General features: G+C 51.9%; 50 protein-coding genes and 3 pseudogenes (1 of these 53 running past the window's edge). 30 read left to right on the top strand and 23 right to left on the bottom strand.

What is annotated here, in order from left to right; genetic code table 11:
• The 7 genes from glmS to phoU form a co-directional block, all read left to right on the top strand.
• Nucleotides 1-1,507, top strand: the 3' portion of a protein-coding gene (gene glmS, locus UC14_RS09000) for a glutamine--fructose-6-phosphate transaminase (isomerizing) (RefSeq protein WP_112197580.1). Its footprint begins 323 nt before the window's first position; 1,507 of the gene's 1,830 nt are visible here — the last part of the coding sequence; its start codon lies beyond the left edge, outside the window; it ends in the stop codon at nt 1,505-1,507.
• Between the two features lie 177 nt (nt 1,508-1,684).
• Entirely contained in the window at nt 1,685-2,557 is an 873-nt protein-coding gene (gene rluF, locus UC14_RS08995; RefSeq protein ID WP_112197579.1) for a 23S rRNA pseudouridine(2604) synthase RluF, read from the top strand.
• A 216-nt stretch (nt 2,558-2,773) separates the two neighbouring features.
• Entirely contained in the window at nt 2,774-3,814 is a 1,041-nt protein-coding gene (gene pstS, locus UC14_RS08990; RefSeq protein WP_013577689.1) for a phosphate ABC transporter substrate-binding protein PstS, read from the top strand.
• Nucleotides 3,815-3,908: 94 nt separating this feature from the next.
• Complete coding sequence (gene pstC, locus UC14_RS08985) at nt 3,909-4,865, top strand: phosphate ABC transporter permease PstC (protein ID WP_013577690.1); 957 nt, start codon at nt 3,909-3,911, stop codon at nt 4,863-4,865.
• Between the two features lies 1 nt (nt 4,866).
• A complete protein-coding gene (gene pstA, locus UC14_RS08980; protein ID WP_013577691.1) occupies nt 4,867-5,754 on the top strand; it encodes a phosphate ABC transporter permease PstA in 888 nt (295 codons plus the stop codon).
• Nucleotides 5,755-5,846: 92 nt separating this feature from the next.
• Nucleotides 5,847-6,614: a phosphate ABC transporter ATP-binding protein PstB gene (pstB, locus tag UC14_RS08975; protein ID WP_013577692.1), complete on the top strand. Its 768-nt coding sequence runs from the start codon at nt 5,847-5,849 to the stop codon at nt 6,612-6,614.
• Nucleotides 6,615-6,624: 10 nt separating this feature from the next.
• Nucleotides 6,625-7,356, top strand: a complete 732-nt coding sequence (phoU, locus tag UC14_RS08970; RefSeq protein WP_013577693.1) for a phosphate signaling complex protein PhoU — start codon at nt 6,625-6,627, stop codon at nt 7,354-7,356.
• An 85-nt stretch (nt 7,357-7,441) separates the two neighbouring features.
• On the opposite strand, the gene UC14_RS08965 is transcribed toward phoU, so the two are convergent.
• The gene (locus tag UC14_RS08965) at nt 7,442-7,969 is read right to left on the bottom strand and encodes a TetR family transcriptional regulator (RefSeq protein ID WP_232829659.1); all 528 of its coding nucleotides are present in this window, start codon (nt 7,967-7,969) and stop codon (nt 7,442-7,444) included.
• Nucleotides 7,970-8,243: 274 nt separating this feature from the next.
• Here UC14_RS08965 and UC14_RS08960 point away from each other — a divergent pair.
• Nucleotides 8,244-9,047 (top strand): annotated as a pseudogene (locus UC14_RS08960) (sugar phosphate isomerase/epimerase family protein); the annotation flags it as partial.
• A gap of 16 nt (nt 9,048-9,063) precedes the next feature.
• Here the strand turns inward: UC14_RS08960 and yieH are convergent.
• Complete coding sequence (gene yieH, locus UC14_RS08955) at nt 9,064-9,729, bottom strand: 6-phosphogluconate phosphatase (RefSeq protein ID WP_013577696.1); 666 nt, start codon at nt 9,727-9,729, stop codon at nt 9,064-9,066.
• 152 nt (nt 9,730-9,881) lie between these two features.
• Between yieH and UC14_RS08950 the strand changes: the two genes are divergently transcribed.
• Entirely contained in the window at nt 9,882-11,219 is a 1,338-nt protein-coding gene (locus tag UC14_RS08950; RefSeq protein ID WP_095924037.1) for an NCS2 family permease, read from the top strand.
• Between the two features lie 74 nt (nt 11,220-11,293).
• On the opposite strand, the gene UC14_RS08945 is transcribed toward UC14_RS08950, so the two are convergent.
• Nucleotides 11,294-11,863: an NADPH-dependent FMN reductase gene (locus tag UC14_RS08945; RefSeq protein WP_112197577.1), complete on the bottom strand. Its 570-nt coding sequence runs from the start codon at nt 11,861-11,863 to the stop codon at nt 11,294-11,296.
• Between the two features lie 91 nt (nt 11,864-11,954).
• On the bottom strand, nt 11,955-12,680 hold the full coding sequence (locus UC14_RS08940) for a 4'-phosphopantetheinyl transferase superfamily protein (RefSeq protein ID WP_013577699.1): 726 nt from the start codon (nt 12,678-12,680) through the stop codon (nt 11,955-11,957).
• A 323-nt stretch (nt 12,681-13,003) separates the two neighbouring features.
• Here UC14_RS08940 and UC14_RS08935 point away from each other — a divergent pair, with 323 nt between their 5' ends.
• Nucleotides 13,004-14,899: a methyl-accepting chemotaxis protein gene (locus UC14_RS08935; protein ID WP_013577700.1), complete on the top strand. Its 1,896-nt coding sequence runs from the start codon at nt 13,004-13,006 to the stop codon at nt 14,897-14,899.
• A gap of 75 nt (nt 14,900-14,974) precedes the next feature.
• Here UC14_RS08935 and UC14_RS08930 read toward each other — a convergent pair whose 3' ends face one another.
• A complete protein-coding gene (locus UC14_RS08930; RefSeq protein ID WP_112197576.1) occupies nt 14,975-15,862 on the bottom strand; it encodes a LysR substrate-binding domain-containing protein in 888 nt (295 codons plus the stop codon).
• 100 nt (nt 15,863-15,962) lie between these two features.
• Here UC14_RS08930 and UC14_RS08925 point away from each other — a divergent pair, with 100 nt between their 5' ends.
• A complete protein-coding gene (locus UC14_RS08925; RefSeq protein WP_015690617.1) occupies nt 15,963-16,562 on the top strand; it encodes a short chain dehydrogenase in 600 nt (199 codons plus the stop codon).
• 71 nt (nt 16,563-16,633) lie between these two features.
• Here UC14_RS08925 and mnmE read toward each other — a convergent pair whose 3' ends face one another.
• The 5 genes from mnmE to rpmH all read right to left on the bottom strand — a co-directional run bounded on the left by mnmE (nt 16,634) and on the right by rpmH (nt 20,487).
• Nucleotides 16,634-17,998 (bottom strand): tRNA uridine-5-carboxymethylaminomethyl(34) synthesis GTPase MnmE, encoded by a 1,365-nt coding sequence (gene mnmE, locus UC14_RS08920; protein WP_013577703.1) that lies wholly within the window; start codon nt 17,996-17,998, stop codon nt 16,634-16,636.
• A 112-nt stretch (nt 17,999-18,110) separates the two neighbouring features.
• Nucleotides 18,111-19,745: a membrane protein insertase YidC gene (gene yidC / locus UC14_RS08915; RefSeq protein ID WP_013577704.1), complete on the bottom strand. Its 1,635-nt coding sequence runs from the start codon at nt 19,743-19,745 to the stop codon at nt 18,111-18,113.
• A 2-nt stretch (nt 19,746-19,747) separates the two neighbouring features.
• Nucleotides 19,748-20,005 (bottom strand): membrane protein insertion efficiency factor YidD, encoded by a 258-nt coding sequence (gene yidD / locus UC14_RS08910; protein ID WP_013577705.1) that lies wholly within the window; start codon nt 20,003-20,005, stop codon nt 19,748-19,750.
• A complete protein-coding gene (rnpA, locus tag UC14_RS08905; protein ID WP_071823635.1) occupies nt 19,969-20,328 on the bottom strand; it encodes a ribonuclease P protein component in 360 nt (119 codons plus the stop codon). The genes yidD and rnpA overlap by 37 nt, the downstream gene beginning before the upstream one ends.
• 18 nt (nt 20,329-20,346) lie before the next feature.
• Complete coding sequence (gene rpmH / locus UC14_RS08900) at nt 20,347-20,487, bottom strand: 50S ribosomal protein L34 (protein WP_009637487.1); 141 nt, start codon at nt 20,485-20,487, stop codon at nt 20,347-20,349.
• Between the two features lie 686 nt (nt 20,488-21,173).
• Between rpmH and dnaA the strand changes: the two genes are divergently transcribed.
• The 6 genes and pseudogenes from dnaA to UC14_RS08865 all read left to right on the top strand — a co-directional run bounded on the left by dnaA (nt 21,174) and on the right by UC14_RS08865 (nt 29,566).
• Complete coding sequence (gene dnaA / locus UC14_RS08890) at nt 21,174-22,565, top strand: chromosomal replication initiator protein DnaA (RefSeq protein WP_014333276.1); 1,392 nt, start codon at nt 21,174-21,176, stop codon at nt 22,563-22,565.
• Between the two features lie 4 nt (nt 22,566-22,569).
• Entirely contained in the window at nt 22,570-23,670 is a 1,101-nt protein-coding gene (dnaN, locus tag UC14_RS08885) for a DNA polymerase III subunit beta (protein ID WP_013573353.1), read from the top strand.
• Nucleotides 23,671-23,797: 127 nt separating this feature from the next.
• Nucleotides 23,798-24,885: pseudogene (recF, locus tag UC14_RS08880) on the top strand (DNA replication/repair protein RecF).
• 19 nt (nt 24,886-24,904) lie between these two features.
• Nucleotides 24,905-27,319: a DNA topoisomerase (ATP-hydrolyzing) subunit B gene (gene gyrB / locus UC14_RS08875; protein WP_013573355.1), complete on the top strand. Its 2,415-nt coding sequence runs from the start codon at nt 24,905-24,907 to the stop codon at nt 27,317-27,319.
• Between the two features lie 142 nt (nt 27,320-27,461).
• Nucleotides 27,462-28,277 carry a sugar-phosphatase gene (gene yidA / locus UC14_RS08870; RefSeq protein WP_112197575.1) on the top strand — a complete coding sequence of 272 codons (816 nt, stop codon included), beginning with the start codon at nt 27,462-27,464 and terminating at the stop codon, nt 28,275-28,277.
• 26 nt (nt 28,278-28,303) lie between these two features.
• On the top strand, nt 28,304-29,566 hold the full coding sequence (locus UC14_RS08865) for a DUF3748 domain-containing protein (protein WP_112197574.1): 1,263 nt from the start codon (nt 28,304-28,306) through the stop codon (nt 29,564-29,566).
• A 42-nt stretch (nt 29,567-29,608) separates the two neighbouring features.
• Here the strand turns inward: UC14_RS08865 and UC14_RS08860 are convergent, their stop codons facing one another.
• Nucleotides 29,609-29,986, bottom strand: a complete 378-nt coding sequence (locus UC14_RS08860) for a YceK/YidQ family lipoprotein (protein WP_013573358.1) — start codon at nt 29,984-29,986, stop codon at nt 29,609-29,611.
• A 379-nt stretch (nt 29,987-30,365) separates the two neighbouring features.
• Here UC14_RS08860 and ibpA point away from each other — a divergent pair, with 379 nt between their 5' ends.
• Nucleotides 30,366-30,776 carry a small heat shock chaperone IbpA gene (gene ibpA / locus UC14_RS08855; RefSeq protein WP_013573359.1) on the top strand — a complete coding sequence of 137 codons (411 nt, stop codon included), beginning with the start codon at nt 30,366-30,368 and terminating at the stop codon, nt 30,774-30,776.
• A gap of 129 nt (nt 30,777-30,905) precedes the next feature.
• Nucleotides 30,906-31,340 (top strand): small heat shock chaperone IbpB, encoded by a 435-nt coding sequence (gene ibpB, locus UC14_RS08850; protein WP_112197573.1) that lies wholly within the window; start codon nt 30,906-30,908, stop codon nt 31,338-31,340.
• A 178-nt stretch (nt 31,341-31,518) separates the two neighbouring features.
• Here ibpB and UC14_RS08845 read toward each other — a convergent pair whose 3' ends face one another.
• Nucleotides 31,519-32,274 (bottom strand): YopT-type cysteine protease domain-containing protein, encoded by a 756-nt coding sequence (locus UC14_RS08845; RefSeq protein WP_112197572.1) that lies wholly within the window; start codon nt 32,272-32,274, stop codon nt 31,519-31,521.
• Between the two features lie 357 nt (nt 32,275-32,631).
• Nucleotides 32,632-33,882, bottom strand: coding sequence for a valine--pyruvate transaminase (locus tag UC14_RS08840; RefSeq protein WP_112197571.1), 1,251 nt, complete (start codon nt 33,880-33,882; stop codon nt 32,632-32,634).
• 251 nt (nt 33,883-34,133) lie between these two features.
• Between UC14_RS08840 and UC14_RS08835 the strand changes: the two genes are divergently transcribed.
• The gene (locus UC14_RS08835; protein WP_112197570.1) at nt 34,134-35,345 is read left to right on the top strand and encodes a hypothetical protein; all 1,212 of its coding nucleotides are present in this window, start codon (nt 34,134-34,136) and stop codon (nt 35,343-35,345) included.
• A 67-nt stretch (nt 35,346-35,412) separates the two neighbouring features.
• On the opposite strand, the gene ghrB is transcribed toward UC14_RS08835, so the two are convergent.
• From ghrB to UC14_RS08785, 10 genes and pseudogenes are all read right to left on the bottom strand, one after another.
• Nucleotides 35,413-36,390 (bottom strand): glyoxylate/hydroxypyruvate reductase GhrB, encoded by a 978-nt coding sequence (ghrB, locus tag UC14_RS08830; RefSeq protein ID WP_112197569.1) that lies wholly within the window; start codon nt 36,388-36,390, stop codon nt 35,413-35,415.
• The gene (locus UC14_RS08825) at nt 36,387-37,679 is read right to left on the bottom strand and encodes an MFS transporter (protein WP_112197568.1); all 1,293 of its coding nucleotides are present in this window, start codon (nt 37,677-37,679) and stop codon (nt 36,387-36,389) included. The genes ghrB and UC14_RS08825 overlap by 4 nt, the downstream gene beginning before the upstream one ends.
• Nucleotides 37,680-37,722: 43 nt before the next feature.
• Nucleotides 37,723-38,471, bottom strand: a pseudogene (locus tag UC14_RS08820) (sugar phosphate isomerase/epimerase family protein).
• Between the two features lie 212 nt (nt 38,472-38,683).
• Entirely contained in the window at nt 38,684-39,718 is a 1,035-nt protein-coding gene (locus tag UC14_RS08815; protein ID WP_112197567.1) for a LacI family DNA-binding transcriptional regulator, read from the bottom strand.
• 67 nt (nt 39,719-39,785) lie between these two features.
• Nucleotides 39,786-41,072 carry an MFS transporter gene (locus UC14_RS08810; RefSeq protein ID WP_112197566.1) on the bottom strand — a complete coding sequence of 429 codons (1,287 nt, stop codon included), beginning with the start codon at nt 41,070-41,072 and terminating at the stop codon, nt 39,786-39,788.
• Between the two features lie 58 nt (nt 41,073-41,130).
• On the bottom strand, nt 41,131-43,257 hold the full coding sequence (locus tag UC14_RS08805; RefSeq protein WP_112197565.1) for an alpha-galactosidase: 2,127 nt from the start codon (nt 43,255-43,257) through the stop codon (nt 41,131-41,133).
• 140 nt (nt 43,258-43,397) lie between these two features.
• On the bottom strand, nt 43,398-44,405 hold the full coding sequence (locus tag UC14_RS08800) for a LacI family DNA-binding transcriptional regulator (RefSeq protein WP_014411432.1): 1,008 nt from the start codon (nt 44,403-44,405) through the stop codon (nt 43,398-43,400).
• A gap of 103 nt (nt 44,406-44,508) precedes the next feature.
• Complete coding sequence (locus UC14_RS08795; RefSeq protein WP_037033864.1) at nt 44,509-45,171, bottom strand: OmpA family lipoprotein; 663 nt, start codon at nt 45,169-45,171, stop codon at nt 44,509-44,511.
• A 221-nt stretch (nt 45,172-45,392) separates the two neighbouring features.
• Entirely contained in the window at nt 45,393-45,836 is a 444-nt protein-coding gene (locus UC14_RS08790; protein ID WP_013573373.1) for an N-acetyltransferase, read from the bottom strand.
• Complete coding sequence (locus UC14_RS08785) at nt 45,833-46,405, bottom strand: DNA-3-methyladenine glycosylase I (RefSeq protein WP_037033862.1); 573 nt, start codon at nt 46,403-46,405, stop codon at nt 45,833-45,835. The genes UC14_RS08790 and UC14_RS08785 overlap by 4 nt, the downstream gene beginning before the upstream one ends.
• A gap of 190 nt (nt 46,406-46,595) precedes the next feature.
• Between UC14_RS08785 and UC14_RS08780 the strand changes: the two genes are divergently transcribed.
• The 10 genes from UC14_RS08780 to UC14_RS08735 form a co-directional block, all read left to right on the top strand.
• Nucleotides 46,596-48,602, top strand: coding sequence for an autotransporter outer membrane beta-barrel domain-containing protein (locus tag UC14_RS08780; protein ID WP_112197564.1), 2,007 nt, complete (start codon nt 46,596-46,598; stop codon nt 48,600-48,602).
• 78 nt (nt 48,603-48,680) lie between these two features.
• Entirely contained in the window at nt 48,681-48,929 is a 249-nt protein-coding gene (locus UC14_RS08775; protein ID WP_013573376.1) for a type II toxin-antitoxin system Phd/YefM family antitoxin, read from the top strand.
• On the top strand, nt 48,919-49,203 hold the full coding sequence (locus tag UC14_RS08770) for a type II toxin-antitoxin system RelE/ParE family toxin (RefSeq protein WP_013573377.1): 285 nt from the start codon (nt 48,919-48,921) through the stop codon (nt 49,201-49,203). The genes UC14_RS08775 and UC14_RS08770 overlap by 11 nt, the downstream gene beginning before the upstream one ends.
• Nucleotides 49,204-49,324: 121 nt before the next feature.
• Nucleotides 49,325-50,239, top strand: a complete 915-nt coding sequence (gene glyQ / locus UC14_RS08765; RefSeq protein ID WP_095924009.1) for a glycine--tRNA ligase subunit alpha — start codon at nt 49,325-49,327, stop codon at nt 50,237-50,239.
• Between the two features lie 9 nt (nt 50,240-50,248).
• Complete coding sequence (gene glyS, locus UC14_RS08760; RefSeq protein WP_013573379.1) at nt 50,249-52,318, top strand: glycine--tRNA ligase subunit beta; 2,070 nt, start codon at nt 50,249-50,251, stop codon at nt 52,316-52,318.
• Nucleotides 52,319-52,977: 659 nt separating this feature from the next.
• Nucleotides 52,978-53,700: a DUF3053 domain-containing protein gene (locus tag UC14_RS08755; protein WP_013573380.1), complete on the top strand. Its 723-nt coding sequence runs from the start codon at nt 52,978-52,980 to the stop codon at nt 53,698-53,700.
• Nucleotides 53,701-53,877: 177 nt separating this feature from the next.
• On the top strand, nt 53,878-54,672 hold the full coding sequence (locus UC14_RS08750; protein WP_014411434.1) for a DsbA family protein: 795 nt from the start codon (nt 53,878-53,880) through the stop codon (nt 54,670-54,672).
• Nucleotides 54,673-54,906: 234 nt separating this feature from the next.
• Nucleotides 54,907-55,086 (top strand): hypothetical protein, encoded by a 180-nt coding sequence (locus tag UC14_RS08745; RefSeq protein WP_013573382.1) that lies wholly within the window; start codon nt 54,907-54,909, stop codon nt 55,084-55,086.
• A gap of 30 nt (nt 55,087-55,116) precedes the next feature.
• Entirely contained in the window at nt 55,117-56,661 is a 1,545-nt protein-coding gene (locus tag UC14_RS08740) for an anti-phage dCTP deaminase (RefSeq protein ID WP_112197563.1), read from the top strand.
• A 487-nt stretch (nt 56,662-57,148) separates the two neighbouring features.
• A partial coding sequence (locus UC14_RS08735; RefSeq protein WP_157962084.1) for a PTS transporter subunit EIIC occupies nt 57,149-57,671 on the top strand: 523 nt, incomplete at its 3' end.

Here is a 57,671-nt window from a genome sequence, read left to right as displayed (position 1 = left end):
GCGTGAATTGTTGATTGAACGCGGCTACCGTTTTGATTCTGAAACAGATACCGAAGTGATCGCGCATCTGGTGCATTGGGAACAACTCCAGGGCGGTACGCTGCTCGAAGTGGTCCAGCGCGTTATCCCGCAACTGCGTGGAGCCTACGGCACGGTGGTGATGGATCGCCGCGATCCGTCTGTTCTGGTCGCTGCCCGTTCCGGCAGCCCGCTGGTGATTGGTCGTGGTGTGGGTGAAAACTTCATTGCCTCCGATCAGCTGGCGCTGTTACCTGTGACCCGCCGCTTCCTGTTCCTGGAAGAAGGCGATGTTGCTGAAGTTAAGCGCCGTTCCGTCAGCGTATATGACAAAAATGGTCATGCCGTTGAGCGTGAAGAAATCGAATCCAAAGTGCAGTACGACGCCGGTGATAAAGGCGTTTACCGCCACTACATGCAAAAAGAAATCTACGAACAGCCGCTGGCCATTAAAAACACCCTGGAAGGCCGTTTCAGCCACGGCGAAGTGAATCTGAGCGAGCTGGGCGAAAAAGCGGACGAAATTCTGTCCCGTGTTCAGCACGTGCAGATTATCGCCTGCGGTACGTCATATAACTCCGGGATGGTGGCGCGTTACTGGTTTGAGTCACTGGCTGGCATGCCTTGTGATGTCGAGATCGCTTCGGAATTCCGCTATCGCAAATCTGCTGTTCGTCCGGGCAGCCTGATCATCACGCTGTCTCAGTCGGGTGAAACGGCTGATACGCTGGCAGCGCTGCGTCTGTCGAAAGAGCTGGGTTATCTTGGTTCGCTGGCAGTATGCAACGTGGCTGGTTCCTCTCTGGTGCGTGAATCCGATCTGGCGCTGATGACCAAAGCGGGCACCGAAATCGGTGTGGCCTCAACCAAAGCTTTCACCACGCAGCTGACCGTTCTGCTGATGCTGGTGGCGCGTATGGGCCGCCTGAAAGGGATGAGTCCGCAAGTTGAGCACGACATTGTTCACGCGCTTCAGGCGTTGCCTGCACGCATCGAACAAATGCTGTCGCTGGATAAGACTATCGAAACACTGGCTGAAGGTTTCTCTGATAAACATCACGCCCTGTTCCTTGGCCGTGGCGATCAATATCCGATCGCGATGGAAGGTGCGCTGAAGCTGAAAGAGATTTCGTATATCCACGCTGAAGCCTATGCGGCAGGCGAGCTGAAACATGGCCCGCTGGCGCTGATTGATGCGGATATGCCGGTGATCGTGGTTGCGCCCAATAACGAATTGCTGGAAAAACTGAAGTCGAATATCGAAGAAGTGCGTGCACGTGGCGGTTTACTGTATGTCTTCGCCGATCAGGACGCGGGTTTTGTCGACAGTGACGGTATGAAGATTATTCAGCTGCCTCACGTTGAAGAAATCGTCGCTCCGATTTTCTACACCGTACCGCTCCAGTTGCTGTCCTACTACGTTGCGCTGATTAAAGGCACCGATGTTGACCAGCCACGTAATCTGGCGAAGTCTGTGACTGTCGAATAAGACTGTCCGGTTTCAGCCATGTTATCTCTAAGCGCCTCCCGGGGCGCTTTTCTCTTTCCAGAATGTTGTTCTCCGGCTCTCTCTTTGTCAGCAGCCGGTCACGATTCTCTTCTCTCAGGCTTCGTAACCCGCCCCGGATAAGGTATAGTTCGCGTTTTTCTGAAGGTACCCCGCTGAATGCTGACCAACTCCTCCATTCGTCTCAACAAATACATTAGCGAGAGCGGCATCTGCTCGCGCCGCGATGCTGATCGTTACATCGAACAGGGAAATGTTTTTATCAACGGCAGGCGTGCTGCGGTGGGTGCTCAGGTGTTTGCCGGCGATGTGGTGAAAGTGAATGGTCAGATTATTGAGCCGCGTGATGAAGAAGATCTGGTGCTTATTGCGCTGAACAAGCCCGTAGGCATTATCACCACGATGGAAGAGGGGGAGCGGGACAACATCCGCGATTTCGTTAACCACAGCAAACGCGTCTTCCCGATTGGCCGTCTGGACAAAGATTCGCAGGGCCTGATTTTACTGACCAATCACGGCGATCTGGTCAATAAAATCCTGCGTGCCGGTAACGACCACGAAAAAGAATATATCGTGACCGTCAATAAACCGATCACGGACGAGTTTATTGCCGGTATGGGCGCGGGTGTGCCGATGCTCGGTACCGTGACCAAGAAATGCAAAGTGAAGAAAGAAGCACCGATGGTGTTTCGCATTACGCTGGTGCAGGGACTTAACCGACAGATCCGCCGCATGACTAAGCATTTTGGTTTCGACGTCACTAAGCTTGAACGTGTGCGGATTATGAACATCAATCTGAAAGGATTACCGCTGGGCGAATGGCGTGATCTGACCGATGATGAACTGATCGAATTGTTTAAGCTGATTGAAAACTCTTCGTCTGAAGACAAACCGGCGAAAAAAGTGCCATCAAAACCTGCTCAGGCTAAAAAACCGGCTGTCACTAAAACGAAAAACAGTGAAAAACCTGAAGTGAATTCCGCATCCCGCAAGCGTTTTGCCCAGCCTGGCCGTAAGAAGAAGGGGCGTTAATTTACCCGCTTTTCATTATCCGCCGGTGTAATAACCGGCTTTTTCTGCTTAAAACTCCCGCATTTTGCCCGTATGGTTCGAATTGTGACCAGTGTCATAAAACTGTCATATAACGTACATTTTACTGTCACTAAACTGTCCTATTTTCCTCCTGTGCCAAACACTTTAATTAACGTCGACATCAGTCGGGAAGTTTAAAACCACCAGGAGTGGAACATGAAATTGATGCGTAACACCGTCGCCGGTCTTGTAGCAGCGACTTTCTCCCTCACAGCAATGTCTGCTTTCGCTGCCGCTAACCTGACTGGCGCTGGCGGTACCTTCCCAGCCCCTGTCTATGCTAAGTGGGCTGATGCATACCAGAAAGCAACCGGTACTCAGGTTAACTATCAGGGCATCGGTTCTTCCGGCGGCGTGAAACAAATCATCGCTAAAACCGTTGATTTCGGGGCATCTGATGCACCGATGAAAGAAGAAGATCTGAATAAAAACGGTCTGTTCCAGTTTCCTACTGTAATCGGCGGCGTGGTACTGGCTGTTAACATCCCGGGCATCAAATCCGGTCAGTTGACTCTGGATGGCGCAACGCTGGGTGATATTTACCTCGGTAAAATCAAAAAGTGGAACGATACGGCGATCACCAAGCTGAACCCGGGCGTGAAACTGCCAGACACTAACATCGCGGTGGTTCGCCGTGCTGACGGTTCCGGTACTTCCTTCGTATTCACCAGCTACCTGGCGAAAGTGAACAGCGAGTGGAAAGACAAAATCGGTGCAGGTTCTACTGTTAACTGGCCAACGGGTCTCGGCGGCAAGGGCAACGACGGCGTCGCAGCCTTCGTTCAGCGTCTGCCTGGTTCAATCGGTTACGTAGAATATGCTTATGCCAAGCAAAACAACCTGGCTTACACCAAGCTGGTAGATGCAGACGGCAAAGCCATCAGCCCGACAGAAGAATCCTTCAGTGCAGCCGCTAAAGGCGCAGACTGGAGCAAAACCTTCGCTCAGGACCTGACCAATCAGAAAGGTGATAATGCGTGGCCAATCAGCTCCACCACCTTCATCCTGATTTACAAAGACCAGCAAGATGCAGCGAAGGGCACCGAAGTGCTGAAGTTCTTCGACTGGGCTTACAAAAACGGTAACAAACTGACGACTGATTTGGATTACGCCGCACTGCCAGCTTCTGTTGTAGAACAGATCCGCGCAGCCTGGAAAACCAACATCAAAGACAGCAGCGGTAAAGCACTTTACTAGGATCTGACCTCGGGTCTGATATAGAGTACAAGTCTTCTGCTTCATTCCCTCTCCGGCCGGGGAGGGAATTAAATCTGAATTAAAAGAGAGTGGTATGGCTGAATACAAGCCGGCTATCAAGGCACCCAGCAAAAACGGTGACATCATCTTCGGCGCGCTGGTTAAACTGGCAGCGCTGATTGTGCTATTTATGTTGGGCGGCATTATCGTCTCGCTGTTTATTGCTTCCCTGCCGAGCATTGAAAAGTTCGGATTGTCCTTCCTGTGGACGAAAACCTGGGATGCACCGAACCAGCAATTTGGCGCACTGGTGCCGATTTACGGCACGGTCGTGACCTCCATTATTGCCCTGCTGATTGCTGTTCCCGTCAGCTTTGGTATCGCATTATTCCTTACCGAGCTGGCGCCGAACTGGATGAAACGCCCGCTGGGGATTGCTATTGAACTGCTGGCGGCGATCCCCAGTATTGTTTATGGCATGTGGGGGTTGTTCGTTTTCGCCCCGCTGTTTGCGCAGTATTTTCAGACGCCGTTGGGCGATGTGCTTTCTGGTATCCCGATTGTTGGTGCCCTGTTCGCCGGTCCGGGTTTTGGTATCGGTATTCTGGCAGCAGGCGTCATCCTCGCCATTATGATCATCCCGTACATAGCTTCCGTCATGCGTGACGTGTTCGAGCAAACGCCGGTGATGATGAAAGAATCTGCTTACGGCATTGGTTGCACTACGTGGGAAGTGATCTGGCGCATCGTGCTGCCGTTCACCAAAAATGGTGTGATCGGCGGCGTGATGTTAGGTCTGGGGCGCGCACTTGGCGAAACCATGGCGGTGACCTTCATTATCGGTAACACCTACCAGCTCGATAGCGCATCGCTGTACGCGCCGGGCAACAGCATTACCTCTGCACTGGCGAACGAATTCGCCGAAGCGGAAGCCGGGCTGCATACGTCTGCACTGATGGAACTGGGTCTGATCCTGTTTGTCATCACCTTTATTGTTTTGGCGCTGTCGAAAATGATGATCCTGCGTCTGGCTAAGAAAGAGGGCCGTTAAGATGACGACACTCGAAATGCAAAGTAATACTGCATTACTGGAATCGCGTCGCAAACGTCAGGCGTGGCGCCGTCAGAAGAACCGTCTGGCGCTGATGGTCTCCATGCTGACCATGGCGTTTGGTCTGTTCTGGCTGGTGTGGATCTTGTTCACCACGATCGTTAAAGGTGTTGACGGGATGTCGCTGGCGCTGTTCACAGAAAATACCCCGCCTCCGAATACGGCAGGCGGCGGTCTGGCTAACGCCATTGCAGGCAGCGGATTATTGATTCTGTGGGCAACGGTCATCGGTACGCCACTGGGCGTGATGGCGGGGATTTATCTGGCCGAATATGGACGTAAATCCTGGCTGGCTGAATTCATTCGTTTCATTAACGACATTCTGCTTTCCGCACCATCCATCGTTGTGGGCTTGTTTGTGTACACCATTATGGTGGCAAAAATGGGACACTTCTCCGGCTGGGCGGGCGTGCTTGCACTGGCATTGTTACAGATCCCGATTGTTATCCGTACCACGGAAAACATGCTGAAACTGGTGCCGGACAGCCTGCGTGAAGCGGCTTATGCACTGGGTACGCCGAAGTGGAAAATGATTTCGGCCATCACACTGAAAGCCTCAGTTTCCGGCATTATCACCGGGATCCTGCTGGCGATTGCCCGTATTGCCGGTGAAACCGCGCCGCTGTTGTTTACGTCGCTCTCCAACCAGTTCTGGAGCACCGACATGATGCAGCCGATTGCTAACCTGCCGGTCACCATCTTTAAGTTTGCGATGAGTCCGTTTGGCGAATGGCAACAACTGGCGTGGGCGGGTGTTCTGCTGATTACCGTGTGTGTGCTGCTGCTGAACATTCTGGCGCGTGTGATTTTCGCCCCGAAAAAGCAATAAGCGAATTTATTATCGATGGCAGGTGATAGCGGCTGCCATCACTGTTTACCCGGCGTCGCCATGCGGCGCGCGAATAAGAGAGATGTCTGAGAATGACTGACGCATCCAACAGCAAAATTCAGGTTCGCGATCTGAACTTTTATTACGGCAAATTCCACGCGCTGAAAAATATTTCCCTGGATATTGCTAAGAACGAAGTCACGGCATTCATCGGCCCGTCAGGCTGTGGTAAATCCACGCTGCTGCGTACGTTTAACAAAATGTACCAGCTGTATCCGGAACAGCACGCTGAGGGTGAAATCCTGCTTGATGGCGAAAACATTCTGGTTGATAAGCAGGACATCGCGCTGCTGCGCGCCAAAGTCGGCATGGTCTTCCAGAAACCGACGCCATTCCCGATGTCGATTTACGACAACATCGCGTTTGGTGTCCGTCTGTTTGAAAAGCTGTCCCGCACGGATATGGACGAGCGTGTGCAATGGGCGCTGACCAAAGCTGCATTGTGGAATGAATCTAAAGACAAGTTGCACCAGAGTGGTTACAGCCTGTCCGGCGGCCAGCAACAGCGTTTGTGTATTGCACGTGGTATTGCGATCCGTCCTGACGTTCTGCTGCTCGATGAACCTTGCTCGGCGCTCGATCCGATTTCTACCGGCCGTATCGAAGAGCTGATCACCGAGTTAAAATCTGATTACACCGTGGTGATCGTGACCCACAACATGCAGCAGGCTGCGCGTTGTTCAGATCGCACTGCGTTTATGTATCTGGGCGAACTGATCGAATACAGCGACACTGACTCGCTGTTCACTTCACCAGCGCGCAAACAGACTGAAGATTACATTACTGGCCGCTACGGTTGAGGTACAAAGAATGGACAACCTGAACTTAAACAAACACATTTCTGGCCAGTTCAATGCTGAGCTTGAACATATCCGTACGCAGGTTCTGGCGATGGGCGGCCTGGTTGAGCAACAACTGACTGACGCCATCACGGCGATGCACAATCAGGATGCCGAACTGGCGCAACGCGTCATCAAAGGTGATGACAAAGTTAACCTGATGGAAGTGGCGATCGACGAAGCTTGTGTGCGCATCATTGCCAAGCGCCAGCCAACCGCCAGCGATTTACGTTTGGTGATGGCGATTATCAAAACCATTTCTGAACTCGAGCGTATCGGTGACGTGGCAGATAAAATCTGCCGCACGGCGCTGGAAAAATTCTCACATTTGCATCAGCCGTTGCTGGTCAGCCTGGAATCGCTGGGCCGCCATACCGTAGAGATGCTGCATGATGTGCTGGATGCGTTTGCGCGTATGGATCTTGACGAAGCGGTGCGTATTTACCGTGAAGATAAAAAAGTGGATCAGGAATATGAAGGCATTGTGCGCCAGCTGATGACCTACATGATGGAAGATCCACGCACGATTCCAAGCGTGCTGACCGCACTGTTCTGCGCCCGTTCTATCGAACGTATCGGTGACCGTTGCCAGAACATTTGCGAATTCATTTTCTACTTTGTGAAAGGTCAGGATTTCCGTCATGTGGGCGGCGATGCGCTGGATAAATTGCTGACAGACGGTAAAGATGTGCCGAAAGAATAAGGGTTTACTGACATCGCTCCACAAAAAAGGCCTCTGACGAGGCCTTTTTGCTTTCCGATCTTATACCCGCGTCCGGTCAGCGCAATTATTTCATCACATAGCGCAGCGCGACCTGTACGGCCAACTGCCGGTAATGGGCGGTCTGTAAATCCACCTCATCCGGATTTTCAAACAAAGCGCCGAACGTATATTGGTTGGCGACCTGGTGCACACACAAGCTGCTGATGAGGCGGTGAACGTCGCGCGCCTGCGCATCTTCCTTAAACAGATGGCTTTGTTTGCCGCGTTCAAGGATATCTTCCAGCAGCGTTAATGCCGTTTTGTTGATCTCACGGATGCTGGTGGACTGGCGGATAAAGCGGCCGCGCAGCATGTTTTCTGTCGATACAATACGGATAAATTCCGGGTGTGAGACATGGAAATCGAAGCTGGCTTCTACCAGTTTGACGATCGCTTCCGCAGGTGGCAACGAAGATAAGTCCAGCTCCAGCTCGTGCTGGCGAATACCGCGATAAACGTGTTCCAGAACCAACATGTACAGGGCTTCTTTGGTCTTATAGTGGTAGACCACCATACGTTTCGTGGTGCTGGCATTGGAGGCGATATTTTCCATGCGCGCGCCCATCAGACCGGATTCAGCGAATTCAGCCAGAGCGCTGTCGAAAATGCGCTGCCTGAGTCCTATCGGATCATTTTTACGTCCGGCGCCGGGGAACTTTGGCTGCTCAGCGTCTTATCCTCTTCATTAACCACATTCTCGCCACAGAGATTAACCATTGCTTAGCCCAGTTACAATCTGTGCGTTCATACAACTTCGCCGCACTTGACGAATGTGGCGTGAGGGTCCACTACTGTAAGTATCGAAGCCTGACTAAAAGGACACTATTTTGCCTGCAACCACCCGGTTACATTCTATTGCGACAGTTTCAGTACCAGGAACCTTGCCTGAAAAACTTACCGCCATTGCGGCTGCAGGATTTGATGGTGTGGAAATATTCGAAGACGATTTGCTTAAAAGTCCTGTCAAACCGGCGGCTATCCGTAACCTCGCCGATTCTCTCGGCCTGCGTATTTTCCTGCTGCAACCTTTCCGTGATTTCGAAGGGGTTCCGGCAGAGAAGCGGGTTGAAAAACTCGCCAGCGCACGCCGCCAGTTCGACCTGATGAGCGAGCTGGGCTGCGATCATTTACTGGTGTGCAGCAACACCGATCCGGAAAGTTCACCGGAGCGGGAGGTGCAGATTGCCGATCTCGCTGCGCTGGCGGAAATGGCGGAGCTGTATGACATCCGTATCGGCTATGAAGCGCTGGCATGGGGTAAACACGTCAACCGTTACCGCCAGGCGTGGGATCGCGTACGCGAGGTGAACAGTCCGGCGCTGGGCATTGTGCTCGACAGCTTTCATATTCTCGCCGTGGGCGACAATCTTGACCGTCTGGATGAAGTGCCGCTGGAAAAAATCAGTTTCCTGCAACTTGCCGATGTACCGTTCAAAGACATGAACGTGCAGCAGTGGAGCCGTAGTTACCGCTGTTATCCGGGGCAGGGCGATTTACCGCTGGTGGATTTTGTCAGCACGCTGAACCGTAAAGGTTTCACCGGCCCCTGGTCACTGGAAATCTTCAATGATAAAACCCTGCCGCTGGCTGATGGCCTGCGATCTCTGACGGAGCTGGAAAAGCGCATGCAGGCGTACGAAAAATCACTCAGCGAGTGATCTGATACCCCATTTCACGCCAGATCCCCGGCAGTTCGCGCATGTCGTGGAAAGTGGTCACCAGCGGGTGATCCAGCGGCGGGTTATGCGGGTCGGCGCAGTAGTAAAACACCGGGATGCCTGCGGTGATCCCGGCCTGTGCGCCTGCCACGGAATCTTCTACCAGAATGCAGTTTTCCACCGGCACGTTCATGACGTCGGCTGCTTTGTACAAGACGGCAGGATCGGGTTTCCAGCGCTGTAAATCATAGCCGCTGAATAACTTATCCCCCATAAAAGGCAGCAATCCGGTCAGGCCGAGAGAGTGCTGCATTTTGGTGACCGGGCCGTTTGAGACGACACACATCGGCACGGTGATTTGTTCCAGTAACTCGCGTGCGCCGTCAATAGGTTCAAGTTTGCTGTCGAAAAGACGGGCAACATGCTGGCGAAACACGACTTCCATTTCTTCTTTCGGCACGTCGATACCGTGCTCTTTATTGACGATCGCGACGATTTCGTAAAGTTTGACGCCTTTGTATTTCTTATACATTTCGTCGAATGAAACCGTCACACCAAAATGCGCGAACATTTCGACATAGGCTTCGCAGCACAACAATTCACTGTCCACCAGCGTACCGTCGCAATCAAAAAAGACACATTCAACCTGTGGCATACTTTCTCCCTGTGAGCGTTTCATCTATTGGCGTGCATTATGGCACTGTACCCGAACGATAGATTTAATCCCATACATCCAGTGCTGGCGCTTTCGGGCTAAAATCCTTAGGATACCCCCCGATTGTTTTTCCCCCATTTTGGAACTCACCAATGAGCACACCACAGAGCAATGCGACTGCGGGTAAAGGTCTGGCTGAACGTCTGTTTAAACTGACGCAGCACGGCACCACCGTACGCACCGAAACTATCGCCGGTTTAACTACCTTCCTGACCATGGTCTACATCGTTTTCGTGAATCCGCAAATTCTGGGTGTTGCGGGAATGGATAAACAGGCCGTGTTCGTGACTACCTGTCTGATTGCCGCGTTCGGCAGCATCCTGATGGGCGTGATCGCCAACCTGCCGGTCGCTCTGGCACCGGCGATGGGTCTGAATGCGTTCTTTGCGTTTGTGGTCGTGGGCGCGATGGGGGTTTCATGGCAGATCGGGATGGGCGCGATATTCTGGGGTGCTGTGGGTTTGCTGCTGCTGACTATTTTCCGCATCCGTTACTGGATGATTGCCAATATTCCGGTCAGTTTACGTGTGGGCATTACCGCCGGTATCGGGCTGTTTATCGGCATGATGGGGCTGAAAAACGCCGGCATTATTGTCCCGAACCCTGACACCATCGTGACCATCGGTAATCTGACCTCGCACAACGTGCTGCTCGGTGTGCTGGGGTTCTTCATTATTGCCGTGCTGGCGTCGCGTAACTTCCACGCCTCGGTGCTGGTGTCGATTATTGTGACGACCGTAATTGGCCTGATGATTGGTGATGTGCATTACACCGGTTTCTGGTCGATGCCGCCGAGCATCACCACGGTTGTCGGTCAGGTGGATTTGAAAGGCGCGCTGAATATCGGTCTGGCGGGCGTCATTTTCTCCTTCATGCTGGTGAACCTGTTTGACTCCTCCGGCACGCTGATTGGTGTGACCGACAAAGCCGGTCTGGCTGATGCGCAGGGCAAGTTCCCGCAGATGAAACAGGCGCTGTACGTTGACAGCGTGTCTTCCGTGGCGGGGGCATTTATCGGCACTTCATCGGTGGGCGCGTACATTGAAAGCACCTCCGGCGTTTCCGTGGGCGGTCGTACCGGCCTGACGGCGGTGGTGACCGGTTTGCTGTTCCTGCTGGTGATCTTCATTTCCCCACTGGCGGGGATGGTGCCGGAATACGCGGCGGCCGGTGCGCTGATTTATGTCGGCGTGCTGATGACCTCCAGCCTCGCGCGCGTTTCATGGGATGACCTGACCGAAGCGGTTCCGGCGTTCGTGACCGCGGTAATGATGCCGTTCAGCTTCTCGATCACCGAAGGTATCGCGCTGGGCTTCATCTCTTACGTGGTGATGAAACTGGGCACTGGCCGCTGGAAAGAAATCAGCCCGTGTGTGGTGGTCGTAGCCCTGCTGTTTGTGCTGAAAATCGCGTTTGTCGACGGGCATTAATCCGCTGACATCTGCTTAACGCCTGTAAAAAAACAGCCCGCATTGCGGGCTGTTTGCATTTCTGATGACCGGAATTATTGGCTGACGCGGCGCGTATAGTCGGCAAATGCCGTCAGCTGGCCGCGCAGGAAATCGAGCGTCCCCTGGTCGATGACTTCGCCGATTTGCTCATCCACTTTATTCTGGATCACACCACCCATAAATTCGGGTTTATTCATCACCATCGCATCCAGGAACACCAGAATCTGACGCAGATGATACTGACAACGTGCCCCGCCGACCGGACCCATTGAACTGGTCTGGATCAGCACGGGCTTACCGGCCAGTGGCTGATTCGGCAGGCGGGAAATCCAGTCGATCGCATTTTTCAGGCCGCCCGGAACGGAGTAGTTATACTCCGGCGTGACGATAATGACGCCATCCGCGTGACGGATTTGTTCCGCAATCGCTTCAACATCCGCCGGAAAGCCTTCTTCCTGCTGAATATCTGCATCATAGAGCGGCAGTGTACCGATGGAAGGCAACGCCTCAATGCTGATGCCCTCTGGTGCCACTTTTGGCAATGTGCGGGCGACCATTCCGTTGTAAGACGCTTTACGAAGACTGCCTAACAGTGTGACAAACTTCAGTGGTTGAGCTGACATGGGTAACTCCTGTTATGGATGACTTTGCGAAAGGAACTGCCTGTAACCATAAACGAAAAACGGCACGACGGGCGTAAACAAAAGGGAAGTTTTATTTAGCGGGTGGCAGGCTGATGAATTTCATGAAGTGTGGTGATTCAGATTGCTGGTCTGTGGCCAGGGTTTGTGTGCGGGTGAAGCCGTTTTCAGGTTCGTAACGCCAGCACTGCAAACGGATAATCGAGGGTGACTGCGCACATGACCAGATAATGGAACCTTCAATGTCGCTCATCACCTGCGCCTCGGGCGTTACGGTAGACCGTAAACGACCAGAAGCGGGATTCAGGCTGAGCGTAAGCGGACTCTGATCGTTCAGGCCGGACATTTTCAGCATGCTCTGGCGGATACACCACAGTTGCAGAGAGGATTCCACCGGATCGGATTGCATAGCAATCCAGGTTTTCTCCACCGCAGAAAGCTGTAATTGCTGTTGCTGATTCACCAGCGCACTGCGGGCATGAATGATTTCGAGATCGAGGCCGACTTTCCCTTCGCTGCTGATTAAAACACCGACGGTACTTCCTGCATACGCCAGACTGAAATCAGGCAAATCAGGGGATTCAAAACTCGGACGACCGCTAGGTAACGTGATGACGCTGGGAAGTTCCGCGATTCCATAGAGATAGAAAATCATTTCTGCCAGCAGAACGCGGCCGTTTAAGAAACGCTTGCGCTGTTTTTCGGAAAGGTGTTTTGCAAATAATACGATCTCTTGCGGCAACCGGTGTGTATCCGGTTCTGCATCCGTCATTGCCCATCTTGCAAAATGGCACGCCATTGTTCACTCCATGATTAATGGTTCGACCGCAGTTTCTCAATTGTTCTAAAGAATAACATTAAGAGAAATCATTAAAAACCGCTTAAACCCCGCAGTGCCACACACATTCTTCCCTTTTCATACAGTTTTTCATAAACATAAAGTGAAAGTAATCACAGTCTTAATCTCTTATTGGGAAAGAATCTCACTGGAATGATGTTCTGGATTTTTACTCATAAGATTCTTACACCAGATATATCTACTACAGCCACATAAAGAAACGCCAGAAAATGCCGTTACTAATTAAGCAGCGATCTCGCTGCTTTGCCTGCGAGTACCCAAAAATGTTAAAAACGACGCAATCCCGCTTTATCGCATTGATCAGCTTGTTTTTTATTGTGCTGATCATCGTTACGCTTATCGTGATCCAGGTGTATATCGCTCCCCAGCTGAAACAGACAGAAAGTAATCTGGTTGCTAATCAGGTGGATGATGTCGCGGTGGCAATTAATGACCGCCTGAATAAAGTTGAGTCACAGGTTCGCACCATTACCCAGACTGTTGCACAAATGGACAGCGACAGTATCGATCGTTTACTTCCGGCACTGGTTGATCAGTACGGTGACTCTGCCGTGTTTGGCGGCGGGATCTGGCCTCTGCCGAACCAACGCGATCCGGCCAAAATCAAATTCAGCACCTTCTTTGCCCGTAATAATAATAATCAACTGACGGTCAATACTTTCTGGAACAGCGCCGAATCCCCAAACTATTTCGATCAGTCGTGGTATCTGGCGGCATCAAAAGGTGAAAAGGGTCAGTGTGTCTGGGCGCCTGCTTATTTCGATGACGCCAGCACCCAGCCGCGGACTAACTGTGCGATGCCGATTTACAAAGATGATAAGCAATGGGGCGTCGCCACCATTGACGTCACACTGGGGTTCTTTAACCAGCTGGTGACAGAGATGGAGAAAAAGGTTCACGCCAGGATTTATATCGTGGAAAAAGACGGCACCATCGTCGGTACCAGTCATTCCACGGATGAAAAACTGCCGAAACTGGCCTCACTGGGCGAAACTTCTCCGCTGGCGATGCAGATCCGCAAAAGTCTGGATCAGATCAACGGGCAGGCGAGTCTGGTGGCTGACTACGATAATGACGGCACGTCGCATACCATGTTTATGAGCAACATTCAGGGGCCGTGGTTTATCGCCACCGACATGCCGACCAGTCAGTTACTGGCGCGCAGCCACAGCATTCTGACGAGTCTCGGACTGGTTCAAATCCCGATGGTCTTGCTGTTGCTGATCGTTCTGATCGCCGCGATTAAAATTTTCATGCGCCAGCTGGCGGCACTGAATAAAAATATCGCCCAGCTTTCTGCGGGCGGTGCCGACTTAACCCGGCGCTTACCGGAAAGCCGCAGCCCTGAGTTCAATCAGATCAACCAGAACTTCAACGGTTTCCTGTCTTTCCTGCAATCCATTCTGCGTCAGGTTGGCGACAGCAGTCTGGCTATCACCTCGGCTTCGCGCCAGATTGCCAGCGGTAACCTGGACCTGTCAGCACGAACCGAAGAACAGGCCAGCTCGATTGTCGAAACGGCAGCCTCAATGGAACAGCTGACCAGCACCGTGAAACAGAACGCTGCCAATGCGGAAGGGGCTAACCAGTTGGCCCGTGATGCCTCGGCTGTTGCCGGGAGGGGCTCGGACGTGGTGAAACAGGTGGTTGAGACCATGGGCTCGATCACCCGCTCTTCACATAAAATCGTCGATATCATCAGCGTGATCGACGGCATCGCTTTCCAGACCAACATTCTGGCGCTGAATGCGGCGGTTGAAGCGGCGCGTGCCGGTGAACAGGGACGCGGTTTCGCCGTTGTGGCATCCGAAGTGCGCAGTCTGGCACAGCGCTCAGCCACTTCCGCGCGTGAAATCAAAAAGCTGATCGAGGATTCTGTGGCGGATATCGCCACCGGCAGCGAACTGGTGGCGACCGCCGGAACGACGATGGATGAAGTCATGGGTGGCGTGAACAACGTGGCGACGCTGATGAACGAAATCATGTCTTCCAGTCAGGAGCAAAGTCTGGGCATCGAGCAGGTAAATGTGGCTATCACGCAGCTGGATAACGCCACGCAGCAGAACGCCGCGCTGGTGGAACAGGTTTCTGCCGCTGCGCAGGCGATGCAGGATCAGACCGTTCAGCTGGAAACCGTGGTAGCAGGCTTTAAGCTCTGATTTCGTCTGATTAAAAGTGTTCAAAACTGAGCGGTAAGTGAGCGATCACTTACCGTTTTGTATTTTGCGTAAGGCTCAGTAAAAGGCGTGTTCAGTCATGAAGTTAATCAGGCTGGTCAGTTTGGCGCGCGGCCTGAAATCGGGCAGATAAACCAGATGCACTGCCCGGGGTTTCGGGATAAAAGACTCAAGTACCGGGATCAGTTTTCCGCTGGCGATATCTTCGGCCAGTAACACTTTGGGTTGCAACAACAAACCGGCGCCTTCCAGTGCGGCAGCGCGCAGCGCATGACCGTCGTTGGATACATAGCGGCTGTTAACCGGCCACGCTGACGTGGTGCGCTCTGCATTCGCCAGATGCCAGCCTTCACTCTGATTCCAGACGGTATGCACCAGGCACGGGTGCGTTTTCAGATCTTCCGGCGTCGCGGGCGTGCCGAAACGCTGTAAATAATCTGCAGAAGCGCAGATCACCATTTCATAAGGGTTCAGCGGCTTGGCGACCAGCCGGTCATCGCCAATTTCGCCAATACGGATCGCCGCGTCAAATCCTTCGCCGATCAAATCTACCCTGGCGTTGCTCAGTATCAGTTCCACGTTTACTTTCGGGTGTTTTTGCAGATAACGGGCCAGCATCGGCGCCACCACGCTGGAGCCGAGTGATACGGGTGCGCTGATCCGCAGCAGTCCGGTCGGCACGCTTTGCAGGCTTTCCATCGCGCTTTCGGTGAATTTCATCTGCTCCAGCACCCGTTTTCCGTTCTCGTAAAACACTTCACCGGCATCCGTCAGGCTTTGCTTGCGTGTGGTGCGTTGCAACAGGCGGGCATTCAAATACTTTTCCAGTTGCTGAATATGCTTGCCGACCATCACTGCTGAAATCCCCAGCTTTTCCGCTGCTGTACTGAAATTCCCGGTTTCTACCACGCTGATAAAGACCTCGATACTCCGCAACTTATCCACATTACAAACCCTGAGTTAGAACAGAATGAATAATACGATTCTATATCTAACCCGTAGTTTGGTGAAAGATGGTCCTGTAAACAACGTTGAGGAATATCTGATGAAAATTTTAGTGATTGGCGGGACAGGTACATTGGGTAAAGCCGTGATTCAGGAGCTTAGCGCAGACCATGAAATTGTCACCGCAGGCAAAACCCGCGGCGATTTTCAGGTCGATATTACCGATGAAAACAGCGTAAAAGCGCTTTTCCAGAGTACGGGAAAAGTTGATGCGATTATTGCTACTACCGGCAGCCTGCACTTTGGCCCGCTGGTGGAGATGACCGCAGCACAGTTCAATATTGGTTTGCAGAATAAACTGCTTGGCCAGGTGCGCCTTGCGCTGATCGGTCAGTCATTCCTTAACGATGGCGGTTCCATCACGCTGACCAGCGGGATCATTGCTGATGAACCTATCCGTCAGGGGGCGAACGCCACCACGGTAAATGCCGCCGTCGAAGGCTTTGTCCGGGGCGCGGCGATTGAACTGTCACGGGGTATTCGCATCAATGTGGTCAGCCCGACCGTAGTAGAAGAGTCGCTGAAAGCTTATGGCCCGTTCTTCCCGGGCTTTGAGGCTGCACCGGCAGCGCGCGTGGCGAAAGCGTATCGTCGCAGCGTGGAAGGGGCGCAGACCGGACGCATTTATAAAGTCTGGTAAGGCGTAATCCTTTGAATAAAATAAAAAACCCACATTCTTCAATGTGGGTTTTGTTTGCTGCGAACAGCGGCTTATTTACCGATACAGAAACTCGAGAAGATACGCCCCAGTAAATCATCCGAGGTAAATTCACCGGTGATTTCGCTCAGCGATTGCTGGGCCAGACGCAATTCTTCCGCCAGCAGTTCACCCGCCCATGCGCCAAGCAGTTGATCTTTACCCTGAACCAGATGCTGTGCGGCCTGTTCCAGCGCCTGCAGGTGACGGCGACGGGCAAGGAATCCGCCTTCCATATTGTGATTGAAGCCCATCACCTGTTTCAGATGATCGCGCAGCAGATCAACGCCATCGCCGGTGCGGGCAGAAAGGCGAATAAGTGAGTGACCATTCACTTCCGTTTGTCCCAGCGCTTCGCCGGTGATATCCGCTTTGTTGCGTACAACGACAATAGGTAAACTCGCGGGCAGGCGGGCCATAAATTCGGGCCAGATGTCCGCAGGCTCGGTTGCTTCCGTTGTTGTACCGTCGACCATAAACAGCACTAAGTCAGCCTGTTCGATCTCATTCCATGCACGTTCGATACCAATGCGCTCAACTTCATCGCTGGCTTCACGTAACCCGGCGGTGTCAATGATGTGCAACGGCATGCCATCAAGGTGGATATGTTCGCGTAAAACGTCACGCGTAGTGCCCGCGATATCGGTAACGATCGCCGCTTCACGACCAGCCAGCGCGTTCAGCAGGCTGGATTTACCGGCGTTCGGACGCCCGGCAATCACCACTTTCATCCCTTCACGCAGCAGGCTGCCCTGACGTGCTTCGGCCCGCACGGCATCGAGATCACCCATCACCGTATTGAGTTTGGCTTCGATTTTACCGTCGGACAGGAAGTCGATTTCCTCATCGGGGAAGTCGATAGCCGCTTCGACAAAGATCCGCAGGTGAGTGAGTGCTTCCACCAGATGATGAATACGGTTCGAGAAAGCGCCCTGTAAGGAGTTAACCGCTGAACGTGCGGCCTGCTCGGAGCTGGCGTCGATAAGATCAGCAATCGCTTCAGCCTGCGCCAGGTCGAGTTTATCGTTGAGGAAAGCCCGTTCAGAGAATTCGCCAGGACGCGCAATTCGCACGTTTTCCAGCGCGATAATGCGTTTAAGCAGCAAATCCAGGATCACCGGCCCGCCGTGGCCTTGCAGCTCAAGCACGTCTTCGCCGGTAAAGGAGTTCGGGCCGGGGAACCACAACGCGATGCCCTGATCCAGCGTGCTGCCATCAGCATCCTGAAACGGCAGATAATCGGCATAACGCGGCTTGGGCAGTTTACCTAAGACAGCCTGTGCCACATCACGCGCCGCACGGCCGGAAATGCGCAAAATGCCCACACCACCGCGGCCGGGTGGGGTTGCCTGGGCAATAATGGTATCTGAGGTGCTCATAGCAATGATCTCTGTTGGTCTTTTTACGGATATGCAAAAGGCGATCAAATGATCGCCTTTCTTTTTTATCATCAAGTTTAGCGGTCAGGACGAAAGCCGTCCTGACATTCACTTATGACTTTTTCTTGTCGCGGCTGTGCAGGCCACGTTTTTCCAGCCCGCGATAAATCAGCTGCTGCTGGAGAATGGTGACCAGGTTACTGACGATGTAGTACACCACCAGGCCAGACGGGAACCACAGGAAGAACACGGTGAAGATGACCGGCATGAAGGTCATGATCTTCTGCTGCATCGGGTCAGTGACGGTGGTCGGCGACATCTTCTGGATGAAGAACATCGTGATACCCATCAGAACCGGCAGAATGTAGTACGGGTCTTGTGCTGACAAGTCATGGATCCACAGGATGAATGGCGCGTGGCGCAGTTCAATGGAACCAGACAGCATGTAATACAGTGCCAGGAAGATTGGCATCTGAATAACCAGCGGCAGACAGCCACCCAGCGGGTTCACTTTCTCAGACTTATACAGCGCCATCATTTCCTGACTCATGCGCTGTTTGTCATCACCGATACGTTCACGCATGGCGGCCAGTTTCGGCTGCAACATACGCATTTTCGCCATCGACGTGTACTGTGCGCGGGTCAGTGGATACATGATACCGCGAACAATAAAGGTGATAACGATGATCGAGAAGCCCCAGTTACCGACAAACCCTTGAATGAATTTCAACAGTTTGAACAGTGGCTGAGAGATGAACCATAACCAACCGTAGTCAACCGTCAGGTCAAGGTGTGGCGCGATAGCGGCCATCTTGTCCTGAATTTCCGGACCAACCCACAGGATAGAAGCAACTTGTTGCTGTGCACCTGGTGCAACGGTAAACGGTGTGCCTTTAAAGCCAATCGTTGAAATACCGTTATTGGTGGTGGTGAAGAAGGTATTGGTGTCTTTCGCTGATGGGATCCACGCCGTTGCAAAGTACTGCTGCAACATCGCAACCCAACCACCCTGAGTCGTGACATTCAGTGCTTCGCTCTTATCGAACGCATACTTCTGATATTTGTCATCACTTGAGGAATATGCCGCGCCGCGGAACGTGTGCAGAGCAAAGTTATTGCTGCCGGTATCACGGTGCTTAGGTAATTCGGTGGTTTGTTTCAGCTGACCGAACATGGTCAGTTCAAGCGGGGCAGCCGTGGTGTTGTTGATGTTGTATTCAACGTTTACCGCGTAAGAACCACGTTTGATCACGAAGGTTTTGGTGTAAATCGCACCGTTCGCCGCCGTGTAAGTCATCGGAATGCGCAGTTCAGACTGGCCTTCAGCCATTGTGAAGGTATCGGAGCTCGCCTTGAACAGAGGGCGTTCACCGTTAGCCGGATTGTCTGGACCGTTTTTACCTGTCAGACCACTTTGTGCCTGATAGAGGAAATTAGGAGTAGTTTCCAGTAACTGGAAAGGCTGGTCAGAGCCCAAAGTCGTTGGGTAAGCCTTCAGCAGAGCCTGCTCAATGTCGCCACCACGGGTGTTGATCGTTAATGACAGCACATCACTGTTAACTGTAATTAATTTGCCCTGTCCGCTATCAGGAACAGCCTGATTAGTAGCATCACCGTTTGCAGTGTTCGCAGTCTGTTGCGTGGTCTGGTTGGCCGGTTGCGGAGCGTGGTCCGTTTGCCATGCCTGCCAGATCATGAAAGACACGAACAGCAGAGCGATGAGGAAAAGATTGCGTTGCGAATCCATCGTTAGTGTTCTCTGTTATTGTCGGTTTTCGGCGGTACGGGGTCATCACCACCTGGGTTCAAAGGATGGCATTTTAATACGCGTTTCAAAGTCAACCAACTGCCTTTTAACATGCCAAAACGACCAATTGCTTCAATACTGTATTGAGAGCAGGTTGGTCGAAAGCGGCAATGCGGCCCGAGCAACGGACTGATGAATAGCTGATAACCACGTATCAGCTTTATCAGGATGCGGGAGCCTGTCGGCAATGTCGACGCCATAATTTCTCCAACGCTTCCGTCAGCGCGCGATTATCTAAATCGGCGACACCCTTTTTGGCTACTACCACAAAATCCATCGACGGCAGCGTATGCTGATTCAACCGGAAACTTTCGCGGGTAAGGCGTTTGATCCGATTGCGTTCATGTGCGCGTTTGACGTGTTTTTTTGCGACGGTGAGACCGATGCGGGGATGCCCCAGCTCGTTCAGGCGGCCGAGTATAGTGATTTGCGGCGTGCCAGCCCGTTGTGGCTGCTGGAAGACGAAAGTGAAATGACGGGGAGTTAACAAACGTAACTCCCTGGGAAAAGCGAGCTTAACCACTAAATAGGTTAGCTTTTATTACTTAGAAGCTGACAGACGGGTACGGCCTTTCGCACGACGGCGAGCCAGAACCTGACGACCATTTTTGGTGGCCATACGAGCACGGAAGCCGTGGCTACGGTTGCGCTTCAATACGGACGGTTGGAAAGTGCGTTTCATGGCGATTTCTACCTAAACTTAAATTATTACTGATCAGTAAACGCGAAGACATTTCGGCGAAAAAACGACCGGTGCCTTTGTCGCAACATATAAAGAAGCGGGATTGTAATAACTGTACAGTCCTGAGTCAATTTACATTGCCAGAAATGGTTCAAGTGTTTACCAGAATTGCCCGTGGTCACACCGCAATATCCATCTGGTTATGACCATCAGGAACACAGGCTTCACACGTAGGGCTGAAGATTATACGGACTCTGCCGCAAATCGCAAGGATCCTCGCCTGATCCTTACCCACAGGCGTGCGATCTTTCTCGCAGTATGATGAAATTTAACTCAGCGGACTCCTATTTTTTCACCAGAGTGATGATTACATCGCCTAATTTTAAAAGGATCGGCTAAGCTTACCCACTTGCCGATTGCTGCCTGTGGATAAAAAGGATCTAATCTGTCAGGAAGGGGAGGATCTCTGGGCCGGATTGCGTTATGATCCGCCATTCCGATCGCGATCCCGGCTGGGATGCTGTCGACAAAAACCGCAAAAAGCGGTTCGCACGTGACTTTACGCCACTGACAGGGTGGTGAGAGAAATTTTCCCCCATTAGCGGGCGGAACGTGTGCCAAAAATCATGATTTAAAAAATATCCTGATCCTTTTCTTTTTTGATACTTGTTCGAGTGGAGTCCGCCGTGTCACTTTCGCTTTGGCAGCAATGTCTTGCCCGTTTGCAGGATGAACTACCTGCCACAGAATTCAGTATGTGGATACGCCCCCTGCAGGCGGAACTCAACGACAATACGCTGGCGCTGTATGCCCCGAATCGTTTTGTTCTGGATTGGGTTCGTGACAAATACCTAAATAATATTAACGGCTTGCTTAACGATTTCTGTGGCACGGATGCACCGTTGCTGCGTTTTGAAGTCGGCAGCAAGCCGGTGATCCAACGCGTCAGCCAGCCTGTTGCGGCCAGCGTCAGTTCACAGGCTGCGCCTGCCATTCCGCGTCTGGCGCCTTCCCGTCCAAGCTGGGACAGCTCACCGGCTCAGCCTGAGCTGTCTTATCGCTCTAACGTCAACCCGAAACATACCTTTGATAACTTCGTAGAAGGTAAATCTAACCAACTGGCTCGCGCGGCGGCGCGTCAGGTGGCGGATAATCCGGGTGGCGCGTACAACCCGCTTTTCCTTTATGGTGGCACCGGTCTGGGTAAAACCCACTTATTGCACGCCGTCGGTAACGGCATCATGGCGCGTAAAGCCAATGCCAAAGTGGTGTACATGCACTCCGAGCGTTTTGTACAGGACATGGTCAAAGCCCTGCAAAACAACGCCATCGAAGAATTCAAACGTTACTACCGTTCTGTTGATGCGTTGCTCATCGATGACATTCAATTTTTTGCTAATAAAGAACGTTCGCAGGAAGAGTTCTTCCACACCTTTAATGCCCTGCTGGAAGGTAATCAGCAGATCATCCTGACCTCGGATCGTTATCCAAAAGAGATCAACGGTGTTGAAGATCGTCTGAAATCGCGTTTCGGCTGGGGTCTGACGGTGGCTATCGAGCCGCCTGAATTAGAAACCCGCGTGGCGATCCTGATGAAAAAGGCGGACGAAAACGATATTCGTCTGCCGGGCGAAGTTGCCTTCTTTATTGCTAAACGTCTGCGATCGAATGTGCGTGAGCTTGAAGGCGCACTGAACCGTGTGATTGCCAACGCCAACTTTACCGGCCGTGCGATCACTATCGACTTCGTTCGTGAAGCGTTGCGCGATTTGTTAGCGCTTCAGGAGAAGCTGGTCACTATCGATAATATTCAGAAAACAGTGGCCGAATATTATAAAATCAAGGTCGCTGACCTGCTTTCCAAACGGCGCTCCCGTTCGGTAGCCCGCCCACGCCAGATGGCGATGGCGCTGGCGAAAGAGCTGACCAACCACAGCCTGCCAGAAATCGGCGATGCGTTCGGTGGTCGGGACCATACCACGGTGTTGCACGCCTGCCGTAAAATCGAGCAGTTGCGTGAAGAAAGTCACGACATCAAAGAAGATTTCTCCAACTTAATCAGAACATTATCTTCCTAGCGCTATGAAATTTATTGTTGAACGTGAGCATTTGCTGAAACCACTGCAACAGGTCAGTAGTCCGCTGGGTGGACGACCAACGTTGCCTATTCTGGGTAACCTGTTATTACAGGTGACGGATGGCGCGCTGTCGCTGACCGGGACGGATTTGGAAATGGAGATGGTGGCGAAAGTCGCGCTGTCTCAGCCACATGAAGCGGGTGCCACCACGGTGCCGGCGCGTAAATTCTTTGATATCTGCCGTGGATTGCCGGAAGGCGCGGAAATTTCCGTCGCGCTCGACGGCGACCGCATGCTGGTAAAATCAGGCCGCAGCCGTTTCTCGCTGTCGACCTTACCGGCGACAGATTTCCCTAATCTCGACGACTGGCAAAGCGAAGTAGAATTCACCCTGCCGCAGGCCACGTTGAAACGTCTGATCGAAGCCACGCAGTTTTCTATGGCCCATCAGGACGTTCGTTATTATTTAAACGGTATGCTGTTCGAAACCGAAGGTGAAGAACTGCGTACTGTCGCGACCGACGGTCACCGTCTGGCCGTATGTTCTATGCCAATCGGCCAGTCTCTGCCGTCGCATTCGGTGATCGTGCCGCGTAAAGGCGTGATGGAACTGGTGCGTCTGCTTGATGGCGGTGACACCACATTGCAGCTGCAAATCGGCAGCAACAATATCCGTGCTCACGTCGGCGACTTCATCTTTACCTCTAAACTGGTTGACGGTCGTTTCCCTGACTATCGCCGCGTATTGCCGAAAAATCCGGACAAAACGCTGCAGGCAGGCTGCGATTTGCTCAAGCAGGCGTTTGCCCGTGCCGCGATCCTGTCCAATGAAAAATTCCGCGGCGTGCGTTTGTATGTCAGCCATAACCAGCTGAAAATCACCGCGAATAACCCGGAACAGGAAGAAGCAGAAGAAATTCTGGATGTCGGTTACGAAGGCACCGAAATGGAAATCGGTTTCAACGTCAGTTACGTACTGGATGTGCTCAATGCACTCAAGTGCGAAGACGTTAATCTGTTGCTGACGGACTCTGTTTCCAGCGTGCAGATTGAAGACGCAGCCAGTCAGTCGGCGGCGTATGTCGTTATGCCAATGCGGCTGTAATCGGGCTATCTGACTTGTCATTTTGCGATCGGGCAGTGTTCGCAATGCCCACGCACCTGAGTATGCTCCGCTTACTGTAGCTGCACGCAAACTGACTGCGACGATGATGCCCTGGAATGGATAGTAGATGGCCTTAACGCGCTTACTGATAAAAGATTTCCGCAACATCGAGGCGGCAGATTTAGATCCGTCGCCCGGTTTTAACTTTCTGGTCGGTCCCAATGGCAGCGGTAAAACCAGTGTGCTCGAAGCGGTCTATACGCTGGGGCATGGCCGCGCTTTTCGCAGTTTGCAGGCCGGACGCGTGATTCGTCACGATCAGCCGGAGTTTGTTCTCCATGCGCGTGTGGATGACGGCGGTGAACGTGAATTGTCGATTGGTCTGAGCAAAAGCCGTCAGGGCGACAGTAAAGTACGCATTGATGGCAGTGATGGCCACAAAGTGTCTGAACTGGCACAGATGCTGCCGATGCAACTGATCACACCCGAAGGCTTCACCCTGCTCAACGGCGGGCCGAAGTACCGGCGGGCATTTATTGACTGGGGTTGTTTTCATCACGACCCCGGTTTTTTTATCGCCTGGAGCAACCTGCGACGGTTACTCAAGCAGCGCAACGCCGCGCTGCGACAGGTGAGTCGTTATGCGCAAATTCGTGCCTGGGATCAGGAACTGATCCCGTTAGCCGGGCGTATTAGCGAATGGCGGGCAGCTTACAGCGACGCGATCGCGGCTGATATCAGCGCGACCTGCGCGCAATTCCTGCCCGAATTCGCCCTCAGTTTTTCTTTCCAGCGTGGATGGGATAAGGAGACGGAGTACGGCGAGTTGCTGGAGCGTAATTTTGAACGCGACAGAGCCTTAACCTATACCGCATCAGGCCCGCATAAAGCGGATTTCCGCATTCGTGCCGACGGCACGCCGGTGGAAGATTTACTGTCCCGTGGGCAGTTGAAGTTACTGATGTGTGCGCTGAGACTGGCGCAGGGTGAGTTTCTCACCCGACAGAGCGGGCGGCGTTGCCTGTATCTTCTTGACGATTTTGCCTCTGAGCTGGACGCCGACGACGTCGGTTGCTGGCTGATCGCCTGAAAGCCACCCAGGCACAGGTTTTTGTCAGTGCAATAAGCGCTGAGCAAGTGACCGATATGATGGGTGAAAAGGGCAAGATGTTCCGCGTGGAACAAGGTAAAATAGCCGTTCTATCACAGGACTAAAAATGAGCGAGAAACGTTGATGTCGAATTCTTATGACTCCTCAAGTATCAAGGTATTAAAAGGGCTGGACGCGGTGCGTAAGCGCCCCGGCATGTATATCGGCGATACCGATGACGGCACTGGTCTGCACCACATGGTATTCGAGGTTGTGGACAACGCTATCGACGAAGCCCTCGCGGGCCACTGTAAAGAGATTCAGGTCACGATCCATGCGGATAACTCTGTTTCCGTACAGGATGATGGCCGTGGTATTCCGACCGGCATTCATGAAGAAGAGGGCGTTTCTGCTGCTCAGGTCATTATGACCGTTCTTCATGCTGGTGGTAAATTCGACGATAACTCGTATAAAGTCTCCGGCGGTCTGCATGGCGTAGGTGTTTCCGTCGTTAATGCCTTGTCGGAAAAACTGGAACTGGTTATCCGCCGTGAAGGCAAAGTGCACACTCAGACTTACGTGCACGGCGAGCCGCAGGATCCGCTGAAAGTGATTGGCGATACTGACGTAACCGGTACCACGGTACGTTTCTGGCCGAGCTTCAACACCTTCACCAATCACACAGAATTCGAGTATGAGATTCTGGCGAAACGCCTGCGTGAATTGTCATTCCTGAACTCCGGCGTGGCAATCCGTCTGCTGGATAAACGTGATGGTAAGAATGATCACTTCCATTATGAAGGCGGTATCAAAGCCTTCGTGGAATACCTGAACAAAAACAAAACCCCAATCCATCCGACCGTATTCTATTTCTCTACGATGAAGGACGATATTGGCGTTGAGGTTGCGTTGCAGTGGAATGATGGTTTCCAGGAAAACATTTACTGCTTCACCAACAATATTCCACAGCGCGATGGCGGGACTCACTTAGCCGGTTTCCGTTCGGCGATGACCCGTACCCTGAACGCTTACATGGATAAAGAAGGTTACAGCAAGAAATCCAAAATCAGCGCCACCGGTGACGATGCCCGTGAAGGTCTGATTGCTGTCGTTTCTGTGAAGGTACCGGATCCTAAGTTCTCTTCACAAACCAAAGACAAACTGGTTTCTTCTGAAGTGAAAACGGCCGTTGAAACGCTGATGAACGAGAAGCTGGTGGATTACCTGATGGAAAATCCGTCAGACGCCAAAATCGTTGTGGGGAAAATCATCGACGCTGCCCGTGCCCGTGAAGCAGCCCGTAAAGCCCGTGAAATGACCCGCCGTAAAGGTGCGCTGGACCTGGCTGGCTTGCCAGGCAAACTGGCGGACTGTCAGGAACGTGACCCGGCTCATTCCGAACTGTACTTAGTGGAAGGGGACTCAGCGGGCGGCTCAGCAAAACAAGGCCGTAACCGTAAGAACCAGGCGATTCTGCCGTTGAAAGGTAAAATCCTCAACGTAGAAAAAGCGCGCTTCGACAAAATGCTTTCTTCTCAGGAAGTGGCAACACTGATTACTGCGCTCGGTTGCGGCATTGGCCGTGACGAGTACAACCCGGACAAACTGCGCTATCACAGCATCATCATCATGACCGATGCCGACGTCGATGGTTCACACATCCGTACCCTGTTGCTGACGTTCTTCTACCGTCAGATGCCTGAAATTGTCGAGCGTGGCCACGTGTTTATCGCACAGCCGCCGTTGTACAAAGTGAAAAAAGGTAAGCAGGAACAGTACATTAAAGATGATGAAGCGATGGATCAGTATCAGATTTCCATTGCGATGGACGGGGCAACGTTACACGCCAACGCCCATGCACCAGCCCTGGCGGGTGAACCGCTGGAGAAACTGGTGGCTGAACATCACAGCGTGCAGAAAATGATTGGCCGCATGGAGCGTCGTTATCCGCGTGCGCTGCTGAATAACCTGATCTATCAGCCGACCCTGCCGGGGTCTGATCTGACCGATCAGGCGAAAGTTCAGACCTGGATAGAATCGCTGGTTGCGCGTCTCAATGAGAAAGAGCAGCACGGCAGTTCTTACAGCGCGATCGTGCGTGAAAACCGTGAACATCAGCTTTTCGAACCGGTTCTGCGTATCCGTACACACGGTGTTGATACGGATTACGATCTCGATGCAGACTTCATTCAGGGTGGCGAATACCGCAAAATCTGTGCGCTGGGCGAACAGCTGCGCGGCCTGATCGAAGAAGATGCCTTCATCGAACGTGGCGAACGCCGTCAGCCAGTGACCAGCTTCGAGCAGGCGCTGGAATGGCTGGTGAAAGAGTCCCGTCGTGGTCTGTCGATTCAGCGATACAAAGGTCTGGGTGAAATGAACCCTGATCAGCTGTGGGAAACCACCATGGATCCTGAACAACGTCGCATGTTACGTGTGACCGTGAAAGATGCCATCGCTGCTGACCAGTTGTTCACTACGCTGATGGGCGATGCGGTTGAACCGCGTCGCGCCTTCATCGAAGAGAATGCCCTGAAAGCGGCCAATATCGATATCTGATAATGGCGTGAGCTGATAAAGAGTCCGAACCGGGAAACCGCTTCGGACTTTTTTTTCGTCTGACGCGACCCGCATTCCGGCTGGCTTTACAGCGGGTAATCGCGTTAGCATTGCGCAAGATTTCTTAAACTCTGAGGATGCTATGGCTATTGAATTAATTGCAATTGATATGGACGGGACATTGCTCAATCCGCAGCATGAAGTGACCCCCGCCGTTAAAAAAGCGTTGTCAGAAGCACGGGCGAAAGGTGTGCAAATCGTTCTGGCGACCGGCCGTCCGTTCGTCGGTGTGCAGCGTTATCTGATGGAACTGGATTTACAGCAGGACGGTTGTTACTGCATCACCAACAATGGCGCGCTTGTGCACAATGCGAAAGATGGCAGCGTAATTGCCGAAGTAGCCCTCAAAATTGAAGATTATCACTACTTTGAACAGCTGGCGCGTGACCTTGGTGTGCATTTCCATGCACTGACCCAAACCGACCTGTTTACCGCCAACCGCCATATCAGCAAATACAGCGTACATGAATCCTTCACCACCGGCATTCCGTTGCAATTCTGCCCGGCAGAGGAAATGGATCCGGCGCTGACCTTCCCGAAAGTCATGATGATTGACGATCCGGACTTGCTGGATCGCGCCATTCGTCAGCTTCCTGCTGAAGCAAAAGAACGCTACACCATCATGAAAAGCTCACCGTATTTCCTCGAAATTCTCGATAAGCGCGTGAATAAAGGTGAAGGCGTGAAAGTACTGGCGGAAAAACTGGGTATCGCGCGGGAGAGCGTGATGACGCTCGGTGATCAGGAGAACGACATTGCGATGCTGGAATACGCCGGAATTGGTGTCGCGATGGGGAATGCGCTGGACAGCGTAAAAGCCGTCAGCCAGTTCGTTACCAAAACAAACACGGAAGACGGCGTGGCGTTTGCGGTCGAGAAATTTGTTCTGAACGTCTGAGCTTGTACCGAAGGAACCTTGCAGCCATGGAAAAACAATTAACTTCTGATGCCCGCGGGCATCAGCTCACCAACATTAATGTCTGGACGCCGGACAGCCAGTGGCTGGTGTATGACGTCCGTCCGCATGGCGGTTCTTTTAGCGGTTCAACCATTGAGCGCGTGAATGTCGAAACCGGTGAGACGGAAGTCCTTTATCAGGCAAAAGACGGCGCGCATGTGGGAGTGGTGACAGTCAGCCCGGATCTTCCTGTCCGTTATGCGTTTATTCATGGCCCTGAAAATCCTGATGCCAGCTGGCAGTATGATTTTCATCACCGTCGCGGAGTTATTGTCACTGAGCCCGCGCGCGAAAAGGCCGTCACGCTGGATGCGATGGACATTACCGCCCCCTTTACCGCCGGAGCCCTGCGCGGTGGCACACATGTTCACGTCTTCAGCCCGGACGGTTCGCGTCTGAGCTTTACCTATAACGACCATGTGTTGCATGAACGCGATCCGGCGCTCGATCTGCGCAACGTCGGCGTGGCGATTTCAGGATATCCCGTTATTCCGCCAAAGCATCATCCCCGTGAATACGATGGAAGCCATTTCAGCATGCTGGTCAGCGAAACCACGCCCTGTCCTCACCCCGGCAGCGATGAAATCAACCGGGCTTACGAAGAAGGCTGGATTGGCCGTGAAGGCTATCTGAAACCGGATGGCAGCCGTCAGCGGTGGGCGCTGGCTTTTATCGGCGACACGCTTTCCGCTCGTGGTGAAAAGCACCCGGAAATCTTTGTGGTGGATTTGCCGCGCAATGATGAGGATTACCGTCAGGCGGGTGATAAACCTTTGCAGGGCACGCCGGAAATGCTGCCTGCGTCACCCGCGGGCGTGAAACAGAGACGGATTACTTTTACTGAAAATGGTATTGCCCTGCAACCGCGTCACTGGTTGCGCGTATCGCCGGATGGCGCAAAGATTGCGTTTCTGATGCAAGATGAAACCGGAGTGGTTCAGGTCTGGACGGTGTCACCTAACGGCGGCGCGCCGGCGCAAATCAGCCATTCTGAAAGCGGAATTCAATCAGCCTTCAGCTGGAGCCAGGATGGAAAATCACTGGCGCTGGTATGCGATAACAGCGTGATGCGGCTGGACATGGAAAGCGGAAAGATGCAGCGGTTAACGCAACGATCAGAAAACGCACCCTGTGCCGATGCCGTAGTGTATTCTCCCGATGGCAGCAAAGTGGCGTTTATGCGCCAGTGTAACGGCTATGCGCAGATTTGCGTGGCCGATAGCGATTAGCGAACGATGTAAACCGGTCGGAACAGGCCGGTTTTATTGTGACTACTTCTTATGTGTCGACGATTTTTGCTGACGCGGCGTGGTCGTCATGGGCGGGATGTGATCGATATCCACACCGTTACTCAGCGCAATATTGTGTTCTTCACTGGCTTTGACGCGATCGCGCGTCGTCACTTTTCCGCTGCGAAAATAATCATAAGGCAGCAATACCGTATCCAGCACGGCGCTGAACGGCAAATCAATCAACAGCAGCGGCGTCATCGCCCAACTGGTGTCATCGCTTTTTATCATATTCACATCAGCACGTGCGCCTGAATAATATCCGGTGTCACCACCTGTATGGCTCATTACGCTGGAGCAACCGCTCGTCGCTAAAAAAACACATCCTGTCATCAGCGGCGTTAATGCAAATTTCGTCATGTTAGAACTCATCTTATGCTGTCAGGCTGAGCTTATACGTCAATGTGACTTATACCACTCAGCCCAAAAAATTAACAAAGCAAGCTGTAGCTCTGTGGCTGCGATCCCATTAAGTGTAATTACTATTTGAAATCTTGCAGGAATTCGCCTGCTCTCCCTGGATTGTAGCCCTGTCCCGTCATGTATTTTGGCTGTCATCATATAAACAACAGCCAAATTTTTTGTTTTTTCAGGCTTGAAATATGCCCTTTTGTCTCCATTTTAACTGTACGACGCAGGAGGAGAAACGCCGGAAGGGTTCTTCTGTCATCACTGTGACGCTGGTCTGTCCGCCTGGAAGGCTATTTAAAAAACTCGCTGAATATCAGGAGAAGTAGCAATGCGTAATTTTGATTTATCCCCGCTATACCGTTCTGCCATTGGTTTTGACCGCTTATTTAATCTTATCGAATCGGGTCAGAATCAGGGCGGCGGCTACCCCCCTTATAATGTCGAGTTGGTTGACGAAAATCATTACCGGATTGCTATCGCGGTCGCAGGTTTTGCCGAATCTGAGCTGGACATCACTGCGCATGACAACATGCTGCTGGTCAAAGGCGCGCATGCACCTGGCGATACTGAGCGAACCTATTTATATCAGGGCATCGCGGAACGTAATTTCGAGCGCAAATTCCAGCTGGCTGAACATATTCAGATAAAAGCGGCCAATTTGTCGAACGGTTTGCTGTATATCGATCTGGAACGCGTCGTTCCTGAGTCGTCCAAACCACGGCGTATCGAGATCCGTTAATTCAGCGACCATCATCGTTGTTGACCGCCACGAAATGAAAAAGTTTAGGCTCGCCGTCAGGGAGCTGTACTGTCATATCCAAAAAGGATGACGACATTAATCATCTCGCTTCAAAGAAGGAGTTACATTATGCGTAATTATGATATTTCCCCATTACTGCGTCAGTGGATTGGTTTCGATAAATTAGCCAGTTCAATGCAAGGCGCCGATCAGGCTTTTCCTCCTTACAATATTGAAAAGTCTGATGACAACCATTACCGCATTTCACTGGCGCTGGCCGGTTTCCAGCAAAGCGAACTGAATATTGAAGTCGAAGGGCCGCGATTAACGGTCAGCGGCACACCGGCTCAGCCGGAAACTAAAGTGGAATATTTGCATCAGGGGCTGGTGATTAAGCCTTTCACCCTGAGCTTCACGCTGGCAGAGCATATGCACGTCTCGGCGGCTGAATTTACGAATGGCCTTCTGCATATCAATCTGGTTCGTGATGTACCGGAAGCATTGCAACCGCAAAAAATTGCGATTGGTACTGAAAAACCGGCGCTGGAAAATCAGTCCGAATAAACGTGATCTGTTTATGTTCCCCCGATGCGGGGGAACATAAAGCAGGATGTGATGAGGTATATATTATCTTAATCAGTAAGTAAAACGAGGTGTATTTATTTTGTTCAAGTCTTTCAAAGCGTTTTCCGTAATTGAAGCTCTTAGTGATGAGGTAAGCATGTATTTAGAGTGATGTAACTTAACGATAATATTCGTCAACTGTGATTCGGTTGTAGTTCTTGTAACACCCATCAAATACTATACAAAGTGCTTCCACAAAATGCATGATCTGTTTTGTGTTGTAGTCGTAAGATATTTCACCTATATTTGCATCAAAGAGTTTAATCATGTTCCCATCTGTTCTGATAGCGATGGAATGGCCTCCCTTGCAACCCTCATAAATACCTATTTCATATAAGCTGTCTTGCCTTAACGATTTTACCAGCCCTTCGATTCTTGCAGCGGTAGTACTGGCCTGCGGCAGAGTTGACGTTTTTAAGCAGATCAACCTCCCCTCATTCTTCATTATCAGATGGTATGCGTCTTGAGTACGCATGTAGTTTACCTTGGGGGAATGCCCTTTGCGGTGAAAATTATCAAATAAACTTTTTTGTGCTTTTAATTTAGCTTGTTTATATGCCAACGCAGAGTTCTGTTCCTGAATATTCATTATTCCTAATATCAATCGATGCGATGCAGAGGTATTGATGAAACATTTGAAACTACTCCAATCTCTACCAGTAATTAAATATGCCGCAGAGAGGCCATAACAGGCTCCACGTAATCCGTACTGAATTTGTTTACTTTCTGAGTCTCTATGACTTCCTAACCATGCTCCACCAAGATTTCGGGGGTTGTTAGCTACCCATTTGTTTTGCTGTATGTACGTCACCTGATTAAAAAAACTGTATGTACCGTTTGTTTTATTAATATATTGACGTAATCTGTTAATCATTTTCTCACCTATTTTTTAAATCAAAAAATACATATTGCATAAAAATACGCCAGTGATAATAAAATTCCCATTTAATTGATTATGTAAAATACTAAAGCTCTTGACTGGGTTTTTATTTCTTTGATAAATAATGTTATTTTTTTGTTTAACTGTAAAAAATATAAAGTGATGTATATCTATATATAAAATGAATTGATTTTTTTGAATGAATGTGTATCTGGATGCGTTGAGGGAGATATAAATAACTTTATGATGTCATTGAGAATAAGATTGTTTTCTACTCATGAGTAAGGGTCCTTAGATTGATAAAGTGACCCGAAAGAATATCATTCCTTCTGGTCACTTTATTGTGAAAAATCAGCCTTCAGCGTGGGCTTTTTCTACTTCTTCTGCCAGAATTTTCACGCCGCGCTCGATCTGTTCCGCATCAGGCACGTAATTCATCCGCATGCACTGATGCGTATGTGGCCACGGATGCTCGAGACCCGGGAAGAAGTAATCGCCCGGCACCATAAGTACCCCACGTTGTTTCAGGCGCTGATACAGCACTTCGGTGGTGATCGGTAAATCCTTGAACCACAGCCACAGGAAAATCGCCCCTTCCGGTTTGTGGATCAGGCAACGTTCTTCCGGCAGATAACGGCGCAGCGTGGCGATAGTTTCCTGCACGCGCTGGAAATAGAACGGTTTGATCACTTCTTCGGAAAGGCGCAGCAAATCGCCACGGACAATCATTTCATGGGCAATCGCTGGGCCGACACTGCCCGGCGACAGACTGATAATCCCGTTCATATTACTGATCGCTTTGATGATTTTTTCATCAGCAATCACGATGCCACAGCGTGAACCCGGCAGGCCGAGTTTCGACAGGCTCATGCACAGGATAATATTCGGATTCCACAGCGGTGTGGCGTCAGTGAATACGATGCCCGGGAACGGCACGCCATACGCGTTGTCGATTAATAACGGAATATCTTTCTGCTGTGCCAGCGCATCGAGGCGGATCAGTTCTTCGTCAGTAATGACGTTACCGGTCGGGTTGGTCGGGCGTGACACGCAGATCAGGCCGATATCATCGGTGATATTCAGATGATCGAAATCGACGTGATATTTGAACTGGCCTTCCGGCAGTAATTCGATGTTCGGCTTGGCTGAAACAAACAGATTTTCGTCCAGACCGGCATCGGCATAACCGAGATATTCCGGTGCCAGCGGGAATAATACTTTTGACATACTACCGTCGGCACGGCGTCCGGCGAACAGGTTGAACAAATAGAAGAAGGCGCTCTGGCTGCCGTTGGTCAGTGCGATGTTTTGCGCGTCAAGCTGCCAGCCGAGTTCTTTCTGTAACATGTCTGCCAGCGCATGACGCAACACATCTTTGCCCTGCGGCCCGTCGTAATTGCACAGCGCTTCGGTCAGCTTGCCTGCGGCGAGCATTTCCGCCAGCAGCGTCTGGAAATAATCCTGCATCTCAGGAATTTGCGCCGGATTACCGCCGCCGAGCATCACCGCGCCAGGCGTGCGTAAACCGTCATTCATGTCGCCCATCAGGCGTGTGATGCCTGAAAAACGGGTAAATTTGTCACCGAAAGCAGAAAACGTCATAGAAAGCTTTGTATGTTATCGAAATGTGATACCCACCATAACGCCTGCAGCAAGGCAGTGCAATCGGACCTGCGGGTTTTGGCGTGGAGAAGTATTAAAAAAGATGAATACGGAAAATCATTCAATGTATTTTTCGAATATCCCTGAACGGAACCCTTTATGCTTAATGGCAGAGTAATAAAAAACGGCTTATGATATTTTTTCTTTCTTGGCATAATTATGTTTAAGAATATATATATCAGGTTGATAAAATGAAAAGAAGCATACTTATACTGAATATTTTCACGGCAGGCGGAGGAGACCATGCGCTGGGACAGAAAATAAAAGACATCGCGCGGAGCACCCAGGCTGAGGGGGCATTAATTACGGTGAATGCCAAAACAAGACATATTAATATGCAGGGAAAGGAAGTGTTCAGTCCGGGTAAAAAATTGAATTATGATGATCCGGTAATTATTGTGACGCCCTACAGTCTCCTGTCTCCCGATGTATTATCGACAGTGCTGGCTGATTTTCTCTACCAGCTGGACATAATAACGTGCAATACCGTTATTCTGATCGATGAAATGGACGTCACCCGAGGTGCGGCTTCATCTGATCGTGATTATAAAGCTGCCCTGTTGAGTCTGTGCTTCGAAAACATCATTGTCCAGAGCCTTGGATTCGCTAAGAAATCGATGGGTTATTTACCCATGCCTGAGCAGGAAGTTATCAATATACAAAAATCAGCAAAACAGGAAATCATTAAATTACTGGACGGTTATAACTTATCGATGCCGGCAAATTGTAGCTTATATCTTGCCTATTTAAGTTCTGATACCGTGACAACCTGTGCTCAGATTTTTATTATTAATTCATTGATAGAAGACAGTGGCTTGATGAATAATTCAGCTTATGTCCTGGTGTGCAGGGAAAAAGGGAGTATTGAACGATTACTGAAAAACCTCAAAGGTTCCTTATCAGGGTCAATTTATAATGATTTGTTTTCTGAATGTCACTATTCAACCATGCAAGACGAAAATATATTCCAGTGCCACGGCTTCTCCCGCGGTACGGGAAAGAAAAAAGTACATATCGTTATTACCCAAACCATTCCCGGCACGACGTTTAAAAATCTGACCAGTATCAGCAAGACTGGCATGATGTCGGGCGATCAAAGCCTTTCCGATTATTTGTCACTGAAAAAGCGGTTACCTTATTACGACAAGCAAACCTGGAAAGACCCTCTTATTAAAGGATTGAAGACCCGTGCCCGTGAACTGGGGGGCGAAGAATTGCTCAACAAATTTAAGTCGATGGTCGCCGGAAGAAAAGCCTTTACTGGCAGCCTTTCCTTTAAGCTTCTGGCACCCGACGATGCCCCGACGCTGGCGCTGAAAAGCAGTCTTCATGCGTTTAACAAGGAAATATATGCAAGAAAAGCTGACGGGAAAATCAGAGAGATATTAATGAAATACCTCTGACCCTTCGAAAATAATCGGGAGACCGGCCGCAGGATTGCGCCCGGACCGGTCTCGCCCATTCTTTATCTTACTTCTTCAGAACTTCCGGGTTCACGCAGAACTGTTTCACGTCACCCTTGAGTGCGGCGATCAGGTTATCCACTGCGCAGGCCGCCATATCGTAGCGGGTTTCATGAGTCGCAGAGCCGATATGTGGCAGCGCCACCACGTTTGGCAGGCTCAGCAGCGGAGAATCTTTTGGCAGCGGCTCAGTCTCGAACACGTCCATACCAGCACCATAAATCGTACCGGCTTTCAGCGCTTCGATCAGGGCTGGTTCATCGATAACCGGGCCACGACCTGCGCTGATCAAAATCGCGCTGGATTTCATCTTCGCCAGCTCTTCCTTACCGATCAGATGGAAGGTTTGTTCGGTCATTGGCAGCAAGATACAGACGAAATCAGACTCTTTCAGCAGCTCATCCAGCTCGCATTTACGCGCGCCAAACTTCTCTTCCGCTTCTTTATGCTGGCTGCGCGCATTGTACAAAATCGGCATGTCGAAACCGAAATGCGCACGTTGCGCCAGCGCCAGACCGATACGGCCCATGCCGACGATGCCCATGGTTTTATGGTGAACATCAATGCCGAACCAGTCTTCGCCAATGTTTTCATTCCATTCACCGGCTTTTACGCGCTCGGCCACATTTACCACGCGGCGGGCGGTAGAGAGCACCAGTGCCATCACCGTGTCAGCGACGGTATCGGTCAGCGCCGTCGGAGTATGCATCATCGGGATTTCGCGGCGGGTCAGTTCTGCCACATCGAAATTATCATAACCGACGGAAATGGTAGAAACCGCACGCAGGCGCGGTGCATGGTCGAAAAGTTCTTTATCAATTTTCCCGCCGGAACCCAGTAACCCTTCGGCGTTTTGCAGCGCATCAAACACCTGAGCACGGTTCTTATCCGTAATGCCATCAAATTCAGTGATGGTGAAATGCTCTTCAAGACGCTGATGCAGGTCGGCGGGTAATTTTTTATATAAAACGATAGACGGCTTCATGACTTACTCCCTTGGGTTAAGGAAACTTCTTTCGGCTGAATGTTGGCCTTTCGCGGTCTCACCAGCAGGGTTAAACCTGCGGAAACCAGTAACGACACGGCCATGAAAATAAATGAGGCTGCCGGACTGCCCGTATTGCCGTTGAGATAGCCGACAAACCAGGAGCCAAAGAATGAGCCCAGTGCGCCGAGGCTGTTAATCAAAGCCATCGCGCCACCGGACACATTTTTGGGCAGCATTTCAGGAATAATGGCGAAGAACGGCCCGTACGGGGCATACATTGCCGCAGCCGCAACCACCAGTAAACTGTACGAAAGCCAGAAATTGTTTGTGCCAGCGGCCCATGAACCAAAGAACGCCAGCGCGGCCACCAGCAATAACGGCCAGACAAACAACTTACGGTTTTGCATTTTGTCCGATGCCCAGGACACCAGGATCATGGCGATAGTGGCGGCCAGATAAGGGGCGGAAGATAACCAGCCCGCTTCGACCATGCCCATTGATTTGCCGTCGCGTAAAATCGACGGCAGCCAGAGCACAAAGCCATACACGCCAATGCTCCAGAAGAAATATTGCAGGCAAAGCAGCACCACATTGCGCGAGCGGAAGGCTTCCCGGTAACCGCCCACCGCCTGAATGTCTTTCTGCTCTTTTTCCAGTTGTGCGGCCAGCGCCTGTTTCTCCTGGTCGCTCAGCCAGCTGACTTGTTCAGGTTTATCTTTGACGGTAAACCACCAGATAACCGCCCAGATAACCGCCGGAATGCCTTCGAAGATAAACATCTCGCGCCAGCCAAAGGATTTGATCAGATAGCCGGAAAGCACCGACATCCACAACACTGTCACCGGATTGCCGAGGATCAGAAAGGTGTTAGCACGGGAACGCTCGGATTTGGTGAACCAGTTGCTGATATACACCAGCATGGCGGGCATCACGGCAGCTTCCACCACGCCGAGGGCGAAGCGGATTACTGCCAGCATCGGAATGTTGGTTACCACGCCGGTTAAAGAGGCGAATCCCCCCCAAAGCAATAAACACCAGAAAATCAGTTTCTTAACACTGCGGCGTTCAGCGTAAATCGTGCCGGGGATCTGGAAGAAGAAATAGCCCAAAAAAAACAGTGCACCCAACAGGGACGACATCCCTTTGGTAATGCCCAAATCGTCGTTGATACCGGCCGCTGAGGCAAAACTGAAGTTCGAGCGGTCGACATACGCCAGACTGTAAGTGATGAACACGATCGGCATGATGTACCACCAGCGGCGGGTGGCGATCCTGGACTGGTTCATAACTGTTTCTCCTGATAGTGCATCAGCACGGTCCCGACGGCGCTTACTGACGTAACAGTTCTACGTAATGGCGCGTCACCGCGGTCAGATCATCACCCTCAAGCGGGAATTCGATACCGCGTGGCACATCCTGAGGCAGGCTTTTCAATAAAGGTTCCCAACTGCCATCGCTGTCATCGAGCGCGACGGCATGCCATTTTCCGCTACGTTTTTGTGCAGCTTTGACATGCACATAACCCACATGACGCGCCAGACGCTCAGCGGCCACGGCCGGATCCTGTCCGACCCACAGCCAGTTGGCCATGTCGAACGTCATGCTTAACGGCAGATGCAGCGACTCAGCAGCAAACATAAAAGCGTTAATGCGTGAAAGAATGCCGCAATCCGGCGACTGGTCATTCTCAACCACCAGCTTCACCGGGCTTGACGCCAGTACAACCTTCAGCGGGGTCAGATCCTGGCCCGGCATAAATTCGCCGAGAGAAAACTTAATGGTGCGGGCATTGAGAATGCGCGCCTCTTCAAAATATTGTGATGCATCAGAATTAAGCTTGCCACCGGCTGAAAACAGCGGAAACGGCACGGAATACACCGCAAACAATCCATGACTTTTAATTTTTTCTGCCAGCGCTGCAACGAATCCAGTTCTCCGGCAGTGAACAATTCGCGACGAATTTCCACACCGTCGGCCTTAGCATCAGCAATCACTGAAAGCAGCTCCGCCTGGCCGCCGCGGGCTTTTACCACGCTGTTGCCGTAGGCTGCGGTAACAATGACGATTTCTCTTTTCATGAATACTTATCCTGTGAAAGCGCCCTGTAATCTGGCGCAGGCAATCATTTCCGAAACCTTATTTTAGTGGAACAAATGACAGGTCGAGCCGTTGTTAACGTTTTGTTTCGTTTTATACAACCTAATTGAACCGGTTCCAATCGACAGGACAAAAGCGCAAAAATATGATCCCGCTCACGAAGAACGGGCAGGTTCAGGGGGAAGAAGAGGGATCAGCGCGCTGCTGTAGAACCGCGCGCAATGAGTTCGCCGGAAAACTCCAGGTCTTTAACCGGCTCAGTATTGCCCTGAATGCGGGTCACCAGTTGTCTGAGCGCCGCCACGCCCATGTCGTAAGTCGGCTGCTTCAGCGTCGTAATACCGACGCCCGCCAGTTCTGCCCACACCAGTTCGTCAAAGCCGGATAAACCGATGTCCGGCCCCCAGCGCAGATTCAGCCGCTGCATAGCGCGTGCAACCTGTAGCGTCAGTGCGCCGTTCACACACATCACCGCTTTGTGTTTATCCGCGTGCCGTGCCACAAAGTCCTTCAGCAGATTATCCAGCCCTCCGGTATTACTCAGCTCAATTTCACCCTGTTCGGCAATATACTGCGGAGATTGCTGCATGCATTTCAGAAAGGCGTGTAAGCGGTCGAAGCGGGTGTTTATATTGGCGGGTTCGCTGATGAAAAGCAGGGCTTCAAAACCCTGCTCCAGAAGATGACCGGTCATCATCTGAGTGGCTTCCACGTTGTTAAGTCCGATCACGTCGCAGGCGAAATTCGCCACTTTACGGTCAATCAGCACCATGGGTAAATTGGCCTGTTGCAGCGTAGAAATCGCCGCCTCGCGCATCCCGACGGCATTCACCACAATGCCATCGACGCGATAACTGCTGAGTAATTGCAGGTAATGCTTTTCCTGATCCAGCTCGTTATTGGTGTTACACACCAGCAGCGTCAACCCTTCCTGACGGCAGGCGGCTTCAACGCCACGCATCACATCGACAGAATACGGGTTGGTGATATCAGCGAGGATCAGCCCGATTAGCCGCGTTTGCCCGCTTTTCAGGCTACGTGCCATCTGGCTGGGCTGATAATCGAGCAGGGAGATAGCCCGTCCGATGCGCTCTTTCAGCGAATCGGACAGCAGGTGTTGTTCACCGTTGAGATAACGTGAAACGCTGGTTTTACCGGTTTTGGCGGCACTGGCGACGTCACGTATCGTGGCGCGAACCGCAGCGCCCGGTTCCTGTTTTTTGCTCACAGCCTTTCTCCCTTCTTGCTCATCCCACGGAGACTAGCACAGAGTGCTGAAAGACTGCATCCGCAAGTCAGCGCAAACCTTCTGCCGTTTGCACCCCGGAAACCGCTTCAGGCTTCGGCCTGCTGCTCAGGGTAAACGCGGAAATGATCGTCACGCCAAAGGCAATACCGCCGAGGATCAGATAAGTATCACTGAATCCGATACGGTCATACAAACTGCCCGCGAAGGCCGAAAGGAAAATCGCCGCCAGTTGTTTGGCAAAGTTAAACCCGATCAGATAAATGGTCGCCGAGAACCGGACATCAAAAATCTGCGTGATGTATTTGAACACGCCAACCAGCAGGAACGGTACTTCCAGCGCGTGCAGCATCTTCAGCAAAATCACTTCAACCGCCGTGGTGGCAAATGACGAACCGACAATGCGGATCGACATAATCGTACCTGCCAGCAGCAAGGTGTTTTTCGCGCCGATGCGGTTAATGATCCACGGAGAACAGAACATAATCAGTGCGTTACACAACTCACCGGCGGTGGTGACGTAGCCGAACATTTCCGTGCCCTGCTGTGGCGACGCGAAGAAAGTTTTGAAGAACGTCGCGAACTGCTGATCGAACACGTCATACACACAGGCCACGCCGATGACATACAAAATCAGCATCCACAGTTTGCGCTCTTTCAGCAACATTGCCGCCGTTTTCAGCGAGAATTGCGGCTGATTGGCACCGAGTTTATCCAGAACCTGTGCGTTTTTGTTTTCCTGTGGACGGGCAATCAGCAGCAAAATCATCAAAATGATTGCGGCCCCGGAACCCATCCAGAACACGATATCCGGGTTGATATTAAACAGCACACCCGCCGTCGAGGCGCAAATCCCCCAGCCGAAACAGCCGAACATCCGCGCCTTACCGTATTCAAACGAACTGTTGCGGCTCACTCTTTCGATATACGCCTCAGTCGCGCCCGAACCGCCCGCGAAGACGAAACCGATATAGGCGCCGCCGAGAATGGCACCGAGCACAATATTCAGTTTTAACAACGGCGCGAATACGTAAATGAAGAACGGCGCAAACAGGAACAGCAGCACGGCGATGACCCACAGAAGATGCTTCTTCAGGCCGAGCTTGTCTGAAATGATGCCGAAAATCGGCTGAAACAGAATGGCAAACAACGACATGCTGGAGAACACGATACCGGTTTCCGTCTTACTCAGGCCGATCACATCAGAAAGCCAGATCGGTAAAAACGGATAACAGGTCGCCATGATGAAGAAATACAGGAAGAAATAGCTGCCAAATATCCAGAAATTAGTATTGTTTTTGTAGAAGCAACGATCTGAGGTTTGTGTAGAGTTCATAGTGATTTCCTTGCCGAAACCATGAAAACCGGCACTCACGTACCGGCGTTTTTTGTTGTTATCTGATTTCTTCGAAGCCCAGCAGCAGGGCACTTTCCGGATCCAACACCGGCAGTGCCAGCCCGGCATTTGCCAGCCATTCGCCGCTCAATACCGGAGATTCATGCAGCCACGCCGGTTGTACGCGCATGGTGTGACCGCTGCCGCCACCCGCCAGCAATGGCGGTTCATCCAGCACCGTCACGCGATAACGCGCATCAGATCTTAGCCCCGGCACCCGCAACACACCGGGTAACGACCAGGTGGGCATCGCCAGTTGGCTGACCAGGAATACCGCGCGATCGGCGCTTTCACTGACCACGCCATTGATCAGCACCGTCTCGTCGTGTGTATCCACGCGGTAAACGTCGCCGCTGTGTAATAACGGGCGAAGTTGTTGATGAAGGCGGGTGTATTTCGAAAAACCGGCGCGTTCGGTATCGCCTTCTTTCACCGGATCCAGCTCAATCCCCATGTGACCGAACAGCGCCGTCAGGCCGCGAAATTCAATGCTGTGCTGGCGTGAGGTGGCATGGCACAGCTTGTTGCCGATGTGCGACCCCATCACTTCCGGCGGGAAGAAATAGCTCATGCCGCGCTGAATTTTCTGCCGCTCCAGCGCGTCGTTATTGTCGGATGTCCAGAAACGGTGGCTGCGTTTGAGCACCTCGAAGTCAATGCGACCCCCGCCGGACGCGCAGGATTCAAACTCAATCTGCGGGAACCGTTCGCCCAGCGCGTCGAGCAGGCGGTAAAACTGCTGCGTTTGTGACGTCAGTGCCGCGCGACCTTCATGGCCGGGCTGGACAATTTCACGGTTCATGTCCCATTTCACATAATCGACGTCGTGCTCGCCAAGCAGCCAGCTCATGCGTTCCAGCAGATAATCAAAGACCTGCGGATTGTTCAGATCGAGCACGAACTGGTGACGTCCGCTCGGTTGCTGATAGCCCGGCAACGCCAGCAGCCAGTCAGGGTGGGCGCGGTATAAATCGGAATCCGGGTTAATCATTTCCGGCTCGACCCAGATGCCAAATTCCATACCGAGTTTTTTTACATGGTCGATCACCGGTTTCAGGCCATCCGGGTATTTCTTCTCGTCGAGATACCAGTCACCGAGTGCGGCGCGGTCATGGTCGCGGCCACGGAACCAGCCGTCGTCGATAATGAAGCGTTCCACGCCTAACGCGGCGGATTCGGTCGCCATCTGCATGATGTAGTCAGGATCGTGTTCGAAATAAATCCCTTCCCAGGTATTGAGATGTACCGGACGCGGTTTCTCAGCCGGGAAGCGCAAAATCTGTTCACGCACAAACTGGTGGAATTGCTGACTCATGCGGTTCAGGCCGCTGGCTGAATAACTGGCATACAGCCAGGGCGTTTCCAGAGTTTCGCCTTGCCCGAGTCGTTGCTCACCGGGGAGATACAACGCTTCGGCTTGCACCAGACGGCGGCCGTCGATTTTGATGTCGGCGCGCAGCCTGTGGTTGCCGCTCCACCCCAGATGCATTCCCCAGACTTCGCCCTGTTCTTCGCTGAAACCCGGATGACCGATCATCATCGCCGGAAAATATTCGGAAGAGGTTTTGCCGCGACGGTTTTCCTGAATGATGCCGCCGTGATCCAGCCGTGTGCGGTGCGGCTGGAACTCTTTGATCCAGCGGCCATGAAAGGCCATCACTTCGGCGGCGCGTTCCGGCAGCGGCAGCGTCACGGCCAGTCGCGTCACCTGATACGTGCCGGGTTTGAGGTTGGTCAGGCTGTTACGTGCCTGCAAAACGCCGCTGTTATCGAGGCGTAACTCGCTGCGAAATTGCAGTCCGGCGATCGGGTCTTCGGTGGTAATGGTGAGCTGGTTTTCATCATGCTTTACCTGCGTGGTATTGAATACCGGCGACCAGTCCAGCCCGTCGCGATGGCCTTCCATGCCCGGTGTGCCGAATGAACCGCGCCCTGAGTCGGCGCTGACATTCACCGGCGCTTCGACATCAATCCGGCCATTGGGCACCGCGCGGCTCAGCGAAATAACGTCATTCGCTGAAAACTGGCTGAGGCGGTTTCCCCAGTAAAGAATTTCGGCGTAAGGCATGCAACGCACGATCAGGCTGGTATTCCCGCCGGTTAAATGAACAATCTGGTTTTCCATATAGTCGCTGCTCCAAACAAAGATTTGCGCTGATAAGACGCGATCAGGTGGAGTAACTATTGATCCGAAACGTTTCGGATGGGAAATGTAAATCGTCAGATTTGTGATATAGGGTGGAAAAATAACCGAAAGGGGAAGTATCAGCGTGGTGGATGTGCGGTAACGCCCGCCTGCAGTTCAGGCTGCCAGAGAACCTGTAAATCTTTCAGTGGCTCGTTGCGGATCAGCGACATTGTCATGGTGGCGATTTGCAAACCGACCGCTTCGCGGGTGCCCTGGCGGACGGCGGTCACCGCCACATCCGGCACGCTGTCACGGGGTAATCCGTCAAAAATGATGAGTGATATACCGCCACTGAGCAGTAAACCGGCTTCATGTAACGCCAGTGCAGCGCCTTCGCCGTGCATATTGCAGTCGCAGACAATCGCCGTTGGCGGTACCGGTAGCGCCAGCAATGCCTGCGTGGTCTGATAACCGGCGCGACGGCTTGGGCTGATTTTATGCATGTAGTCCGGGTTTTCCGGCAGGGCGTTGACCTGCAACCCGTCGAGATACCCCTGATAACGCTGTCCGATAAACGATTGCTGATTATTTTCGCCAAGAAACGCGATGCGCTGATGGCCGAGTGCGGCGAGATGATCGACCGCCATCTGCATACCGGCGCGGTTATCGAAATCAAACCAGGCGTAGTCCTGCGTCAGGCAACCGCTGCGGCCCAGTGCCAGGAACGGGAAATTGCGTTGCTGCAAATCCAGCAGGCGAGGGTCGTTATCAAGCGTATGCGCCACCAGCATGGCATCGACGCGTTTGCTTTCAATCAGACGCCGCCACGAAAAGGTGCCCAGTTCATCCGGCACCAGTAACAGGTCGATTTCATGTTTGGCCAGTTCACGGGTGATACAACCGACCATTTCGATAAAAGCAGAATTACTTAAAGGGTGGGAAGTGAAGGGAAAAATGAGGCCAACGGCGTCGATCTTGCCCATTTTCAACCGGCGGGCGAGGGTGTTGGGGCGGTAACCGCGCACATTTGCCGCCGCCTGAACACGGGCTTTGGTCTCTGCTGAAACGTCATCGTAACCGTTCAGCGCGCGGCTGACGGTGGTCACGGAAATACCGAGATCTTTCGCGATAGCTTTCAGAGACATACTGACACCCGTAACGCCGTTGAGGAGACACATTGCGGGAGAATATCACATGCCAGACAAAACGGGGCCATAAGGCCCCGTGATGAATAAGGATATTCAGAGTTTACTGCAACGGACTTAGCGTGATTTCTACACGACGGTTTTGCGCTTTCCCGGCTTCGGTGCTGTTGCTGGCAATCGGATTATCCGGGCCGGCGCCGGTGGTGTGTACGCGGCTGCCTTCAACACCTTGTGTAATCAGCGCACTGCCCACGCCGTCAGCACGTTGCTGCGACAGTTTCATGTTGAGCGCGCGGGTGCCGGTGCTGTCGGTGTAACCGATCACGTTGACGGCGGTTTTCGGATACTCTTTCAGTACCATCGCCACGCCGGTCAGCGTGTTAGCGCCTGCCGGTTTCAGCGTACTGCTGTTGGTGTCGAAGGTGACGTTGTTCGGCATATTCAGCACGATGTTATCGCCCTGACGGGTCACGCTGACGCCGGTACCTTTCATTTTGTCGCGCAGTTTAGCTTCCTGCACATCCATGTAATAACCTGCACCGCCGCCCAGTGCGGCCCCGGCTGCGGCACCGATCAGCGCGCCTTTGCCGCGGTCGTGTTTAGAGGAAGACAGCATACCGACGCCTGCGCCGAGCGCGGCCCCAAGACCTGCGCCAATGCCGGATTTCCCTGCTTCTGATTCGCCGGTGTAAGGGTTAGTGGTACAGGCCGACAGGCCCAGGGTGGCGCAAAGTACGCCCGCAACCACAACTAATCTTTTGCTCATCTTATTTCCTTCAGGATGTTTATTATTCAGAACTTAACCGCTGCATTATGACTTCGCGCTTTCTGAGAAGTTGCACAGAAAAAGGTGTCAAAACATAAACAAATGCAACGGGAGGACATCAGTCCTGCGGCGTTCTGGCGCTCTTTATGCGCAATTTCGGCACGTTAAGCAGTAGGAGAATTCCGGATATCCGTTTTTGTATTTTTACGGATTTTTGGAACTTATTCAGAAAGGGGATGATGCCAGCGCAGAATGTACGTTGGCATATCCGTGCCGGGATGGCGGGTGTTCGCGGTTATCTCAAAATTTTCCTTGCGATAGAACGAGACGGCGCGATCATTTTGTTGGTAAACCTCCAGCAGCAGCACCGGATATTCCTCCTTTGCCGCCGCCATCAGACGCTGCGCGGTGCCATCGCCGTAGTGTGAGGCTTCTACAAACAGCGCACCGATAAACTGCTGATTCATCACGCTGATAAATCCGCAAACCTGATCATCTTCGTCGCAATCGACCCAGGTTCTGGCTTTGGGCAGAAAATCTTCTCTGACCATTTGCAGGCTTTCAATCCAGTAGGATTCGGCGATGAACGCATGTGAAAGCAAAGAACTGCGCAGCCAGAGCATCAGAATGGCTTCGGTGTCGGCGGGCCGCGCTGCACGGATCATGACGGCTGATTCGCCGGATGGCAGAAGCAATATGACTGATGATCGTTCACCAGCCCGGCTGCCTGCATAAAGGCATAACAAATTGTCGAACCGGTAAACTTAAAGCCTTTCTTTTTCAGCGCCTTGGACATGGCATCGGATACGGCGGTGGTCGCCGGAACCCCTTCCGGGCCAAGCGGATTATTGATGACCGGTTGGCCGCCAACAAAATTCCAGATGAATTCAGAGAAGTCTTCGCCACCGGCCTGCATCGCCAGATACGCCTGTGCGTTGCCGATAATGGCTTTGATTTTGCCACGATGGCGAATGATCCCGGCGTCGAGCACCAGCCGCTCCACGTCGTCATCGGTCATTTTCGCAATGCGCACCGGGTCGAAGTGATGAAAATTCTGGCGATAGTTTTCGCGTTTTCTCAGCACGGTGATCCACGACAGACCGGCCTGCTGGCCTTCCAGACACAACATTTCAAACAATTCGCGGCCATCTTTAACCGGCACGCCCCATTCTTTATCGTGATACTCGAGGTAAATCGGTTCTTTCGAAACCCAGTTGCATCGGGTAGTCGCCATTCTGTCGTCCTTATAAGAGGCTTAAATGCGTGGTGTCAGTGTGTGGCTTCTCGGATAACTCTGCAACGTCGCAATTTCTAAATCCCCACCTTGACGCTGGTCGGATCTGAACAATATTTAAAGCCAATCATTACGTAATCCTTACGTTTAATCCTTGCGTTGAGCATCATTATTGAGGGAAATCACCGTTATGGCAGGCAAGAATTCGTCGATTTTACGACTCTCTCAGGGAGCATTTGCCGTGGCACTGTGCCTCGGTTTACAGGCTCCCGCGAAGGCTTTTGACCAGCTTTATGTGTTCGGCGACAGCCTGAGTGACACCGGTAACATTGGTCGCTGGACCTTCGACAGCAGCACGCATCCGCTTTATGACGAGATCCTGGCGAACAACATCGGCACAACCTTAGCTCCTTCTTCAAAAGGCGGCCTGAACTATGCCGAAGGTGGCGGTGTGGCGGTGCCGGGGCTGGATTCTGATTACACCACGCAGGATCAGGTTAAAAGCTATCTGACGTCGACCGGCGGCAAAGCCGATCCGAACGGGCTGTATATTCACTGGATTGGCGGCAACGATCTGGCCGCTGCGGCGCTGAGCCTGAACCCGATCACGGCGGTGGAAATTGCCACCAACAGCGCGACGCAGGCGGCCTCACAGGTGAACGATTTACTGAAAGCCGGTGCTGGCACGGTTGTGGTGCCGACGGTGCCGAATATCGGTCTGACACCGGTGCTGATGGAAGGCGTGATCCAGGTCGGATTGCTGCCGGTGCAGCAACAGGCGCTGGCAGCGGCGTATCAGTATTTGAATGCACAAAATACGCCGGATGCCGATGCCCGCACCGAGGCCATTCACAATGCGCTGGCGGCCGCTGCGGCGAAAGGCTCGGGCATTCCGCTGGTACAGGACGTGATCGCCAAAGGGCTGGCGGCCGCGTATGACGCGCTGAAAGACGTGGCGGGCGGCCTGACCGACACCTACAACACCACCGAAGATATCGCGCTGGCGAAAACCGGCGGCAATATTGCACGCGTGGATATCAACGGGCTGTTCAACGAAGTGGTTGCCGATCCGGCGCGGTACGGTTTTGCCAATACTGCCGGTACGGCCTGTCCGGTCGGGACATCCGCCTCGGAATGTACTTCGAATCTGCCGGGTTTCGACAGCAGCAAAGCTTTCCTGTTTTCTGACCATTTCCACCCGACGCCTCAGGCGCACGCGCTGATTGCGCAATATATGCAGTCGGTGCTCGACGGCCCGCTGGAAGCTTCTGCGCTGAGTCAGGGTTCACTGGCGCTGGCGCGAAATACACAAGGCTTGCTCGACAGCCGTTATCAGCAGTTGCGTACGCAGGATAACGATGCGGGAACCTTCGGCATGTTTGGCGGTTATGCCGGGCAAAGTGCGGACAGCAAATTCAGCCCGTCGATGGGGCTGGGTGATGGCGACCTGACGGCTAACTCGCTGAATATCGGCATGGATTATCAGATGACCGATCGCTGGATGATGGGGCTTATGCTTTCCGGCTCCGATGATAAAGACGATCCGACAGATCATTACAGCTACCGTACGCGCGGCTGGATGGCGACCGCCTTCACCGGCATTAAAATCGCCGAAAATGGCTGGATCAACGGCGATGTGCACTACGGCTCGCTCAATTATGACGATATCAAACGCCGCATTACGCTCGGGCCTACCACCCGGACGGAGCGCGGTGAAACGGACGGCAAACAGATCGGCGGACGCGTCACCGCAGGCTGGGACTTCCCGGTTCTGCCGGTGCTGAAAACCGGGCCGGTGGCGCAATACAGCTGGGATTACAGCAGTGTTGAAGGTTACAGCGAGAAGGGGAACAACAGTACCTCGATGCGTTTTGGCGATCAGACTTCTCATTCACAAATCGGTGCGCTCGGCTGGCGGGTGAATGCCGAACTCGGCATCGTCAATCCGTATGCGCAGGTCACCTATGACCGCCAGTTTGGCGATAAAACCTACACCACCACCGGCGCGATCAAATCCACCCGCACGCGGTTCAGCCGCACCACCGGCGAACAGGACGACGACTGGGTGGATATGACCGCAGGCTTAAACGTGCAAATCACCCACAGCATTTCAGCATTTGCGGCTATTTCACAAACCACCGGACTGGATTCCGGCGAACAAACCTCCTACAACGCCGGGCTGAGTGCGCGGTTTTAAAAGATATTATTAAGAGTGCTTTAAAGGATGTCTTTAAAAGCTATACTGACGGCATAGTATGAAAAAAGGAGAAAAACTATGCCGTTTGAAATACTCACTTCCTCAGCCGCCAGTATTACTGAACTAAAACGCGACCCGATGGGAACATTTAGTGCAGGCGAAGGCGAAGCGGTGGCGATACTCAATCGTAACGAGCCCGCTTTTTATTGCGTTCCGCCCGATGTTTACGCCTATTTTCTGAGTCTTGCAGAAGACGTTGAATTGAACCGCATAATGGATGCGCGGCAGGGTGAAGAAAGGATTAGGTTGACACTGGATGACTTATAAACTCAATTTTTTCAAATCAGCTTTAAAAGAATGGAAAGCACTTGCCCCAACGATCAAGGAGCAATTTAAAAAGAAACTGGCCGAGCGGCTGGAGAATCCTCACGTGGTTTCTGCCCGCTTATGTGGCCCCAAAAATAACCGCTATAAAATCAAATTAAAGAGTCTTGGTTATCGCCTGGTGTATCAGGTAGAAGATCAGGAAATCATCGTGACCGTTGTCGCGGTGGGTAAACGCGAAGGCAACGAAGCGTATAAACTGGCTGAGAAGCGCTAAATACTGGCGTCCCGAAAGCAAATCCGGCTGAACTGATGTGTCATTCTGGCTGATTATCTTCCGTGCAGCGGGTATACTGTCGCACTCTCTTTACACCCACTTTCTCGCGTGCGAATCCAACATGCAAAAGTTTGATACCAAGACATTTCAGGGCCTGATCCTGACACTGCAAGATTATTGGGCGCAGCAGGGCTGCACCATTGTTCAACCGCTGGATATGGAAGTCGGCGCGGGGACCTCGCACCCGATGACCAGTCTGCGCGCACTCGGCCCTGAGCCTTTTGCGGCAGCCTATGTTCAGCCATCACGCCGTCCGACCGACGGCCGCTACGGCGAGAACCCGAACCGCCTGCAGCACTATTATCAGTTTCAGGTGATGATCAAACCTTCACCGGAAAACATTCAGGAGCTGTACCTCGGCTCACTGAAAGAGCTGGGTCTTGATCCGCTGATCCACGATATCCGCTTCGTTGAAGACAACTGGGAAAACCCGACGCTCGGCGCCTGGGGTCTTGGCTGGGAAGTGTGGCTGAACGGCATGGAAGTGACGCAGTTCACTTACTTCCAGCAGGTTGGCGGTCTGGAATGTAAACCGGTAACCGGCGAAATCACTTACGGTCTGGAACGTCTGGCGATGTACATCCAGGGCGTGGACAGCGTGTACGATCTGGTGTGGAGCAACGGTCCGCTGGGTAAAACCACCTACGGCGACGTGTTCCATCAGAACGAAGTGGAACAATCGACGTATAACTTTGAATACGCCGATGTCGATTTCCTGTTCACCTGTTTTGAACAGCACGAGAAAGAAGCGCAAACCCTGCTGGCACTCGAAAATCCACTGGCCTTGCCTGCTTACGAGCGCATCCTGAAAGCGGCCCATTGCTTCAACCTGCTCGACGCGCGTAAAGCGATTTCTGTGACTGAACGTCAGCGCTACATTCTGCGCATCCGTACCCTGACTAAAGCGGTAGCTGAGGCGTATTACGCTTCCCGCGAAGTGCTGGGCTTCCCGATGTGCAAAAAGAACGAGAAGTGAGATAAGTCCATGACTGAAAAAACATTTCTGGTGGAAATCGGCACGGAAGAACTGCCACCGAAGGCTCTGCGCAGCCTTGCTGAATCTTTTGCCGCTAACCTGACTGCGGAGCTGGATGCGGCGAATCTGCCACACGGCGACGTAAAATGGTTTGCCGCACCGCGCCGTCTGGCGCTGAAAGTCTCCGGTCTGCATGAATCCCAGGCTGACCGCGAAGTTGAAAAACGCGGCCCGGCTGTGGCGCAGGCATTTGATGCCGAAGGCAAACCCAGCAAAGCCGCTGAAGGCTGGGCTCGCGGTTGCGGTATCACCGTTGATCAGGCCGATCGTCTGGTCACTGACAAAGGCGAATGGCTGGTTTACCGTGCGCACGTCAAAGGCGAAAGCGCGCAACAACTGCTGCCTGCGATGATCGCCACGTCACTGTCTAAACTGCCAATTCCTAAACTGATGCGCTGGGGCGATTCCGACGTGCAGTTCGTGCGTCCGGTGCATACTGTCACCCTGCTGTTAGGCGATGAGCTGATCCCGGCGAAAATTCTCGGTATCGATTCTGCCCGCACTCTTCGCGGTCACCGCTTCATGGGCGAGCCTGAATTCACGATTGATAATGCCGATCAGTATCCGCAAATTCTGCTGGAACGCGGCAAAGTCATTGCCGATTACGAGCAGCGTAAAGCGCTGATCAAACGTGACGCGGAAAAAGCGGCAAAAGAAATTGGCGGTATCGCTGATCTGAGTGAAAGTCTGCTGGAAGAAGTCGCGTCTCTGGTTGAATGGCCGGTGGTGCTGACCGCGAAATTCGAAGAGAAATTCCTGGCTGTTCCGGCTGAAGCGCTGGTTTACACCATGAAAGGCGACCAGAAGTATTTCCCGGTGTACGACGCCGCAGGCAAACTTCTGCCGAACTTCATCTTTGTCGCCAACATCGAATCGAAAGATCCGCAGCAAATCATTTCCGGTAACGAGAAAGTGGTGCGTCCGCGTCTGGCCGATGCCGAATTCTTCTTCAATACCGACCGCAAGAAACGTCTCGAAGATAACCTGCCGCGTCTGGAAACCGTATTGTTCCAGAAGCAACTGGGTACGCTGCGCGACAAAACCGACCGTATTCAGGCGCTGTCTGGCTGGATCGCTGAGAAAATCGGTGCCAACGTTGAGAACGCAAAACGCGCCGGTCTGCTGTCTAAATGTGACCTGATGACCAACATGGTCTTCGAGTTCACCGACACGCAGGGCGTGATGGGCATGCACTATGCACGTCACGACGGCGAGCAGGAAGAAGTCGCGGTTGCGCTGAACGAGCAATATCAGCCACGCTTTGCGGGCGACGAGTTACCGGCTTCGCTGGTAGCGTGCGCGCTGGCAATCGCTGACAAGATGGACACCCTGGCCGGTATTTTTGGCATCGGTCAACATCCGAAAGGCGACAAAGACCCGTTCGCACTGCGCCGTGCCGCGCTGGGTGTTCTGCGTATTATCGTTGAGAAAAACCTGCCACTTGATCTGCAAACCCTGACCGAAGAAGCGGTGCGTCTGTACGGCGACAAGCTGACTAACGAGAAGGTAGTAGATGATGTGGTTGATTTCATGCTCGGTCGTTTCCGCGCGTGGTATCAGGAAGAAGGTCACGCAGTTGATACCATTCAGGCTGTGCTGGCACGTCGTCCGACCAAACCGGCAGATTTCGATGCCCGTGTGAAAGCGGTGAGCTACTTCCGTACGCTGGATGAAGCGGCCACGCTGGCGGCGGCCAACAAGCGTGTGTCCAACATTCTGGCGAAATCCACGGATGTTCTGCTGGATCACGTCCACGCGTCCGTACTGAAAGAACCTGCTGAGCTGAAACTGGCGACGCATCTGGTGGTTCTGCGCGACAAGCTGGAACCGCTGTTTGCCGCCGGTCAGTACAAAGAAGCGCTGGTGGAACTGGCTGCATTGCGTGAAACCGTCGATACGTTCTTTGATACCGTGATGGTGATGGATGAGAACGAAGCGGTGCGTATCAACCGCCTGACGCTGCTCTCCAAACTGCGGGAGTTGTTCCTGCAGGTGGCGGATATTTCGCTGCTTCAGTAAGTAGTTGACTTTTTAAAGTCAAAATCAAAGTCAAGGTAGTGGGCATCGGCCCACACCGACCAGAGGGAGAATAAACCTTCTCCCTCTGGACTCCCGCGTTTTCTCACTGCGCGCTATCGCAGGCACGATGGACATGTTCCGGCACATTAATGAGTGGCGCAAATTCAGGTGCTTCGCACTGCCTTCTCTCGGTCTTCGAGCCACAGGTCTCGAAGCCGCTCCGTTCAGCTGAATTTTGAGCACGCCAATCAATTATTCTAAAAGATAAAACCCTTTGGTTTTAGAATTTAAGATCGTGCGGGCGATTCAGAAATCTTGCTGAACGGAGCGGACTGGAGACCAGAGGCTCCAGTACCGAGAGAAGAGACCGCGCAGCGGCAAGATTTCCAGCCTGTCACAGTGATAGCTGAAACATAGCCAGCGAGCGATAGCGCGCAGTTTAAAAACGCAGGATTCCAAAGGGTTTCGTTTAAAACCCTTTGGGCCAGTGTGGGCGGCGAGCCCGCGGTGTTGCTCCTGAACTTCAAATTTAAAACTTTTCTACGCTTTTTTAAAAAGCGTTCTCCCCCCAATTGTTCTATCCTATAACCCGCATGGAATGCACAGCATCGGCAGGGAACTGGCCGGAAGAAGAACATTGAAATCAGGAGTCAGGACTCATGGCTGTAGGGATCAGAAGCGGTGCATTTTCTCGCTGGCTGGCGCCGTTTATCGCACTGCTGGTGGTGTTTCAGCTCACTGCATGCGGCGATAAAGAACCGGAGCAACGCAAAGCCTTTATCGATTATTTGCAAAATACCGTGATGCGTAGCGGGCAAAATCTGCCGTCGCTGAGTGAAGATCAGAAACAACGTTTTGGTAATTACGCGAATGACTACGGCATCATTCTGTCATTCTCCCGCCAGATGAAAGGTGCCGTTGAAGGTAGCCTGGTGCCGGTGGTGAGCGCGATTGGTCAGGTGCGTACGCCGCAGGATTACATGACTCAGCGCAGCGCGTTGCAACAGGCGGCCAGCACGCTGAGTTTGCTGAATGCGCAGTTGCGTGACTCAAAAGTGAAAGCCGACACCGCGATGGCGGCATTGAAACAACCGGACGATCTGAAAGCGGTTTATAGCCAGGTATACAACAGCGTGGTGACCCAGCCTGCTAACGTGCTGACACCACTGGTGCCTGCGCTGCAAAGCTTCACGCAGGATATCGCGTCTGTGGGTGATTTCCTGCAACAGCAGGGCACGCAGGTTGCTTTCGCCAACGGCGGCGTGCAGTTCCCGACGCAGCAACAGGCCACGCAGTACAACACCATGATGTCGAATCTGGTGGGTAAACAGCAGACATTGCTTCAGGCGCAAAAAGTCGCACAGGGCGATTTTAGCAACTAAGCCTGACTGATATCAGCAACGAAGCCACGTCATCTTGTACGTGGCTTTTTTATTGACTGAGATCCTGTCCGCCTGTTTATAAAAAATGACAATTTTTTGCCTGCAAATCCGGCTGAGTTCCTCTACTTTTGAAGGTAACTGTCAGTTTTTTCCCGTCTTTCACTTTAAGGATTTTTGATGAAACGTCAGATGATGACTCTGTTGGCTTCCCTTGTGCTGACACCGACGCTGGCGGTTGCTGCCGACAGCGCAACCGCAGATTTCACCCCGGCGCAACAGGAAGCCATTGGTAAAATTGCGGCGGATTACATGTTGCAGCACCCGGAAATTCTGGTGCAGGTCAGCCAGAAATTGCAGGCACAGCAGGCTGATCAGCAACAACAGCAAACCCTGAGCGCGGTGTTGGCAAATTCTAAAGCTCTGCTGAACGACCCTGCGACCCCAAGCTACGGCCCGAAAGATGCAAAAGTCGCGTTCGTGGAATTCTTCGATTACCAGTGCCTGTATTGCAGCCACATGGCGCCAGTTGTTGAGCAGACCGTGAAAGCCAATCCGAACGTACGTTTCGTCTTCAAAGAATGGCCAATCTTTGGTGACCGCTGGAAAGCGTCCATCACTGCGGCTGAAACCGGTATGGCTATCTGGAAAGAAAAAGGCGCTCAGGCGTACTTTGATTACCACAACAGCATTTACCGCACCGGTCATGACGAAGGTAAGCTTACGGATGCCGATATCGCCGGTGCAGTGAAAGCCGCGAAAGCGACAGCGCCAACCGATGCACAGCGTAAAGCGACGCACGAAGCCATCGCCGCTAACGATGAGCTGGCCCGTACGCTGGGCTTCAGCGGTACGCCAGGGTTCGTGGTGATGCCAACCAGCGGCGCGACCGCTGAAAACACCAGCGTTCTGCCTGGTGCTGTGTCTGCTGAAGAATTGCAGGCAGCCATTATGAAGGCGCAGGGCGGGAAGTAATTTTTGTTTCAATCCGGCAGCCTGTGCTGTCGGATTTTCTTCTCAGGTATAGTTTGGAAAGCACTTCTCAGTATCGAATGTAACGGCTGAAACTGAGTAAATTTTTACTCACTTCGTGGGTTTTGACGTGGTAACCTTCTTTTCTTCATGGATATTCATCCAATGAAACAATCTCTGATTCTGGGATCTGCCAGCAGAGTTTACTCAATTTTTTACTGATTACATGGATAGCTTATGATTGTTCAATTCGCTGATTATGCTGCGTTGAAAACGGATGAACAGCATTCCGAATTCTCAGCAGTGGAGAGCACGGGATCAGAGCACGTTATTGATCTTTCGGCCCGGCGTCAGTCTGCTGCATATAAAAAGGCCATGGCTCAGGTTTTGGAAGAAGCAGCCAAGCTAGACTGGTAACATTCAGGCTGTCCAGTCATTGGAGTGTCTATGGCTGAACCGGCAAAAAAAATCATTTCATTACCTGCATCAAATCAATCATTCGGCAACAATAACAGCATTGATGATATTCGTGAGCGCCGCTCACAAGAACTGGTCATCGGACTTTGTGGGGCGAGTGGATCAGGGGTTAAAACCCTTAAAGAAAAAATCATCACTAAACTTAAAGCCTGTAATTATCATGTTGTGCATATAAGAATTAGCGATTTAATGGCAGACACCCTGTCAGCTGCTGAAGCGGCAGAGTTAAAGAAACTTGAAGGCTATGAGCATTTTATCCAGTTGCAAAATCTCGGTAATACTCTGCGTGAAAAACATGGCAATATCATTAACTCCGAATTGGTTATCCGGAAAATAAAAGTTATCAGGACGGCAAATTTAAATACGGGAGATTTTAAAGGAGCATCAGGAAAATCAACCAGTAAAATAGCTTACATTGTCGATCAATTAAAGCATCCTGAAGAAGTTGATCTCTTTCGTGAGGTGTATCGTAATAATTTTTATCTGATCGGCTTAGTGAGAACGATTAATGAAAGAGTTATTAATTTGAAAAAGGATTTTCTTAACGATCATCAGATTGCCGAAATAATCAGGCGCGACAGGCGTTCCGAGTACCCTTATGGTCAACATGTCGAGGACACATTGCAGTGTGCCGATTATTTTATCAGGAACATAAATAATGATCAGATTAAAAAATCGATAGCCCGATTTATCGACCTTGTACATGGCGCAAATAATGTGAGTCCCAGCCAGGATGAAACCGGCATGTTCACCGCGAATTCAGCCGCATTACGCTCTGCCTGTTTATCGCGTCAGGTGGGGGCTGCTATTACGGATGATAATTGCAATATCCTCTCCACTGGCTGCAACGATGTACCTGCTGCAGGTGGTGGGCTCTATTCCTGTGAAAGCAAGAGCGATAAACGCTGTTATAACAACGATGGCTGCCATAGTGATATGCACAAGGATTTAGTCAGGCGTGAGGTCGAAGCAGTGATCGCCCGTAGTGATCCGTCACGGGCGAATGAACTTGCAATACAGATTATGAAAACCCCAAAAATAAAGTCCCTGATTGAATACTCGCGTGCTATTCATGCCGAAATGGATGCAATTACTACGATGGCGCGTCTTGCGAATGCAAGTACTTGTGATAAGACACTTTATTGCACAACTTATCCTTGCCACAACTGTGCACGACATATTGTTGCCGCTGGATTGAAGAGGGTGGTTTATATCGAACCTTATGCCAAGAGTCTGGCTGAAGACCTTCACGGTGATTCGATAGCTCATGCCGACAGTACGGATAAAACTAAAAAGATTATTTTCGAGAATTTTGAGGGAACGGCACCGAGACGGTATACAAAATTTTTCGGTTATAGCCGTCCGAGAAAAGATGACAGAGGCAAGCCAATTTCTTATGAAATCCCTGCTTCCCATCACGTTGATCCACAATATCTGGATAGTTATGGTGATTCTGAATCAAAAGTGATTTTGAATGTTACTAATAAGCTTCGTGATGAACCTGTCCCCGATTAAAGAAGAAGCGGGTATTCCGGATACCCGCTCCCCCTGTAATTTTCTTTCAACATCTCTCCCGTAAACTCAGTTTTCCTTTCCTCAGACACGTCTGAATGCTTTTTAAGCGAAATACACAAGTCCGGCGAAAAATACTTTGTGATCAATATCACGTTTTAATGATAAAGACTCGTTAACAAAAAGTGACTTAAGTCACATATTTGGCAGGGGTGCGCTCAAATAATCGTCAGTGTAGCTCGGTTACAGGCTGTTTTTGTGATGATGATCACCAAAATGCAGGGGGTGATGGCTGTATACGTGTGATCTGCGTCACGGGCTGTCGGGTGGCTACGCGAGGCCTATAATCACGTGGTAGAGTCCGCCTCGCAGACAGCAATTCGACGGACGGATTTTTAAAGCAGTGGCACAAAAACCGAAACAACCGTCACCGATAATTAACTGATATCACGCGCTCTATTGTCAGCGCGTATCAATAGGGGTGCGTTTTATGTTTTCACCAGACGTTAAGATCAAAGTTCAAAACTTTGGTCGCTTCCTGAGTAACATGGTAATGCCCAACATCGGCGCGTTTATCGCCTGGGGTATCATTACTGCTCTGTTCATTCCTACCGGCTGGATCCCTAATGAAACATTAGCGAAACTGGTTGGCCCGATGATCACTTATCTTCTGCCATTGCTCATCGGTTATACCGGTGGTCGTCTGGTCGGTGGTGATCGCGGTGGTGTGGTCGGCGCAATCACCGTAATGGGTGTTATCGTTGGTGCGGATATGCCAATGTTCCTCGGCGCAATGATTGTAGGTCCGCTGGGCGGCTGGTGCATCAAGCGTTTCGACCGCTGGGTTGACGGTAAAATCAAAAGTGGCTTCGAGATGCTGGTCAACAACTTCTCGGCCGGTATTATCGGTATGCTGTTGGCCATTCTGGCCTTCCTGGCAATCGGTCCGCTGGTAGAAGCACTGTCTAAAGTGCTGGCTGCAGGCGTGCACATCATGGTTATTCATAACCTGT

The organism is Rahnella sp. NRRL B-41462, assembly GCF_003263525.1.
GTDB lineage: Bacteria > Pseudomonadota > Gammaproteobacteria > Enterobacterales > Enterobacteriaceae > Rahnella > Rahnella aceris.
Note: the sequence above shows the minus strand (reverse complement) of the source record. Positions and strands in the feature narration are given on the sequence as shown.

Coding starts and splice junctions, on each gene's coding strand:
- rluF (WP_112197579.1), top strand. CDS start 1,685: ATGCTGACCAACTCCTCCATTCGTCTCAACAAATACATTAGCGAGAGC.
- pstS (WP_013577689.1), top strand. CDS start 2,774: ATGAAATTGATGCGTAACACCGTCGCCGGTCTTGTAGCAGCGACTTTC.
- pstC (WP_013577690.1), top strand. CDS start 3,909: ATGGCTGAATACAAGCCGGCTATCAAGGCACCCAGCAAAAACGGTGAC.
- pstA (WP_013577691.1), top strand. CDS start 4,867: ATGACGACACTCGAAATGCAAAGTAATACTGCATTACTGGAATCGCGT.
- pstB (WP_013577692.1), top strand. CDS start 5,847: ATGACTGACGCATCCAACAGCAAAATTCAGGTTCGCGATCTGAACTTT.
- phoU (WP_013577693.1), top strand. CDS start 6,625: ATGGACAACCTGAACTTAAACAAACACATTTCTGGCCAGTTCAATGCT.
- UC14_RS08965 (WP_232829659.1), bottom strand. CDS start 7,969: ATGGAAAATATCGCCTCCAATGCCAGCACCACGAAACGTATGGTGGTC.
- yieH (WP_013577696.1), bottom strand. CDS start 9,729: ATGCCACAGGTTGAATGTGTCTTTTTTGATTGCGACGGTACGCTGGTG.
- UC14_RS08950 (WP_095924037.1), top strand. CDS start 9,882: ATGAGCACACCACAGAGCAATGCGACTGCGGGTAAAGGTCTGGCTGAA.
- UC14_RS08945 (WP_112197577.1), bottom strand. CDS start 11,863: ATGTCAGCTCAACCACTGAAGTTTGTCACACTGTTAGGCAGTCTTCGT.
- UC14_RS08940 (WP_013577699.1), bottom strand. CDS start 12,680: ATGGCGTGCCATTTTGCAAGATGGGCAATGACGGATGCAGAACCGGAT.
- UC14_RS08935 (WP_013577700.1), top strand. CDS start 13,004: ATGTTAAAAACGACGCAATCCCGCTTTATCGCATTGATCAGCTTGTTT.
- UC14_RS08925 (WP_015690617.1), top strand. CDS start 15,963: ATGAAAATTTTAGTGATTGGCGGGACAGGTACATTGGGTAAAGCCGTG.
- mnmE (WP_013577703.1), bottom strand. CDS start 17,998: ATGAGCACCTCAGATACCATTATTGCCCAGGCAACCCCACCCGGCCGC.
- yidC (WP_013577704.1), bottom strand. CDS start 19,745: ATGGATTCGCAACGCAATCTTTTCCTCATCGCTCTGCTGTTCGTGTCT.
- yidD (WP_013577705.1), bottom strand. CDS start 20,005: ATGGCGTCGACATTGCCGACAGGCTCCCGCATCCTGATAAAGCTGATA.
- rpmH (WP_009637487.1), bottom strand. CDS start 20,487: ATGAAACGCACTTTCCAACCGTCCGTATTGAAGCGCAACCGTAGCCAC.
- dnaN (WP_013573353.1), top strand. CDS start 22,570: ATGAAATTTATTGTTGAACGTGAGCATTTGCTGAAACCACTGCAACAG.
- gyrB (WP_013573355.1), top strand. CDS start 24,905: ATGTCGAATTCTTATGACTCCTCAAGTATCAAGGTATTAAAAGGGCTG.
- yidA (WP_112197575.1), top strand. CDS start 27,462: ATGGCTATTGAATTAATTGCAATTGATATGGACGGGACATTGCTCAAT.
- UC14_RS08865 (WP_112197574.1), top strand. CDS start 28,304: ATGGAAAAACAATTAACTTCTGATGCCCGCGGGCATCAGCTCACCAAC.
- UC14_RS08860 (WP_013573358.1), bottom strand. CDS start 29,986: ATGACGAAATTTGCATTAACGCCGCTGATGACAGGATGTGTTTTTTTA.
- ibpA (WP_013573359.1), top strand. CDS start 30,366: ATGCGTAATTTTGATTTATCCCCGCTATACCGTTCTGCCATTGGTTTT.
- ibpB (WP_112197573.1), top strand. CDS start 30,906: ATGCGTAATTATGATATTTCCCCATTACTGCGTCAGTGGATTGGTTTC.
- UC14_RS08845 (WP_112197572.1), bottom strand. CDS start 32,274: ATGATTAACAGATTACGTCAATATATTAATAAAACAAACGGTACATAC.
- UC14_RS08840 (WP_112197571.1), bottom strand. CDS start 33,882: ATGACGTTTTCTGCTTTCGGTGACAAATTTACCCGTTTTTCAGGCATC.
- UC14_RS08835 (WP_112197570.1), top strand. CDS start 34,134: ATGAAAAGAAGCATACTTATACTGAATATTTTCACGGCAGGCGGAGGA.
- ghrB (WP_112197569.1), bottom strand. CDS start 36,390: ATGAAGCCGTCTATCGTTTTATATAAAAAATTACCCGCCGACCTGCAT.
- UC14_RS08825 (WP_112197568.1), bottom strand. CDS start 37,679: ATGAACCAGTCCAGGATCGCCACCCGCCGCTGGTGGTACATCATGCCG.
- UC14_RS08810 (WP_112197566.1), bottom strand. CDS start 41,072: ATGAACTCTACACAAACCTCAGATCGTTGCTTCTACAAAAACAATACT.
- UC14_RS08805 (WP_112197565.1), bottom strand. CDS start 43,257: ATGGAAAACCAGATTGTTCATTTAACCGGCGGGAATACCAGCCTGATC.
- UC14_RS08800 (WP_014411432.1), bottom strand. CDS start 44,405: ATGTCTCTGAAAGCTATCGCGAAAGATCTCGGTATTTCCGTGACCACC.
- UC14_RS08795 (WP_037033864.1), bottom strand. CDS start 45,171: ATGAGCAAAAGATTAGTTGTGGTTGCGGGCGTACTTTGCGCCACCCTG.
- UC14_RS08790 (WP_013573373.1), bottom strand. CDS start 45,836: ATGATCCGTGCAGCGCGGCCCGCCGACACCGAAGCCATTCTGATGCTC.
- UC14_RS08785 (WP_037033862.1), bottom strand. CDS start 46,405: ATGGCGACTACCCGATGCAACTGGGTTTCGAAAGAACCGATTTACCTC.
- UC14_RS08780 (WP_112197564.1), top strand. CDS start 46,596: ATGGCAGGCAAGAATTCGTCGATTTTACGACTCTCTCAGGGAGCATTT.
- UC14_RS08775 (WP_013573376.1), top strand. CDS start 48,681: ATGCCGTTTGAAATACTCACTTCCTCAGCCGCCAGTATTACTGAACTA.
- UC14_RS08770 (WP_013573377.1), top strand. CDS start 48,919: ATGACTTATAAACTCAATTTTTTCAAATCAGCTTTAAAAGAATGGAAA.
- glyQ (WP_095924009.1), top strand. CDS start 49,325: ATGCAAAAGTTTGATACCAAGACATTTCAGGGCCTGATCCTGACACTG.
- glyS (WP_013573379.1), top strand. CDS start 50,249: ATGACTGAAAAAACATTTCTGGTGGAAATCGGCACGGAAGAACTGCCA.
- UC14_RS08755 (WP_013573380.1), top strand. CDS start 52,978: ATGGCTGTAGGGATCAGAAGCGGTGCATTTTCTCGCTGGCTGGCGCCG.
- UC14_RS08750 (WP_014411434.1), top strand. CDS start 53,878: ATGAAACGTCAGATGATGACTCTGTTGGCTTCCCTTGTGCTGACACCG.
- UC14_RS08745 (WP_013573382.1), top strand. CDS start 54,907: ATGATTGTTCAATTCGCTGATTATGCTGCGTTGAAAACGGATGAACAG.
- UC14_RS08740 (WP_112197563.1), top strand. CDS start 55,117: ATGGCTGAACCGGCAAAAAAAATCATTTCATTACCTGCATCAAATCAA.